This is a genomic window from Stenotrophomonas mexicanensis, from assembly GCF_032911605.1.
GTDB classification, from domain to species: Bacteria; Pseudomonadota; Gammaproteobacteria; order Xanthomonadales; family Xanthomonadaceae; genus Stenotrophomonas; species Stenotrophomonas maltophilia_A.
Map to the genome: position 1 here is coordinate 1 of NZ_JAWJTG010000027.1, position 54,647 is coordinate 54,647.

Consider the following 54,647-nt stretch of genomic DNA (forward strand, 5'->3'; position numbering starts at 1 on the left):
CTCGGGCCCATGCGGCTCACGCCCCCGCAACCGGACCCACCCCGCCTTCGACAGACTTCTGCGATCTGATGGTGGGTGCCGACCGTTGGTCGGCACTGATCGAATCCCGACCAACGGTCGGGATCCACTTTTGTAGAGTCGAGCGATGCTCGACTGCTTTGCCTGGAACACGCTGGACGCCAGCGACGACAACGGCGAGGATGGAGCCTGGTTCTTCTGGCTGGCCCTGCATGGCGCAACGCATCCTTGAACCCGGTGAGATCGAGACGCTGGCCTCGCGCGATGTTCCGCGCATCATCCTGCCCGATACCGCGTCGCTGTTTGCCGGACGTGCGGACCGACTCCGCAGTCTGGCGGGACACAGTGCCATCGGTGGTTACCTGCAGCTTCTGGCTGCGCTGGCTGATGCGCAGCAGGCGCTGCTGGAGGATCTGACACCGCTGCAACGCGAGGAACTTCAGGCACAGGCGCGTGCACAGCAGTCGAGTGCGGCGGCCGGCGCCGGCATGCCGTTGCGGCCCGCCAACACACTTCAGCTGGATGGCCGTTGGCGCGACTGGCTGCGCACGCTGTGCCAGCACTGTGCCGACGAGGCCGGGCTGCCGATGGAAACCCGTCAGGAGCTGCAGCGCGTCGCCGCGGCCGACGACGCCTGGCTGGATGCGCAGGCGCATGCGGTGCTGGAGCGTGATGACGCGCCGTCGGTGGATGCGGTGGCTGCGCTGCTGGTGATGAACGCGCTGCAGGTCTACTGGGCGGTGCTGGCGGACAGCTTCCGCCCCACCGAGCTGAAACCGCTGGCCGATGCACCGGGGCTGTGCCCGCTGTGCGGCACCCTGCCGGTGGTCAGCGTGGTGCAGGCGCGGCCGCCCTATGCCTCCTACCGCTACCTGTCGTGCTCGCTGTGCGCCTGCCAGTGGCACTACGTGCGCGTGCAGTGCAGCCAGTGTGGTGCCGCCGGCAAGGACATCGCCTATCGCGCCCTGGCCGATGTGGACGGCGACAGCGGCGAGGCGGTGCGCGAGAGCGCGGTCCGTGCCGAGACCTGCGACCACTGCCACAGCTATCGCAAGATCCTGTATCTGGAGAAAGACCCGTCGCTGGAGCCGGTGGCCGATGACCTCGGCACGCTGGCGCTGGACCTGCTGCTGGGCGAGGAAGGGTATGCGCGCGCCAGCCAGAATCCGCTGCTGTGGCAATCCGACGGCGAGTGAGGCGATGACAGCCACGCCCCCCACCCCGGCATCGGCCGCTGCCCTGCCCTCGCTGGACCGGTTGCTGCGTCTGCCTGCCTTGGCAGCACTGATCGAGGGCCACGGCCGCAGCCGTATCACTCAGCTGCTGCGTTCGCACCTGCAGGTGCTGCGCGACCGTATCAGCGCCGGCCAGCTCTCGGCCACGCAGCTGCAGGAAGCGGTTGACGGCCCGGCGCTGGTGGCAGCAGTCGAGGCCGCACTGGCCGCTGACGCACGGCAGGATCTGCAGCCGATGTTCAATCTGACCGGCACCGTGCTGCACACCAATCTCGGCCGCGCCTTGCTGCCGGATGCCGCCGTGCACGCGGTCACCCGCGCGATGACCGCACCGGTGGATCTGGAGTTCGACATCAGCCGCGGCCGTCGCGGCGACCGCGATGCACGGGTGCAGGCATTGATCTGCGAACTGACCGGCGCTGAAGCCACCACTGTGGTCAACAACAATGCGGCGGCGGTCCTGCTGCTGCTCAACAGCCTGGCCAACCGCCGCGACGTGGTGGTGTCACGCGGCGAGCTGGTGGAGATCGGTGGCGCCTTCCGCATTCCCGACGTGATGCGCAGTGCCGGTGCGCGGCTGCTGGAAGTCGGCACCACCAACCGTACCCATCCGGCTGACTTCGCCAATGCCATCGGCACGCGCACCGCGCTGCTGATGGAGGTGCACGCCAGCAACTACGCGATCACCGGCTTCACCGCCAAGGTCGACACCGCGGCGATGGCCGCGATCGCGCACGAGCACGGCCTGCCGCTGGTGGTGGACCTGGGTAGCGGCAGTCTGTGCGATCTGGCGGTCTTCGGCCTGCCGCACGAGCCCACCGTGCAGGAAACGCTGGCGGCCGGCGCCGACCTGGTGTCGTTCAGTGGCGACAAGCTGCTGGGCGGGCCGCAGGCCGGCATCATCGCCGGCCGCGCCGACCTGATCGCGCGGATCAACCGCAACCCGCTGAAGCGGGCACTGCGCATGGACAAGATGGGCCTGGCCGCACTGGAAGCGGTGCTGGCCCTGTACCGCGAGCCGGAGCTGCTGGCACAGCGACTGCCGACCCTGCGCACCCTGTCACGCACGCAGGAGGACATCGATGTGCAGGCCCAGCGCCTGCTGCAGCCGATGCGTTCCGTGCTCGCGGCCGACTACGATCTTGAACGGTCACCAATGCAGAGCCAGATCGGCAGCGGCGCCCAGCCACAGGCGCAGCTGGCCAGCGCCGGACTGCGCATTACCAGCGCGCGCCGTGGCGGACTGGATCGCCTGGCCAAGCGCTTGCGTCAGCTGCCGCGACCCGTGCTGGGCCGCATTGCCGATGACGCGCTGTGGCTGGACCTGCGCTGCCTGGAACCGGCCGACGAAGCCGACTTCCTCGCCCAGTGGAGCACGCTGCAGGCATGATCGTCGGCACCGCCGGGCATATCGACCATGGCAAAACCAGCCTGGTACGCGCACTGACCGGCATCGAAACCGATCGCCTGCAGGAAGAGCGAACGCGCGGTATATCGATCGAACTGGGCTACGCCTATGTCCCGGTGGAAAGCAGGGACGCCGAAGGCCCGGCTGCGACGCTGGGTTTCGTCGACGTGCCAGGCCATGAGCGCTTCGTGCACACGATGGTGGCCGGCGCCACGGGTATCGATGTCGCCCTGCTGGTGATCGCTGCCGACGACGGCGTAATGCCACAGACCCGCGAGCATCTGGCCATCCTGCAGCTGCTGGGCGTGGATCGTGGCGCGGTGGCGCTGACCAAGATCGACCGTGTGGATGCGGCGCGCCTCGCACGGGTCGAGATCGAGATTGCCGCGCTGCTGGCCGCGACACCGCTGCAGGACTCTCCTCTGTTCGCCTGCAACAGCACTGCACCCGACGATGCCGGCATCATCGCACTGCGCACCCAGCTGCACGCGTGGGCGGCGGACAACGCCAGCACACGCCAGGCCGAGCTGCGCAGCGAACTGTTCCGCATGCCGGTGGACCGCGTGTTCTCGCTGGCCGGCCACGGCACGCTGGTAACCGGCGCGGTGCATGGCGGCATCGCCGCGGTGGGTGAGCATCTGCAGCTGATGCCAGCCGCCACCGACGTGCGCGTACGCAGCATCCATGCGCAGAACCAGGCCAGCGAGCACGCGATGGCTGGGCAACGCTGTGCACTGAACCTGGCCGCCATCGCCCGCGACGACATCCGCCGTGGCGACTGGATCGCCGATCCACGCGCACTGCTGGCCACTACCCGCGTTGATGTGCGACTGCGGCTGTCCGCGTTGGCCGCACCGTTGCGCGACTGGTCACCGCTGCACATCCACTGGGGCACGATGCACCGGCAGGCCCATGTAGTGCTGTTGGAAGACCACGACCAAGGCGATGGTCAGTTGGTGCAGCTGGTGTTCGATGCAGAGGTCTGCGCGATGTGTGGCGATCGCTTCATCGCCCGCGATTCCGCCGCGACTCACACGCTGGGCGGTGGCGTCGTGCTCGATCCGGATCCTCCGCAGCGGCGTCGGCGCAGTCCTGCACGACTGGCCTGGCTGGAGGCACTGGAGCAGCTGGCGGCCGGTGCCGGTGTTGTCTCGCTGCTGCAGCAGGCACCTGCCGGCATTCCCCTCACCGCGCTGCAACGCTATTGCCGACGCGCCGCCGACCGCATCGACCTGCCCGAGGACGCGCGACGCATCGCGACCCGCGATGACGCGGTGATCATCCTCGCCTCGCACTGGCAGGCGCTGCGCGAGCAGGTGATCATCTCGCTGCGCGGCTGGCATGAACGACGCCCGGACGAACCCGGCGTCGACAGCGGACGCCTGCAGCGCAGCACCCTGCCCATGCTGGCGAGCGACCTGTGGAATGCGCTGCTGCAGGACCTGCTGGCCGATGGCACGCTGCAGCGCGTGGGCGCATGGTGGCGCCTGCCCGGCCATGACCATGCGCCACCGGAACGCGAACGTCTCCTGCTGGAACGCGTGCTGCCGCAACTGCACGCCGGTGGCTTCGATCCACCGTGGGTGCGCACCCTGGCCGCCGACGCCGGACTGGCCGAAGACGAAGTCCGCGCCGTCCTGCGCCGCGCCGCCGCACGTGGCGAGCTGTTCCAGGTGGTGCCGGACCTGTTCTATGCACCCGCACGCATTGCGGAACTCGCCGCGATCGTCGCGCAGCTGTCACAGGCCAGCGGCACGGTGGATGCGGCCACGTTCCGCGATGCCATCGGCCTGGGCCGCAAACGCAGCATCCAGATCTTGGAGTTCTTCAATCGCGTTGGCTACACTCGACGCGTCGGTGACCAGCATCGGCCGCGCGGCGACCTGCAGTGGAACGCGGCCCGCGACTGAGCCCACCGGTACCGCCGTACTTTCGGAAGGCATGCGCATCCGGGCATGCGGCTGGGCTTCAAACCCAGTAGGGGGCGTCGATCGTTCCCTGGTAGGTTCGACTCCTGCTGCCTTCCGCCATTCGCGTTCCCGCAGGAGATGTCGGCATGGCCACGCACGCGCAGTCCCCCGCTCCTTCAACGGCCGATGCCCCGCAACGACTGACGTCTCTCGCGCATGGCGGTGGCTGCGGCTGCAAGATCGCGCCGGGCGTGCTGACCGAACTGCTGCGTGGCGTTCCAGCGCTTCCGGCACCGGCCGAGCTGCTGGTCGGCCGCGAGACCAGCGACGACGCCGCGGTGTACCGCCTCGATGACCGGCAGGCGATCGTCGCCACCACCGACTTCTTCATGCCGATTGTCGACGACCCGTTCGACTTCGGCCGCATCGCCGCCACCAATGCGCTGTCGGACCTGTACGCGATGGGCGCGCGCCCGCTGTTCGCACTGGCCATCGTCGGCATGCCGATCAACAGCCTGCCGCAGGACACCATCCGCGGCATCCTGCAGGGTGGCGAACGCGCCTGTGCTGATGCCGGCATCGTGGTGGCTGGTGGCCACAGCATCGATTCGGTGGAACCCATCTACGGCCTGGCCGCGATCGGCGTGGTCGATCCGCAGCGGCTCAAGCGCAATGCCGATGCCCGCGCTGGCGACGTGCTCGTGCTGGGCAAGCCGTTGGGCGTGGGTGTGTATTCGTCGGCGCTGAAGAAGGAGGTGCTGGATGCCGACGGCTACCGGCAGTTGATCGAGTCAACCACCCGCCTGAACAGCGTGGGCCTGCCCCTTGCCGCGCTGGACGGCGTGCATGCCATGACCGACGTCACCGGCTTCGGCCTGCTCGGCCACCTGCTGGAAGTGTGCCGCGCCAGTGGCGTGGCCGCCGAGGTGGACAGTGCACAGGTGCCGCTGCTGCCGCAGACCCTGGACCTGCTGCAACGTGGCTGCGTAACCGGCGCCTCCAACCGCAACTGGGCCTCGTATGGCGCCGAGGTGCGCTTCGCCGAAGGCTTGGCCACCCACTGGCAGCCACTGCTGACCGACCCGCAGACCAGCGGCGGTCTGCTGGTGTCCTGTGCGCCGGAAGCGTTGGATGCGGTGCTGGCCTGCTTCCGCGATGCGGGGTTCGGCCAGGCGGCCATGCTGGGGCGCTTGAGCGAGGGAGCGGCGGGCGTCAGCGTGGTTTGAGATGTTCTTGCCTCGGGCGCGCATCCCCCGTCGTTGAGATCCGCAGCCATGGCGGCGGCACCACTTCATCGGTTTGCTCGGATAACGTGCCACTGGGAGCAACCTCAGCACTATTAAAGCATGTTTTAATAGCGGCCGGGATTCTTAAAGATCCCTTTAACAACGCCTCGCCAGGAGCGCAAATGCCCAGGACCACCGGCACTTACACCACCACCGATTCGGGCGGCGAGCTTGTCAAGGCCTTCGTGCCCCATCCATTGCCGCCTACGATGCCGCCCCTTGATCCTGCTTGCTACATGGCCAATGCGGCAGCCGAGGCGGCGCTGGGACGGCTCTCCGCCATGTCAGGTTTGGTCGCTTCTGCTGAATGGCTGATCTACAGCTCCATCCGCAAGGAGGCCTTGTTGACCTCCCAGATGGAGGGCACTCAGGCGACACTGACGGATCTGCTGGATCAAGAATCCGGAATCGACGTGGCCAGTACCACAGACGTCAGCGACGTGACGAATTACCTGCAAGCGTTCGCGTATGTGCGAGACCAGCTGAAACACGATTGGGGCCTGCCGATCTCAACGCGCCTGTTGTGCGAAGCACATAGCATCCTTTTGAACAGTGCGCGCGGCGAGCAGAAGTTACCTGGTGAAGTGCGCCGCTCCCAGAACTGGATCGCAGGTACCCGGCCAGGCAATGCTCTTTACGTCCCCCCTCCTCACATGGAAGTCGGACGGTTGCTGGGTGAGATGGAGCGCTATATCCACGAGCCTACGACAGACCTTCCTCCTCTGGTCCGCATTGCCTTGATCCATGCACAGTTCGAAACGATCCACCCGTTCCTTGATGGCAATGGGCGCATAGGCCGCTTGCTGATTGCAGCATTGCTGGAAGACTGGAAGCTGCTGCCGGAGCCACTGCTCTATGTCTCTGGCGAACTCAAGAAACATCAAGACGAGTACTACCGGCTTCTGTCGGCCATCCGCGCCGATGGCGACTGGGAGAGTTGGATCCGCTTCTTCCTCGACTGCACGACCGAAGCCGCCGAGAACGCCCAAAGAAACATCATCGACATCGCCTCACTCATCGCAGCCGACCGGAGAAAGGTCATGGCTGCGAAAGACGGCACGGTGCAGGCGATCCGCTTGTTCGAAATGCTGCCTACGATGCCGCGCTTCACCATTACATTTGCAGCTGAAAGGCTGGGGGTGACATTTCCCACCGCCAGCGCGGCTGTCAAAGTCCTGCAAAGCGTTGACGTCCTTGTCGGTACCGGGAATCAGAAACGGAACCAGCAGTTTAGCTACAAGCAATACACCGTACTGCTGCAGCGCTAGGGAGGTAGGCGCAGCCCGCGCATCGAAGTGGAGACGTTGAATATCCCCCAAATGCGTACCCACGCGGATCAATGATCACCCATCACACGCTCGTCCCAACCGCCAGGGCACGCATCTTCGATGACCTGACGGCACGCCCGGCCACGCCCTATCACTCGATGTTCTGCACCTGTTCGCGGATCTGGTCGATCAGCACCTTCAGCTCCACCGCGGCATTGGACGTACGGCTGTCCACCGACTTCGAGCCCAGCGTGTTGGCTTCGCGGTTGAACTCCTGCAGCAGGAAGTCCAGGCGGCGGCCGACCGGCTCGCGCTGCTTGAGCACGCGGCGGATCTCGACGATGTGGCTGCCGAGGCGGTCCAGCTCTTCATCCACGTCCAGCTTCTGCAGCCACAGCACCAGTTCCTGCTCGGCGCGGCCGGGGTCGACCGGGTGCGGCAGGTCGGCCAGGCGTGCGGCCAGCTTGGTGCGCTGGCCGTCGCGAATGGCCGGAATCAAGGTGCGTACTTCTGTAGCGATGCGTTCGATGCCATCCACGCGCTCGCTGATGGCCGCGGACAACTTGCCGCCTTCGCGCTCACGGGCCTCGACGAAGCCGTCCAGCACCTGGTCCAGCAGGGCCAGTGCCTCGACCTGCAGGGCGGCGGCATCGGTGGCCTCGCCACGGGTCACGCCCGGCAGCTGCAGCAGGTCGGTGAAGCTGACCTGCAGGTTGGGGAAATCGGAGGTCAGGCGGTGGGCCAGGCGCCCCAGCTGGCCCAGCAGGGCCTCGTCCACCTGCAGGTTGGCGGCCGCTTCCGGCGCGCGCAGGCGCATCACCAGATCCAGCTTGCCGCGGCTCAGGCGCGCGGCGATACGCTCGCGCAGCTGCGGCTCGAGCGCCCGCAGTTCCTCGGGCAGGCGGGTGCCGACCTCCAGGAAGCGGTGGTTGACCGAGCGCAGCTCGCAGCCCAGCGTGCCCCACGGGGTGACCCGCTCGCCGCCGGCATAGGCGGTCATGCTTCGAATCATGGATTGTGTCCGGTGCGTGCAAAGGGGGAATGGTACCCTAGCGCCCTCACCAGAGCCCCCTTGCCCGCCCCGTGAAGGCCGCGGGCGTGGCGGCGTACTCCCTCGCCATTACGGAACCCGCACCATGTCCGATTCCCGCCCCAGCGGCCGCCAGCCCGACCAGCTCCGCCCGGTCGTCATCCAACGCGGCTTCACCCGCCACGCCGAAGGTTCGGTGCTGGTGTGCTTCGGTGAAACCCGTGTGCTGTGCACCGCCAGCGTCGAGAACCGCGTGCCGGGCTTCCTGCGCGGCAAGGGCGAAGGCTGGGTCACCGCCGAATACGGCATGCTGCCGCGCGCCACCCACACCCGCAGCGACCGTGAAGCCGCCCGTGGCAAGCAGGGCGGCCGCACCCTGGAGATCCAGCGCCTGATCGGCCGCAGCCTGCGTGCCTGCGTGGACCGCAATGCCCTGGGCGAGCGCACCATCACCCTCGACTGCGACGTGCTGCAGGCCGACGGCGGCACCCGCACCGCCGCCATCACCGGCGCCTACGTGGCCCTGGTCGATGCGGTGAACGTGCTGATGAAGCGTGGCGACATCAAGCGCAACCCGATCCTGGGTGCAGTGGCAGCGGTGTCCGTGGGCGTCTACCGCGGCACCCCGGTGCTGGACCTGGACTACGCCGAAGACAGCGACTGCGACACCGACATGAACGTAGTGATGAACGACGGCGGCGGTTTCATCGAACTGCAGGGTACCGCCGAAGGCCACGCCTTCCGCCGCGATGAACTGGACGCACTGCTGGGCCTGGCCGAGAAGGGCGTGCGCGAGCTGCTGGACGCACAGCAGGCGGCGCTGTCGGCATGAACCGGCGCATCGCCCTGACCACCCTGGTGGTGGCCGACTACGACGAAGCCATTGCCTGGTACACCGGCAAGCTCGGCTTCGCACTGCTGGAGGACATCGACCAGGGCCACAAGCGCTGGGTGGTGGTGGGGCCAACCGACGGCAGCGCTGCCGCCCTGCTGCTGGCCCGCGCCAGCGACGAGGAACAGCGCAGCCGCATCGGCAACCAGACCGGTGGCCGCGTCGCCTTCTTCCTCAACACCGATGACTTCCACCGCGACCACGCGGCGATGCTGGCCGCCGGGGTCGAGTTCCTGGAAGCGCCGCGCGAAGAACCCTATGCAACCGTCGCGGTGTTCCGCGATCTGTATGGCAACACCTGGGACCTGCTGGAGCCTCGTCAATGAAGAAACTGGTACTGGCCAGCCACAACGCCGGCAAACTGGTGGAGATGCAGGAGATCCTCGCCGACCTGCCGCTGCAGATCACCTCGGCCGCCGAGCTGGGCCTGGACGACGTGGAAGAAACCGGCCTGACCTTCGTCGAGAACGCGCTACTGAAGGCGCGCGCGGCTTGCGAAGCGACCGGCCTGCCGGCGCTGGCCGATGATTCGGGCCTGATCGTCGATGCCCTCGGCGGTGCACCGGGCCTGTACAGCGCGCGCTATGCCGGCCACCCGACCAATGCCGCGGCCAACAACGCCAAGCTGCTGGAGGCGATGGCCGACGTTCCCGATGGCCAGCGCAGCGCCCGCTTCTATGCGGTGATCGTGCTGCTGCGCCACGCCACCGACCCGCAGCCGCTGATCTGCGAAGGTCGCTGGGAAGGGCAGATCATCCGCGAACTGCGTGGCACGAATGGCTTCGGCTACAACCCGGTATTCCTGGACACCACCCACGGCCTGACTGCCGCGGAGATGGAGCCGGCCCTGAAGAACGCCATCAGCCACCGTGCCATTGCCCTGCAGCAGCTCAAGCAGCAGTTGGCGACGCTGTATTGATGCTCTCCTGAAGACCCCAGGGAAGCCGGCCAGCGGCCGGCACTACCGATGAAGTCCATGCCGCACTCTCACCACCACGACCACTGCAACCACCTGCCCGGCGAAGCCTGCTCCGCTGACCACGACAGCCCGCCGCGACTGGTACCACCACCGCTATCGCTGTACGTGCACCTGCCGTGGTGCGTGCGCAAATGCCCGTACTGCGATTTCAATTCGCACCAGGCCAAGGGCGAGCTGCCGTTCGATGCCTACATCGATGCGCTGCTGCGCGACCTCGACCAGGACCTGCCGCTGGTCTGGGGCCGGGTGGTGCACAGCGTGTTCTTCGGTGGCGGCACGCCCAGCCTGTTCCCGCCGGAAGCAATCGACCGTTTCCTGCAACAGGCCAGTGCACGCCTGCGTTTCGCGCCCAATGCCGAGATCACCCTGGAAACCAACCCGGGCACCGCCGAGCATGGCCGCTTCGACCGCTATCGCGCGGCCGGCGTCAATCGCCTCAGCTTCGGTATCCAGAGTTTCGACGATGCGATGCTCAAGCGCCTGGGCCGCATCCACGACAGTGGCGAAGCCGAGCGCGCGGTGAAGATGGCGCAGGACGCGGGTTACGACAACTTCAACATCGACCTGATGTACGCGCTGCCGGAACAGACCCTGGCCGGTGCCGAGGCTGATCTGGAACGCGCGTTCGCGCTGCAGCCGGCACACATCTCGCACTACCAGCTGACCCTGGAACCGAACACGGTGTTCTTCGCGCGGCCGCCGCAGGGCATTCCCGATGAAGACAACGCCTGGGACATGCAGGAACACTGCCAGGCGCTGCTGGCGCAGGCCGGTTTCGGCCAGTACGAGGTGAGCGCCTACGCACGCCCTGGCCGGCAGAGCGCGCACAACCTGAACTACTGGCGCTTCGGCGATTACCTGGGCATCGGTGCCGGCGCGCACGGCAAGATCAGCTCGGGCGCCGAGGAACACGTGCTGCGACGCTGGAAGCTGAAGCATCCGCAGGCTTATCTGGACAGCGCGGGCACCCCGGCCTCGTTCGGGGGTGACGATGTGATCGCGCCTGAGCGCCTGCCCTTCGAGTACATGCTGAATCTGCTGCGCCTGCACGAAGGCTTCGGCCTGCGCGATTTCGAGTCGCGTACCGGGCTGTCGCGCAGCGTGCTGGATGCACCGCTGGCCGAGGCCGTGCGGCACGGCTGGCTGGACGTGACCGATGGCCATGTGCAGCCGACCGAACTTGGCCGCCGCTTCACCAATGATGTGGTGAGCCTGTTCCTGGAGGAGTGATCCTCGCCTGACAGGGGTAGTGCCGGCCGCTGGCCGGCAGCTCGATCGGCGCGGATTGCCGGCCAGCGGCCGGCACTACCGTTCATCGGTCGGGCCATGCCTGGCGAACGGGATGCACATTCGCCCTAAAGTAGCGCCGACAGCGGCCGACACGGTAGATTCACCAGATCGATCCGCGGGAATCCGGGTACCGCCTGCCGATGTCAGCTGTCTTTTCCATCACTCCTGCCGACAAGAACCGCCTGGCCGCCAGCGACCTGCCACCGCGGGTACGTGAGCTGCTGGGCGCGCTGATCGGCCTGTGCCGGCAGACGCTGGCCGCGCCCCTGATCCTGACTGTCGAAGCGCTGGAGCAGACCCTGCTGCACGACGCCGATCGCGCACGCAATCCGCAGCAGCAAGCCGAGCTGATGGCCCAGCGTGGACAGCTGCACGCCTTCGCCGGTCACTTCGCCGACCGCATGCTTGATGCCGTTGCCGACGCCCTCGCACGGTTGCGCGAACCGGCCAGCGGTGTCAGCACCAGTGCTACGCCACCAGCGCTGCCGGGCATGCTCGGGCTGTCGCTGGTTGATGAGCACGAAGTGGATCGCGACCTGCTGCTGACCGAGATGGTGCGGCGCGAGACCCTGCGTTCAACCAACACACTGAACCTGCTGGGCCAACGCCTGGGGGTATTGGCGGCGGCGCCGGCCTTCGAGGCCGACACCCTGCCGCTGGCGCCGCAGGCACTGTGCGCGATGGTGCGCCGGATTGCCGAACAGGACGCGCTGAGCGTCGAGGTACAGCTGGCGCTGTATCGCAGTTTCGAACGGCAGGTGCTGGAACGGCTGGGCGATATCCTTGACCGTGCCAATGCGCTGCTGGCCCAGTCCGGCGTACTGCCGGGGCTGGTCTACACCCCCTACCTGGCACGCTCGTCGAGCACGCGTCGGATCATCACCCAGTCGGTGGGTGGCGGCCGCACCACGCAGCCGGCCAAGCGCAGCGCGGCCCCACTGACCGGCTGGAACGGTTCGGCACCGGCCGGCTCCTGGTCCAGCCTGGTACAGGACGCCTTCCACGAGGGTGGCGCAGCCGGCCCCGCCACGCCGGGCGTGACCACATCCACCGGCCGTGCTTTGCATGAGCTGCTGCAGCAGGCCCGGCACGCCAACCCTTCCCCGGCGGACAGTGGCGCAGTGCCCAGTGCGGCAGTCGACGCGGTACTCGCGCGCCTGCAGGCTCAGTCCAGTGCGGCAACCGGCGTGGCCGACCTGCAGGCCGCCGTGGTCGCGCAGCTGCGCAGCGAGCATGGTGCGCAGGCCCAGCTGGGCAGTCACGATCGGGACAACCTGGACCTGCTGCGCATGCTGATGCAGCAGGTGCAGCAGCAACAGCGCCCCGACCCGGTGCCGGCCGCCCTGCTGGCCCGCCTGCAGGTGCCCCTGGCACGCGCGGCCATGGCCGACCCGGGCTTCTTCGTACGCGACGAACATCCCGCGCGTGAGCTGCTCAACCAGATCGCCGAAGTCGGCGCCAACTGGCTGGGCGACGACGATGTCGACCCGCAGCTGCTGCAGCGCATGGCGCAGAGCGTGCAGGGCCTGCTCAGCCAGGATGCACGCGCGCCGGAAGCCTTCGCCGCTGCCAACGAAGACGTGCAGCAGCACCAGCGCGCGGCGGCCCATCGTGCCGAACTGGCCGAGCGCCGCCACGTGGAAGCCGCGCGCGGCAAGGAACGATTGGAACTGGCCCGTCGCCAGGCCACCGCACAGATCGACCAGTGCTGCGACACGCAGTCGCCACCGCGCTTCGTGCAGACCCTGTTGCGCCAGGCCTGGGCCGATGCACTGACCCTCACCCGCCTGCGCCATGGCGATGATTCGCCACAGTGGCAGGAACGCCTGCAACAGACCGAGCGTATTGCTGCCATCACCGCACAGGCCATCGACGCCCCCGGCGGCACCGATACCGCGTTGGCAGCGGACGTGGAGGCCGCACTGCTGCAGGTCGGCTACCACGCCGAGGAAGCCGCCGCCGTCGCGCGCAGGCTGGCCACGCCCGGTGGCGAGGATGAAAGCACCTCGCGTACCGAACTCAGTGCCCGCCTGAAGGCACGTGCGCGTCTGGGCGAACACGCCGGCGCGCCCACCGGCACGGCGCCTGCAACGCCCCGCAGCAGTGCCGAAGAAGCCGCCTACCAGCAGCTGTCCACGCTGCCGTTCGGCAGCTGGTTCGACATCGATACCGGTGATGGCACGCTGCGCCGCCAGCGCCTGTCCTGGTACAGCCTGCTGACCGGCCACGCCCTGTTCGTCAATCCACGCGGGCAGAAGATCACCGATACCGACCTGGATACGCTGGCACGGCAGATCAGTGCCGGGCGCGCGCAGCTGGTCACCGAAGACAAGGGCCGGCTGGTCGACCGTGCCTGGGAAGCCAGCCTTGGTGCGCTGCGCGCACTGGCCACGGGCCGCGCACAGGAGACCCCCGCATGAAAGCCGTACCGCCGCAGGACACCCGCCGCGCGCCGCGCCGCCAGGTCTCGGACCTGGTGCCGGTCACCGACCAGATGCGCGAGTGCGTGGTCGGGCGCCTGGGCAATGTCTCCGAAACCGGCATGCTGATGCTGGCCAGCGTGCCGCTGCGCGAGGATGCGCTGTACCAGCTGCGCTTCCCGTTGCCACTGGGTGATGGCCGCCAGCAGGCCATCGACGTGGGCGTGCACCTGCTGTGGAGCGAGCCCGCACATGCACCCGGCCAGAGCTGGACCGGCTTCCGCTTCCTGACCCTGTCACGCGAACATCGGCAGCTGCTGCGCCAGTGGGTGGGCGAGGACAGCGACGAGGGACCGGTTTCGACGGTCTGAGTGCCGGTTCCGGCACAGCGGTTTTTCGCGGTATGCGGCAGAATCTAGGGCCGTTTTCCGTGTCGAGCCACCGCAATGATCCAGCAAGACCCCGGCGCCCTGTATCCCGACCACCTGGCCGTGCTGTGCCGACGCGCCGAACAGGCGCTGGCCCGCAGCGGCTTCGATCACCTGGTGGTGCCCAGCGGCACCCTGCACTACCAAATGTTCGACGACCGCGACTACCCGTATGCGGTGAATCCGCAGTTCAAGGCCTGGCTGCCGCTGACCCGCGTGCCCAACAGCTGGATCGTGTTCACCCCCGGCAAGCGCCCGGCGGTGATCTTCCACCAGCCGTTCGATTACTGGCACGTGGTACCGGACGCACCCAGCGGCTGGTGGGTGGAGCACTTCGACATCCACATCATCCGCAAGCCCGAAGAGGCGCTGGCGCTGCTGCCGGCCGATCCGTCGCGCTGCGCGATCCTCGGCGAGCCGCAGAGCGCGCTGGGCAACTACGTGCCGAACAACCCGGCGCCGGTGGTGAACTACCTGGAATGGCACCGCGGCAGCAAGACGCCGTATGAAATCGCGTTGATGCGCCAGGCGCAGGTGCTGGGCGTGCGCGGCCACCGCGCCGCCGAGGCCGCATTCCGCAACGGCGCCGACGAGTTCAGCATCCACATGGCGTACTGCCAGGCCGTGGGCCAGGATGCCACCGAGCTGCCGTACGGCAACATCGTGGCGCTGAACGAACACGCCGCCGTGCTGCATTACACCGAGCTGGGCCGCAAGGCGCCGCAGCCGCTGCGCAGCTTCCTGATCGATGCCGGCGCCAGCGCGCACGGCTACGCCAGCGACATCACCCGTACCTACGCCGCACAGGGCCACGACGAATTCGCGGCGATGATCGCCGCCGTCGACGCCGCGCAGCAGCAGATGTGCGCGGCGGTGCGCCCGGGCTTCGACTACAAGCAGCTGCACGTGGACGCACATCTTTCGCTGATGGGCGTGCTGAAGGACTTCGGCGTGATCAAGGTCTCGCCGCAGACCGCAGTGGAAACCGGCGTCAGCGCCGCGTTCTTCCCGCATGGCATCGGCCACCTGATCGGTCTGCAGGTGCACGACGTGGCCGGCTTCGCGGCCAGCGATGAAGGCGGCCGCATCGAGCGCCCGGCGGGCCACCCGTACCTGCGCCTGACCCGCGTGCTGGAACCGGGCATGGTGGTGACCATCGAACCGGGCCTGTACTTCATCGACATGCTGTTGAATGAAGTGAAGGATGCCGGCCATGGCGATGCGATCAACTGGGACCGCGTGGACTTCTTCCGTCCGTATGGCGGCATCCGCATCGAAGACGAAGTGCTGTGCACTGAAGGCGAGGCGGACAACCTGACGCGGCCGGAGTTTGCGGCGGCGAACGGCTGAGCCCCTCGTGGTTTGACGCTTAGAGCAAAAGCCGCGGTTGGCCGGGCGGGGTGGGTTTGCAGGACACGCCGTGAAGCCACCCCGCCCCGCCTCTGACAGTTTCCTGCCGCGTTCAACCACGGAAAAGAAAAAAGAAAAGCAGAAGCGGGTCGCTCGCTACGCTCGCTCTGTGTCGACCAAGGTCGACACCTACCAACAGCCGCGCGTTCCAACGGCCGCAGTGGCCAGTAGATCCACGCCATGCGTGGATGATTCATTCGATATCTGACAGATGTGCCGACCAACGGTCGGCACCCACCAACAGCCGCCTGAACCTGTCAAAGGCGGGGCACTGTGGGTTTGCGGGTGTGAGCCGCATGGATGCGGCGACCAAGCCTACAGGGACGTACTTGCGGCGTCCCCGCAAACCCACAGTGCCCCGCCCTCCCACGGAATGCCGCTTCGGCTTTTGACGTTGCCGTTGATTGCAGCAGGTGCAGGGCTGCAAGCCCTGCCGAAACCCGTTACCCCGCCATCACCGCTTCAATCTCGTCGGCGCTGCGCGCCAGGCCTTCGGTCAGCACGCGATGCCCGTCATCGGTGATCAGCACGTCGTCCTCGGTACGGATGCCGATACCGCGCCAGCGCGGTTCCACCGTCGTATCGTCCACGCCGATGTACAGCCCCGGCTCGATGGTGAACGCCATGCCCGGCTCCAGCAGCCGCGAATCGCCGGCCAGGCGATAGTCACCCACGTCGTGTACGTCCATGCCGATCCAGTGCCCGGTCTTGTGCCGGTAGAAACGCTGGTACAGGCCCTCGGACAGGTTCTTTTCCAGCGTGCCCTTCAGCAGGCCCAGCCGCAGCAGGCCTTCGGTCAGGGTCTGCACCGCCGCCAGGTGACCCATCTCGTAGGCCACGCCCGGCTTGGCCTGGGCCAGTGCCGCGGCCTGCGCGTCACCGACCAGATCGTGCAGCGCGCGCTGCTCGGCGCTGAAGCGGCCGTTCACCGGGAACGTGCGGGTGATGTCGCTGGCATAGCCGCGGTATTCGGCACCGGCGTCGATCAGCACCAGCTCACCATCGCGCGAACGTGCGTTGTTGTCGCGGTAATGCAGGATGCAGCCGTTGCGACCTGCACCGACGATGCTGCAATAGGCCGGCACCGCGTCGTTGGCGCGGAACACGCGTTCCAGCTCCGCCTGCAGTTCGTACTCGTGGATGCCTGCCCTGGCCGCCTTCATTGCTGCCAGATGCGCACGTACACTGATCTGCGCGGCGTGGTGCATCAGCGCCACTTCGGCGCCGGACTTGAACAGGCGCTGCTCATGCAGCAGGTGGCCCAGCTCCAGGAACTCATGCGGCGGCTGCGCGCCGTGGCGCACCTGCGAACGCACGCGGTTGACCCAGCCGATCAGCTTCAGGTCGAAATCGGCGTCGCGGCCGAAGTGGTAATAGACGCGCGAACGCCCTTCCAGCAGGCCCGGCAGGATGTCGTCCAGATCGTCGATCGGGTACGCATCGTCCATGCCGTACTGCGCCACCGCACCTTCCTGGCCGGCACGATTGCCGTCCCAGGCTTCGCGCTCGGCGTCGCGCTCACGGCAGAACAGGATGGCCTCGCCGTGGCGTCGCCCCGGGATCAGCACCAGCACCGCCTCCGGTTCCGGGAAGCCGCTCAGGTACTGGAAGTCCGAATCCTGCCGGAACGGGTAATGGGTATCGAGGCTGCGCACCTTCTCGGCCGCGGCGGGGAGCACCAGGATCGCATCCTCGCCGGCCATGTCCATCAGCTGGCGGCGGCGACGCTTGTATTCGCCGGCCGCGATGCCGGTGCGCTGCTTGATGTCCATCAGTTCAGGCGCTGCCGATGGCGCGAGGCCAGCACCACGTCACCGTGCAGCAGCAACACCGCCACGCGGATGAATTCCTCGATCTCGGACAGGGCTTCGTCATCGTCATCGCCGCCGGCCTCGAAATCTTCGCTGGAGGCACGCGCCAGGCTGGCCATGTCGGTCAGCGCTTCTTCGCCCTCTTCGGACAGGGTCGGGCGGCGGCCGCCGCTGCCCAGGCCGAAGCCGCCCAGGAAGGAACGGGTCCAGCTGAACATGGCATCAGCCTGCGCGGACACGTCGTCGCCATCGGTCAGCAGCAGTTCGAAGGCGAAATCGCGGTCTTCCAGTTGCTTGATGGTGACCTGCAGCAGCTGCCCCAGCACGCTGTCGGCGGCCACCGGCGGCAGGTTGTCGTCGGCCAGCACACGCGCCGGCCAATCATTGCCGGGGGCACCACCGGCGGCCAGCCAGCCGCACAGTGCGCCGTGCAGCTCGGCAGCGGTGGCGCCCAGGCCCAGTTCCTGGCTGGCGCGGGTAACGTCGTCGACGGAGGGAAGTTCGGTCATCGTGCGGCTCGTTCGGAAAAGGAAACCCGGGGCGCGCACGCGCGCGCCCGTGAGACCCCGTAGTGTAGCAACCCGACGGCATCCTCTCTGCGACCGTCAGGCCTTGCTGCGACAACGCTTGACCGCCCTTACCCGGCTTGCCTATCGTGCCCGTATGGAACCCGCCGATCCCCTTGCCCAGCTGCAGGACTTCGCTGCCCGCGTGGAAGCGTTGCTTGAACGCAACCAGCGCCTGGCCGAGGAGAACCGCAGCCTGCGCCACCAGCAGGAACAGCTGGTGGCCGAGCGTTCCACGCTGCTGGCCAAGAACGAGCAGGCACGCTCGCGGGTGGAAGCAATGATCAGCCGGCTCAAATCCCTGGAGCAGCACACATGAGCGCCGAACCGGTCAGTGTCCGCATCCTCGATCGTGAATACACCGTGGGTGTCGGCGGCGATGAACGCGACAGCCTGATGGCCGCCGCGCGCCTGCTCGATGCGCGCATGCGCGAGATCCGCGGCAGCAACCGCATGGCCGCGGTCGACCGCGTCGCCGTGCTGGCGGCGTTGAACCTGGCCCATGAACTGCAACTGCTGCGCGACGAGAACGCCCGCCAGGCGGTGGCGCTGCAGCAGACGCTGGCCGACCTGAACCGGCGTCTGGACCGCGCGATCGACGGCACCCCATAGAAGAGAGGACGGAGGGGATCAAGGCGCATTCGCCCCTTCTGCGCTGGAAACGTCTTAATCCCCTCCGTCCCCTTTTCTCATATCTGAATTGGCACGGACTGTTGCCGACGAACGGCCTATCCAGAACCTGCGTGCTGGCTATAATGGCCACGCGTTCTCTGCGGTACTCGACGGCATGTGCAAACATTCGCCTTGTCCCTTAAGAACGACACCGGGAGCGCGACAGCGCCGGGAGTGCAGGTCCGCCTTGTAGCGGGAAGCCCGATGGTTCTCCAGCGTTCCCACTTGAGCCCCCGGGTTCAAGGTCGTTTCGCATGCATCGACATTGCGGAGAATGCAATATTCCAGCAAGGGCGGCGTCTTCGGGCGTCGCCCTTGTTCTTTCCGGCACAATGACGGCTGATCCTTGCCGCACGCTGCCATGACCGACCCGCGCCAGGCCCTGCGCCACGACCTGCGGCAACGCCGCCGCGACCTTTCCGCCGCTGAGCGCATCGCCGCCGCTGAATCGCTTGCCGATGCCCTGCTGGCCCTGCCCTTCGCCCCGCGCGAAGGCGCCGTGGCCGGCTACTGGGCGCTGGATGGCGAAATCGCCCTGCACCGCTGGCAGCTGCAGCTGCCCGAAGGACTCACCTACTGCCTGCCAGTGCTGGCCGGCGACACGCTGCGCTTCGCGCCATGGCGGCCCGGGCAAGCATTGACCAGCAACCGTTACGGCATCCCCGAGCCGGATGTGGCCGTGGAAGACACCCTGGAACCGGCGCAGATGGCGCTGGTGGTGGCCCCGCTGGTGGGCTTCGACACACAGTGCCGGCGGCTGGGCATGGGGGGCGGCTGGTATGATCGCAGCTTCGCCTTCCGCCACGATCGGCCGGCGCCGCCCTGGCTGGTCGGCGCTGCGTTCGCGGTGCAGCAGGTCGAGTCCTTGCCGGTGGCGTCGTGGGACGTGCCGGTGGATGCGATCTGCACCGAAGACGGCCCCCTGTTCCCCTCCGCTGCCCCCGTGAACGCATGACCGCCCGCAAGCGCTACTGGCTGATGAAGTCCGAACCGGACGCCTTCTCCATCGATGACCTGGCCAAGGTCAAGGTCGAACCCTGGAACGGGGTGCGCAACTACCAGGCGCGCAATTTCATGCGCGATGGCATGCAGGTGGGCGACGGCATCCTGTTCTACCACTCCAATACCAAGGTGCCCGGCATCGTCGGCCTGGCCACGGTCGCCAGCCCGGCCTATCCGGACGACACCCAGTTCGACCCGAAATCCGACTACCACGACCCCAAGAGCACGCGCGAGAACCCGCGCTGGATGCTGGTGGACGTGGCCTTCGACCGCAAGCTCAAGCAGGTGATCGCGCTGGACGAGATCAAGCTGCACGCCGAAGAGCTTGGCGAAGGCTTCCCGCTGGTTGCCAAGGGCAACCGCCTGTCGGTGTTCCCGGTGACCGCCGCGCAGTGGAAGCTGCTGCTGTCGCTGGAAAAGAAATCCTGATTCCCTGCCTGAGAGTTCTCCCATGTCCGAAGCCAAGCGCCTGGCCGCCGAGAAAGCCATCGAGTATGTAGAAGACGGCATGATCGTCGGTGTCGGCACCGGTTCCACCGTGGCCTATTTCATCGATGCCCTGGCCCGCATCCAGCACCGCATCAAGGGCGCCGTGTCCAGCTCCGAACAGAGCACCGCGCGCCTGAAGCAGCACGGCATCGAGGTGATCGAGCTGAACCACAGCGGCAACCTGTCGCTGTACGTGGACGGCGCCGATGAGTGCGATGCCAACAAGTGCCTGATCAAGGGTGGCGGTGCCGCACTGACCCGCGAGAAGATCATCGCCGAGGCCAGCGAGCGCTTCATCTGCATCGTCGACCCGAGCAAGCAGGTGCCGGTGCTGGGCAAGTTCCCGCTGCCGGTGGAAGTGATCCCGATGGCGCGCAGCCTGGTCGCCCGCCAGATCCGCGACATGACCGGCGGCCAGCCGACCTGGCGCGAAGGTGTGGTCACCGACAACGGCAACCAGATCCTGGACATCCACAACCTGCAGATCACCGATCCGGAAAAGCTGGAGCGCGAGCTCAACCAGCTGCCGGGCGTGGTCTGCGTGGGCCTGTTCGCACGCCGCCGCGCCGATGTGGTGATCGTCGGTGGTGAGCCGCCGGTCGTGCTCTGACCCTTCCGAAGGATCCTGACGATGTCGCTGTTGCGTTCGCTGCTGATGCTTCCGCTGCTGGCCCTGACCGGCTGTGCCACCGACGCGGCCCGCCACTGGGTCGAGCTGGATGGCGCCCGCTACCAGGTCGAGCTGGCCACCAACGATGAAACCCGTGCGCGCGGGTTGATGTTCCGCGACCAGATGGCCGCCGATCACGGCATGCTGTTCATCCACGACCGCGAGGAAATGCAGGCGTACTGGATGAAGAACACCAAGCTTGCGCTGGACATCCTGTACTTCGACAGCCAGCGCAAGCTGGTCAGCCAGCAGCGCGATGTGCCGCCGTGCTCGGCCGGCGACATGTGCCCGCCCTACCCCAGCGGTGGACCGGCGCGCTATGTGCTGGAGCTCAACGCCGGTCAGGCCGAGAAGCTCAAGCTGAAGGACGGCACGGAGCTGAAATTCGGCCCAGGCATCGAGTAACAGGGTTCTGCCCGCGGTAGTGCCGGCCGCTGGCCGGCAACCCTGCAGGGGTCAGATCCCTTTCGCACGCGAAAGGGATCTGACCTCCGGATTTTTCACGCGACACCGCTTGAAACCGCCTGCAATTGCCGCCAGTCTGTGGTCATGCAGGACCAGATCTCACTCCCCGACTGGGATGCACTGGCCGACCTCGAAGACGAGGCGCTGCCACTGTTGCCGACCGCGCTGCTGATCGCGCGCGATGAATACCCCGATCTGCAGCCGTCCACCTACGACGCGTTGATCCAGAGCCATGTCGACCACCTCCGTTCGGAAGTGGACAGCATCGACAACAGCCCGTTGAAGATGGCGGCGATCAACCGCCACCTGTTCGACGAACTGGGCTACAGCGGCGACCACGACGAGTATTACGACCCGCGCAACAGCTACCTCAACCAGGTATTCGAGCGCCGCCTGGGCAACCCGATCTCGCTGGCACTGGTGCAGATGGAAGTCGCGCGCCGGCTGGGAATCCCGCTCGACGGCGTGTCCTTCCCCGGCCACTTCCTGGTGCGCCTGCCGGTGGACGACGGTGTGCTGGTGATGGATCCATTCAATGGCGGCCGCCCGCTGGACGTGGACGAACTGCGCGAGCGGGCCAAGTCACACCTGGGCGGGCAGATGCCCGACGACCAGGTGCTGGCGCAGATCCTCGATCCGGCGCCGGCGCGCGCGATCCTGATGCGGATGCTGCGCAACCTGCACGGTGTGTATGCCGAAGCGGGCGAATGGGACCGTGCCGCACGCAGTGCCGACCGCCTGCTGAAGCTGGCCCCGGAGCAGGACGACGCGCTGCGTGATCGCGGCCTGGCCTACCTGCAGCTGGAGTACCTGGCCGGTGCCCGGCATGACCTGGGGCAGTATCTGAAGCGCAACCCGGAAGCCAGCGATGCGCAGTGGCTGCGCGAGAAGCTGATCGACCTCGGTGGGCCGATGCCGCGGCTGCATTGAGGGTGTCCGGTGTGCGGACCAACGGTCCGCACCCACAGAAGGGCCTGCAGGCCCCGCCATCAATCGACCTCGACCATCTCGAAATCGGCCTTGGTCACGCCGCAATCCGGGCAGGTCCAGGTCTCGGGAATGTCTTCCCAGCGCGTCCCCGGCGCGATGCCTTCTTCCGGCAAGCCTTCCGCTTCGCTGTAAAGAAAGCCGCAGACCACGCACATCCAGGTACGCAAGGTGGTGGGGGTGGCATCGCTCATCGGATAATCAAGGCTGGATTCACGGGCCGCCATTGTCCCATCGCGGCCCACTCACCGGTAGCCATCGATGACTTCTGCTTCCCCGGCGCCCCGCGGCGTCTACCTGATCACCCCGGACGAGCCCGATACCGCGCGCCTGCTGGCCCGCACCGCGCCGCTGCTGGCCGCGGGCGCCACCTGGCTGCAGTACCGCAACAAGACCGCCAGCGACGCGCTGCGGCGGGAGCAGGCCACCGCCCTGCAGGCGCTGTGCGCGGAACACGGCGTGCCGCTGATCGTCAACGACGACCCGGCGCTGGCCAAGGTGGTCGGCGCCGCCGGCGTGCATCTGGGCGGCACCGACGGTGACATCCCCAGCGCGCGCGCGCTGCTTGGTGCCGAGGCCATCATCGGCGCCTCCTGCTACGACCAGCTGGCCAATGCCGAGCAGGCCGTGGCCGCCGGCGCCAGCTACGTGGCCTTCGGCGCGTTCTTCCCGACCACCACCAAGATCACCAGCAGCCGCGCCCATACCGACCTGCTGCGGCAAAGCGCCGCACTGGGCGTGCCGCGGGTGGCGATCGGCGGCCTGACGCCGGACAATGTCGGTCCCATCATCGACGCCGGCGCCGATCTGGTCGCCGTGGTCAGCAGCGTGTTCGCCGCCGAAGACCCGGTTGCGGTCCAGCGCGCCTACCTCGCCCAGTTCGCGTAATGCCCAGGAAATCCGCATGAACCACGACCAGTCCCACGCCCTGTTCTCCCGCGCCCAGCAACTGTTGCCGGGCGGCGTCAATTCGCCGGTGCGCGCGTTCAAGTCGGTCGGCGGCGAGCCGTTCTTCGTCGAGCGCGCCGACGGTGCCTACCTTTACGACGTCGACGGCAACCGCTACATCGACTACGTCGGCTCCTGGGGCCCGATGATCGTTGGCCACAACCACACGGCGGTGCGCCAGGCGGTGAAGAAGGCGATCGACAATGGCCTGTCCTTCGGTGCGCCCTGCGCGGCCGAAGTGACCATGGCCGAGACCATCACCCGCCTGGTGCCGTCGTGCGAGATGGTGCGCATGGTCAACTCCGGCACCGAGGCTACGTTGTCGGCCATCCGCCTGGCGCGCGGTGCCACCGGCCGCAACCGCATCGTCAAGTTCGAAGGCTGCTACCACGGCCACGGCGACTCGTTCCTGGTCAAGGCCGGCAGCGGCATGCTGACCCTGGGCGTGCCGACCTCGCCCGGCGTGCCGGCCGGCCTGAGCGAACTGACCCTGACCCTGCCCTACAATGATTTCGAAGCGGCCGCTGCACTGTTCGAGCAGCAGGGCGACGACATCGCCGGCCTGATCATCGAACCGGTGGTTGGCAATGCCAACTGCATCCCGCCGCGCGACGGCTACCTGCAGCACCTGCGCGAACTGTGCACGAAGCACGGCGCGCTGCTGATCTTCGACGAAGTGATGACCGGCTTCCGCGTCGCCCTCGGCGGCGCGCAGGCGCACTACGGCATCACCCCGGACCTGACCACCTTCGGCAAGATCATCGGCGGCGGCATGCCGGTGGGTGCCTACGGCGGCCGCCGCGAACTGATGCAGCAGATCGCCCCGGCCGGCCCGATCTACCAGGCCGGCACGCTGAGCGGCAATCCGGTGGCGATGGCCGCCGGCTTGGCGATGCTGGAACTGATCCAGCAGCCGGGTTTCCACGCCGACCTGGCCGAGCGCACCGCGCGCCTGTGTGCCGGCCTGGAAGCGGCCGCCGCCGACGCCGGCGTGGTCGTGACCACCACCTGCGTGGGCGCGATGTTCGGGCTGTTCTTCACCAGTGAAAAAGTGGAGACCTATGCGCAGGCCACTGCCTGTGACATCCCGGCGTTCAACCGCTTCTTCCACGCGATGCTGGACCAGGGCGTGTTCCTGGCACCGTCGGCGTACGAGGCCGGCTTCCTGTCCAGCGCGCACGATGATGCGGTGATCGAAGCGACGCTGGCCGCCGCACGCGTGGCATTCAAGGCCGCCAAGGGCTGAGCCCGCTCTGGTAGGTGCCAACCTCGGTTGGCACTGCCGCATCTGGTAGATGCCAACCTTGGTTGGCACAGAGCAGTCGAGCACGGCTCGACTCTACACAGGGCATCAACCGAAGACGAACTTGCCCTTCATCATCGCGAAGTGGCCGGGGAACGAGCAGAAGAAGGTGTAATCCCCACCCTTCTGCAGGCCCTGGGTAGAGAAGCGCACGCGCGCGGTTTCACCACCGCCGATCACCTTGGTGTGCGCCAGCACGCGCTTGTCGGCCTTCGGCAGGTAGCTGTCGGCCAGGGTCATGCGCATGCCGGCCATCGCCACCGGCTGGTAATCCGCGCTGCGGGTCAGCACCCAGTTGTGGCCCATCGCGGTAGCGGCCAGCTTGCCGGTGTGGCGCAGGGTCAGATCCACGGCGGTGCAATCAGCGGCAACCTTGATCTCGCGGCTGCTGAAGCTCATCTGGTCGGTGCTGTCGATGCTCACCGCACACACCCGCGCCATCGCCGACGGCGCTAGCATCAGCGCGCCCAGTCCCACTGCCACCATCCAAGCCTTCATCGTTGCATCTCCAGCGGATTCAAGCGCCATTCTAGGCAGGCCCCTGCGGCCGCGTCTGCGACCGTCTGTCGCATGGCTGCTCCAGGGTTTCCCGCGTGTTCACTGCAATGGCATGCTCGACCAATGCCGATCGACCTGTTGCTGCTGGATGTGGATGGCGTGCTGGTGCACTACCAGCGCGCGCAGCGCGTGCTGCACCTTGCGCAGGCGCTGGACGTCGCGCCGGAAACCGTGCAGGCCGCGCTGTACGACAGCGGGCTGGAAGCGGCACATGACGATGGCACGCTCGATGGCCCGGCCTATCTGGCGCAGCTAGGAGAGCTTCTAGGCACGACGGTCGATGTGACTGCTTGGACCGCGGCGCGGCGGGCCGCCAGCCATCCGCAGGCTGCCGTGTTGCAGCGGCTGCAGGCCCTGAAGTTGCCGATGGCAGTGCTGACCAACAACGGCGCGCTGATGCAACAGGCCTTGCCCACCCTGCTACCGGAACTGTTCCCTGCCCTGCAGGACCGCGTGTTCTGCAGCGCCGATTTCGGCCTGCGCAAACCGGCGCCGGAAGTCTTCCTGCGCACGCTTGAGGTACTCGGCGTGGCACCTGCGCGCACGCTGTTCGTCGATGACCTGTTCGCCAACGTGCGCGGCGCACGCGCCGCCGGCCTGCACGCGGAAACCGTGCGCGATGGCCGGGGATTGGGCAAGGTGTTGAAGCGTTACGCGGTGAGCTGATCGGGGTCAGAGCCCTCTCCGCAGGAGAGGGATCCGACCTCAGCAGATTCAGCGCGCGGCGATGAACGCGGCAATCGCCGCGCGCAGGCGCTTGAGGCCTTCGGCCACTTCTTCGTCGGTGATGTTCAGCGACGGCACGAAGCGCAGCACGTCCGGGCCGGCCTGCAGGGTCAGCAGGCCCTGCTCGGCGGCGTGGTCGAGGATCGCACCGGCCTGGCCGGCGAAGTCCTTGCTCAGCACCGCGCCCAGCATCAGGCCACGGCCACGCACGTCGCTGAACACACCGAACTCGTCGTTGATGCGGGCGAAGCCATCGCGCAGCGCCTTCGACTGGCGGCTGACGTTGGCGGCGATCTCCGCCGAGGCCAACTTGCGCAGCGCCACGCGCGCGACTGCGGCCGCCAGCGGGTTGCCACCGAAGGTGGTGCCGTGCGCGCCGAACTGCATGGTCTCAGCCACCTTCGGGCCGGCCAGCATCGCGCCGATCGGGAAGCCGCCGCCGAGCGCCTTGGCCAGGGTGACCATGTCCGGCACCACATCGTCCTGCCAGTGCGCGAACAGAGTACCGGTGCGGCCCATGCCGGCCTGGATCTCGTCCAGCACCAGCAGTGCGTTGTGCTGGTCGCACAGTTCGCGCACGCGCTTGAGGAAACCGGACTTGGCCGGCATCACCCCGCCCTCGCCCTGGATCGGCTCCAGCATCACTGCGGCCACGTCGCCGGCGGCCATCGCGGTTTCCAGCTGCACCTCATCGTTGAAATCGATGTAGCGGAAGCCACCGGGCAGCGGCTCGTAGCCTTCCTGGTACTTCGGCTGAGCGGTGGCGGTCACCGCGCCCATGGTGCGGCCGTGGAAGCTGCCGCGGAAGGTGATGATGACGCGCTTGTCGGCCGGGCGGCCCTGGCTGGAGGCCCACTTGCGGACCATCTTGATCGCCACTTCGTTGGCTTCGGCGCCGGAGTTGCACAGGAACACGCGCTCGGCGAAGCGACTGGCCTTCACCAGCTCCTCGGCCAGGTGCAACGGCGGCGCGCTGTAGAACACGTTGCTGGTGTGCCAGAGCTTGCCGGCCTGCTCGACCAGCGCGGCGACCAGGTCCGGGTCGTTGTGGCCCAGGCCACACACGGCGATGCCGGCGGCCAGGTCGATGAACTCACGGCCCTGGCTGTCCCACACGCGGGCGCCCTGGCCGCGCTCCAGTACCACCTGGCGGGGCTTGTAGACCGGCAGGTAATAGTGCGAAAGGGAGATCAGCGGATCGGTAGCGGCGGTCATGGCAGTCGGCAGGGTTCAGGAATCCCCATTCTCGCGCCGGAACCCCTGCGGCACAATGCGCCCATGCGACCGTTTTCCGCCCCCCAGCTGAACCCCGCCACCGAGACCGGCTGGCGCCGTCGGTGGTTCGACATCATCTACCGCCATGACACCCGCCCCTCGCGCAATTTCGACCTGATCCTGGTGGTAGCGATCATCGCCAGCATCCTGGTAGTGATGATCGACAGCGTGCAGCACCTGCATGCCGAATGGTCCACCGGACTGTACATCCTGGAATGGGGCTTCACGATCATCTTCACCGCCGAGTACCTGCTGCGGCTGGCGGTGGTCAAGCGCCCGCTGCGTTACGCGGTGAGCATCTGGGGCATCATCGACCTGCTGTCGATCCTGCCCGCCTACCTGTCGATGTTCATCCCCGGCGCGCAGAGCCTGCTGGTGGTGCGCGCGCTGCGCATCCTGCGCGTGTTCCGCATCCTCAAGCTGACCCGCTACATCGAGGAAAGCGGCGTATTGATGACGTCACTGTGGCGCAGCCGGCGCAAGGTGCTGGTGTTCCTGTTCACGGTGATCACCATCACCATCATCGCCGGTGCGCTGATGTACGTGATCGAGGGCCCCGAACACGGCTTCACCAACATCCCGGCCAGCATGTACTGGGCGGTGGTGACCATGGCCACGGTCGGCTTCGGCGACATCGTGCCGCAGACCGTGCTCGGCCGCTTCGTCACCTCGGTGCTGATCCTGATCGGCTACAGCATCATCGCCGTGCCCACCGGCATCTATACCGCCGAACTGGCCAGCACCATGCGTGAAGCCGAGCAGGCCGCGCGCCGCGATGCGCGCGGCTGCCCGGACTGTGGGCTGGAAGGCCATGAACCAGATGCACTGCACTGCCGCAAGTGCGGCGGCAAGCTGCCGGATGCGTTCAACCATTGAGGCACATGCCGGCCAGCGGCCGGCACTACCTCTCGGCGGTTACGCATGGATGCGTGTGCCGTTGCTCACCGCATGCGGTTGCTGGTGGTCACCAGATCATTGTATGCGGCGAGGATCGTTGACTGCGCTCCTTCCGGGTCGGTGGTGAGCCAACTGCCCGACGCCTTCCGCTCTGCCGCCAGCGCTTCGGCGGTGATCGGCTTGTGCTGCTCCAGGCGCTCGACGCCACGTCCCGCAGTACGCACCAGCTTGTCCGCCGAACGCTGCACGTGGCCCCACATCGGGTCGTCCTTGCCGACACCGCCGTTCTGGATTTCCGTCACCAGTGCCTGATAGTCAGCCAGCTGCACGCGCAGCGCCGCAACATCCGGTGCGTCGTCCTGGAACGCCGTGGCCAGTAGCTTGCCATCGCCCAGCAGGCGAAGGTGGTAGTAGGCCAGCGAGCGCCCTTCGCTCTCCTCGATCTGCTTCAGCTGCGCGGCACGGCGATCGTTCTCGTTCTTTTCCAGCGCCACATCCATCGCTTCGCTGGCCTTGAAGAAATCAGCATAGGCCTGCATCAGCGGGGCATGCTGGCTGCGCATCCCTTCACCGCCATCACGACGATAATCCTCGCGGGTGAAGTATCCATCGGCGCGCTCGACCAGGGTGTTCAATGCCTGGAAGGCCTGCTGATAGTCACGCGCGGGGCCATCCATCGGCAAGGCCGGGGTCTTCGCCAGCGCGTCGGTCAGTGGCTGGCCGCAGTACTCGACGCGGTGCGACAGCACCTTCCCGGGCGAACGCGGTTGCGCTTCCTTGCCGGTCGGGCCGGCTTCAGGGTCCTTCATCCAGCTGGTGTAGGTCTGGAAACCCTCGTGAATGGGTTGTTCAACGCCGTTGTAGCACTCGATGTAGGCGTTCACCTTCTCCAGGCTGGGGTCGGCCAGCGACAACCCTGCCGATTTGTTGCAGCCGCTCAGGCCAGCCACAGCGCCGATCAGCAGCAGCGGCACGATACGCAGACAGGAAGTCATCATGGTCTCTCGCATGGGTGCTGGCGCGCCGGTCACTGGCGGTTGCTCTGGAAAACGAGCGTGTTGTACTCCTGCATCAGCTTGTTGGCAGAGCCACGCGGCGCCATCGACGGCGAATCAAGCATGCGTCGTTCGAAATCGGTGTAAGGCTTCTTCTCGCTGACGCGCTGCAGCCGCTCCTTGCCTTCGCGCCGGAAATTCTCGGCCCCACGTTCGAAGCCTTCCCAGTCCGACTTGCCCGGCTCCTGGTCGGCAACCTTGGCGTGCGCTTCATCGGAAATGCGGTTGAAGGCATCCAGGCGTTCGCGGGCCTTGGCCTGATCGAAATCATCCTCGCTCATCAGATCCATGATCGCCTTGGCTTCCAGCATCATCGCCAGACGGTAGTACTCGCGCGTGCGCCCCTCGGCCTGTTCCAGCGTGTTGAGCTGCTCGCGCTGGGCGGCGTCGTTCTGGCGCTCCAGCTCGGCATTGAACGTTTCGCTGGCGGCCACGAAATTCTTGAAGGCGGCCATCAAGGGCGCGTGCAGCTGCTTGCCCTTGGCGAACTGGTCGTCTTCGTAGTCCTGGCGATCGTAGTAGTCATGCGCGTCCTTGCTGACCGGCACCAGCGCCTTCAGCGCCTGCTGGTAGTGACCTGCAGCCGCATCGAGTTCGGCCAGCGCCGGCTTGGCAGCGATCGCCTCGGTCACCGGGGCGTCGCACTGCTTCATGTCGTAGTCGCTGATCTCGAACGGGCCGTACACGTGCGTCTCGCGTCCGGTCGGGCCAGCGTCGACATCCTTGATCCAGCGCGTGTAGGACTGGATGCTGCCGTGGGTTTTCGAATCCAGCGCGTTGAAGCAGCCGATGTAGGCGTTGAGCTTGGCGGTCAACTGCTGCTGTGTATCGGACGGGACCGTGCTGGCGTCCGGCGTGCCGGAGGCAACGGCGCCGCCCGCAGCTACGGGTGCCTTGCCACCGCAGGCGGCCAGGATCAACGACAGCGAAGCGGCCAGCGCCGCGACGGAAAGAGTGCGTGACATGTGCTCACATCCTTGTTGAAAACGATTACAGCGACGCATTCTAGCGCAGCAGGCCGAGGGTCGCAGCCCTCGGCTTCTTCCGGCGACGCGCGGTCAATCCAGGAACAGATCCGGCAGCAACGGCCGCGACGGATCCACCGCGTAGCCCGAAAGATCGGTGATACCGGCCTGCGCCAGCACTTCATCGTCGATCAGGAACTGGCCGTGGAAGCCTGCCGCTTCGCGCACCAGCACCGCATGCGCGGCATCGGCCATGATCTGCGGCGTGCGGCAGCCGGCCGCATCCACGCCCGGAATCATGTTGATCGCATCGGTGGCGATGACCGTGCGCGGCCACAGCGCATTCACCGCTACGCCCTGCGGACCGAATTCCGCGGCCAGGCCCAGGGTGACGAAGCTCATGCCCATCTTCGCCAGCGTGTAGCCGGTGTGCGGTGCCCACCACTTCGGCTCCAGGCTCGGCGGCGGCGCCAGAGTCAGGATATGCGGGTTCGGCGCCTGCAGCAGGTACGGCAGGCAGGCCTGCGCGCACAGGAAGCTGCCGCGCGAATTGACCTGCTGCATCAGGTCGAAACGCTTCATCGGCGTATCCAGCGTGCCGCGCAACCAGATCGCGCTGGCGTTGTTGATCAGGATGTCGATGCCACCGAAGGTATCGACCGTGGCCGCCACCGCCGCCTGCACCTGCTCTTCCTCGCGGATGTCGCACTTCAGGGCCAGGCCCTGGCCGCCAGCCGCCGTTACCGCTTCGGCCGCGGTATGGATGGTGCCCGGCAGCTTCGGGTTCGGCACCGACGACTTGGCTGCAATGGCCACATTGGCGCCGTCGCGCGCAGCGCGCAGTGCGATGGCCAGGCCGATGCCGCGCGAGGCACCAGTGATGAAAAGCGTTTTGCCCTGCAGACTGCCCACGTTCCACACTCCAGCGTATGCAATGAGCCGCTAGTATGCCGCGCCGACGCGGAGTTCACCCGCCCTTGACGATACTCGGGCCTCCAGACAACGCACGAGGTCCACGCCATGCGCCGTTCCCGCCTGTTGCTGCCTGCCCTGGGGCTTGCCCTGCTGACCGCCTGCCAGGGCCGTTCGCCGGAACCCGGAAAGGAGCCGCCCGCCGGTGACGCGCCCAGCGCGGAGAAGGCCGCCGCCGACGGCAAGATGCGCTGGAGCGAGGCGGTGGTCTGGGATGGCGATCTCAACGCCTGCCGCCAGGGCGAGAATGCTGCGACCCGCGATTGCCTGCGTGATGCGATGCGCGCCGGTGGCGCCAGTACCGATGCCGTTACCGCCGCCGAGCAGTTGTCCAGCGGCGGTGAGCTGGCCTATGTGACCGCCTGGCACGAGAACGAAGGACTGGGCATTGCCACGGTCGAGTATCCGTTCCGCGCCAACACCAATGAAGGCACGCGACTGGTCGATGCCGGTGGCAAGCGCATCGACGTGGATGCGGTGCAGCTGGACGACACCCTGCGTGCCGACCCCACTGTGCAGGAGCTGCTGAAGGCCAACCCGCAAGCCACGCCGTTCGCACCGGCACAATCGGCCGGCGCTTCGCCATTGGAGAACGGCGGCATCCGCCTGCTGTACCGCACGCCGCTGCGCGACTGCCACGCCTGCCCGGACGTGGGGCAGCTGCAGATCGCCTATGACTTCGATGCCAAGCGCAACTTCATTGGCCAGCAGGTGGTGCCGGCGACGCCGTAAAGCCACTGCCCCCTATAGAGCCGAGCCATGCTCGGCTCATTGAATGCAGCCGAGCATGGCTCGGCTCTACATTTCTATTTCTGGTACAGCACTGCCACGCCATCACCACGGGCAAGCCGCTTCACCTGGTCCAACGTATCCACCGCCATGACGGAGTACGTGACCTCCACACCTGAGTGCAGGCGTCCCTCGGCAGTGTCCTCATCACTCGCCACTGATATCAGCTTGCGAATTCCGGCGAATCGATAGAGGGAAGGCCTACCGTCTTCACCCACCAGGCGACCGCTCAGATCCTCATACCCGGAAGCAAGCGCTTCTGCATTCTCAAGAGCGTGTTCATCGTTGTCGGCACTGATCAGATACACGTTTTCATGCACCCGGAACGCCCCCTGTCCTGGACTCTCGTAGTAGAAAATGGCGTGTGCGCAATACCACATGCATCACCTCAATGATTCTTTTGCGGGTTGTCCCTGGTTTGGATGTCGCGAGCCTTCTGCTGCCAGCGGAATCCACATTTGTGCGGCACTTGGCAATGAGCCGTTTAGCCGTTAAGCAGCCCGCGGATCACAATCCACATCCACGCATGGCCTGGATCTACCAGTACAACCGCACCTGCTTCTCCAGCAGATGCGGCACGATCAACCGATGCACCGGGGCGACCGGCAGCATGTACGCGCGCCCGAACGCGTTGTGCGTATGCACCACCGTCGCCACTTCCAGCACATCGCCCTGCCACTGCAGCGCCAGCTGCACGCGCAGGTGGCGGTCGTCGTCTTCCAGCACGATGGCATCGTCGTCCAGCGACTGCAGGGTGAAGATGCCCAGCCGCTGGCCGGGTCGAGGATCCTCAACAACCTGCACCGCACGCAACGAGCCCAGGTGCTTCATGCCGAGCAGGCGCATGCCGCGATTGCGCAGCGCCATCAGCCCATCGAACCAGCCGGGAATGGTCGCCGCCATATCGCGATAGGCCTGCAAGCCCGAGCGCCCGTCGCGTCGGGTCGTGGCCCGGCAGGCGTGCACGAAGTCGGCGCCAGGCAACTGCGCGTGCAGCACGCTGCCCGCACCCGGCGGGGCGGTCACCACCTCCGCACGGCTCACGGCTTCGGCCCCTGCCCTTCGTTGTCTTCCCAATGCAGGATGCGGCGGGTGACGAAGCGATAGACCGGCTTGCCGGTAGCAAACCACAGTTCGCGCACCCACGAGGTGCGCTTGAGCAACCGCTTCTCCACCGGGGTGAGCGACTCGCGGCAATACATGCGCTTGTGCTTGAGCAGGTGGCGCAGGTCCTCGCGGGCCAGCAGCCGCATCCAGCGCGAGCGCGGGTTGCCGATCACCGCCAGCTGGAAGTCGATCAGCGCTGGACGACCGTCTTCGGTGACCAGCCAGTTGGCTTCCTTGGCCAGATCGTTGTGGGCCACGCCATTGCGGTGCAGCTGCTGCAGCAGCCGACGCGCCGAGCGGAACCAGGCCAGGTCACCGCGTGGTGGACGCTGGAACATGGCATCGCCGGCCATGAAGCTGCGGTCGAGGTGACGGCCATCCCACGCCAGCAGCTGCGGCACATCGGCCATGCCGTGGATGTGGCGCAGCGCGCGTGCTTCGCGGCGGGCCAGCCACCAGGCCGGCAGCCGCAGCCACAGCGGCGTGGTGCCCAGATCACGGCGCACGAAGGGGCCATCGGGCCCTTTCACAAGAAGAATCTGGCCGAAGCTGTCGGCCTTCAAAGCATGCGATGGAGCGTCTGGCGTATGCGGCATGGGCCCATTCTAGGCGAAGGCGCCGGTTGCAAACGGTCACGAAGCGGCTGGGAACCAGTCACCTTCACGCCCCTATAATCGGGCAATGGACTCTTCATGGATCGACGCCACCCTCGCGTGGATTGCCGCTCACCCCGTGCTGGCGGGTGCTGTTATCTTCCTCATCGCCTTCTGCGATGCGGTGATCATTCTTGGCGCCATCGTGCCGGCGCTGCCGCTGCTGTTCGCGGTGGGCGTGTTCATCGGCCTGGGCCAGATCTCCGGGCCGTACGCGGTGGCGGCTGCAGCCCTGGGCGCATTTGCCGGCGACGGTATCAGTTACTGGATCGGCCGCCGCTGGGGTGACCGCCTGCGCGGCGTGTGGCCGTTCAGCCGCTACCCGCAGCTGCTCGACCGCGGCGAGAACCTGTTCCGCCGCAATGCCTTCAAGAGCATCCTGATCGCACGCTACGTCGGCGCGATCCGACCGTTCGTGCCGGCCATCGCCGGCATGATGAAGATGCCCGCCAGCCGTTACGTGCAGGCCAGCGGCATCGCCAGCATCTCCTGGGCGGTGCTGTTCCTGGCGCCGGGCTGGATTCTTGGCGAAGCTTACGACGCAGTCGCGGCGGTGGCCGGGCGTCTGGTGGTGGTGGTCGGCCTGCTGGCGGTGATCCTCGGCCTGGTCTGGGCCATCGTGCTGTACGGCTATCGCTGGTCGGCCGCGCGCATGGACAACTGGCTGGCGCGGCTGCTGGACTGGTCCAACCGTCACCCGACGCTGGGCCGCTACACCGTTGGCGTGCTTGATCCCAAGCGCCGCGAATCGGTGCCGCTGGCGATGCTGGCGTTGATGCTGCTGGTACTGGGCTGGGGCTGGTTCGCGTTGCTGACCGTGGTGGTCGCACACGGCGAGCCGCTGGCGATCGACCTGCTGGTGCACCAGGCCATGCTGGCGCTGCGCAACCCGCTGGCCGACTACCCGATGGCCGCACTGGCATCGCTGGGCGCCTGGCAGGTACTGCTGCCGGCCACCGCGGCGGCGATGGGCTACCTGATCTGGCGCCGGCGCTGGATGGCCGCCGCGCACTGGCTGGCCGCGCTTGCCTTCGGCCTGGCCCTGACCATGCTGCTCGGCGCCACCGTGGATGTGGTGCGCCCGGTCGATGCCAGCAGCGGCTTTGGCTTCCCGTCGGTATCGGTGACCATGGCCACCATCACCTTCGGTTTCTTCGCGGTGCTGATCGCCCGCGAGATGCCGGGTCGCACCCGCGTCTGGCCGTACCTGGTGTCGGGCATCGTGGTCAGCCTGATCGGCTTCTCGCGCCTGTACCTGGGTGCGCATTGGCTGAGCGATGTGATCGGCGGCATGCTGTTCGGCACGTTCTGGCTGCTGGTGCTGGGCATCGCCTACCGCCGCCGCTTCAACCGCTCGTTCTGGGTGAAGCCGGTGGCCTGGCTGTTCTACGGCGTCTTCGCCGTGGCGGCGATGTGGTACGCGCCGCGCCACATTCCGGTGAAGCTGGAGCGGTTCGAGCCGACCCTGCCGGCACCGCAGGCGATGGATGCGCAAGCCTGGTGGCAGCACGACTGGGCCACGCTGCCGGCGCGCCGCAACGAATTCGACGACGACCAGCGCTGGCCGCTGGACGTGCAGGTGGCGGGCCCGCTGGCGCCGCTGCAGGCGCAGCTGGAAGCCCGCGGCTGGAAGCGGCAGGAGCAGGCCGGCTGGCAGCAGGCGCTGCTGATGCTGGACAAGAACACCGGTGCCGACGAGCTGCCGGTGTTGCCGGCAACGCTGGACACCCGCGTGGAAGCCTTGCTGATGGTGCGCCAGGGCGCGAAGCCGGATGAGCGCTATGTGCTGCGCTTGTGGCCGGCACCCGCGCAGCTGCAGCCGGGCAACACGCCGCTGTGGCTGGGCAGTGCACAGACCCTGCGTTACGAGCGCCACTTCGAATGGATCGGCATGTGGCACCCGCTGCGGGGGGTCGACCCGGCGTTGAACGCGGTGAAGGACGCCGTGCAGGACCTGCCGCAGCGGGAGGATGTGCACAGCGAAACCGGGCTGCCGGTGTTGCGGTTGAAGACCATGCCGTGATCGAGCCGGTGCTTCTCTGGTAGTCGCCAACCTTGGTTGGCGCTTCGGGTGAAGGCTGCCAACCAAGGTTGGCAACTACTGGTTCCGGCGCGCTCTGTCCGTCGCCAACCCTGGTTGGCGTTTCCCGGTTCCGCTGCGCCCTGGTAGTCGCCAACCCTGGTTGGCGTTTCCCGGTTCCGCTGCGCCCTGGTAGTCGCCAACCTTGGTTGGCGGTTATCGGTTACGGCATCCAGCCCAGCAACTGCTGCAATCGCTGGTGCGGGTCATCCATCTGCAGCAGCTGCAGGCGCTGCTGCTCGCTCAGCGGCAGCAGTTCGGCCAGCCGCCAGCCGACCCAGCTGGCCTGGTCCAGCAACGCCGGGTTGGCCGGCGCATAGGCCTCGCCGGCCTGTTCGATGATGTGCCCCAGCACCGTGGCCAGCAGCGCATGCTGCGGCCGTAGCTCATCGTCCGGGTCTTCATCGCACCAACGCACGTCGGCTACCACCAGGCCGTTGTCACGCACGCGGGTACGCTCCACATGGAAGCGGCGGGTACCGCGCAGGCGCAGCTGCAGCACGCCATCTGCGCCGACATCGAAGTCTTCGATGCGTACCTGCACGCCATAGGCCGCCGGTGTCGCTGGTGCGCCAACTTCCTCGCCATCGAGGATCAGGCAGACACCAAACCCCTCACCACTGCGGCCGCTGTCGCGGACCAGGTCCAGATAGCGCCGCTCGAATACACGCAGGCCCACCGCCGCACCCGGTACCAGCGTGGTGTGCAGCGGAAACAGCGGCAGCGGGTTGTCGACGCTCATCGGGCCTGCAGGGCGGCGAGGAAGCGGCGCGGAGCGCCGTCGAAGCCACCATTGGACATGAACACCACGTGGTCGCCGCTGCGCGCGCTGGACTGCAGCTGCGCCAGCAATGCATCGGTATCCGGCACCGCGTGGGCTTCGCCACGCACCGCGGCGATCACCGCAGCGGCATCCCAGGCCAGTTCCGGGCGATGCAGGAACACCACTTCATCGGCCAGCGCCAGCGACGGAGCCAGCGCCTGCGCGTGTGCGCCCAGTCGCATCGAATTGCTGCGCGGCTCCATCGCGACCACGATGCGCGCATCACCCACCTTGGCACGCAGGCCTTCCAATGTGGTGGCGATCGCGGTCGGGTGATGGGCGAAGTCGTCGTAAATGGTGATGCCGTCATGCTGGCCGATCACTTCCATGCGGCGCTTGACGCTGCGGAAGCGCGCCAGCGCCGGAATCACCTCGGCCGGCGCCACGCCCACTGCATGCGCGGCGGCCAGCGCGGCCAGGCCGTTGAGCACGTTGTGGCGGCCCAGCAGCGACCACTGCACATCGCCCAGCGCCTGCCCGCGATGGTGCACGCGGAACGCACTACCATCGGCGGCCAGCAGTTCGGCATGCCATTCCAGCGACGGATCGAATCCGAAACGCTCGACCGGGGTCCAGCAGCCCATCGCCAGCACTTCGGCCAGGTGCTGATCCTCGCCGTTGACGATCAGGCGGCCACGCGCCGGTACCGTCCGCACCAGGTGATGGAACTGGCGCTGGATCGCGGCCACGTCCGGGAAGATATCGGCGTGGTCGTATTCGAGGTTGTTGAGGATGGCCACCAGCGGCCGGTAGTGCACGAACTTGCTGCGCTTGTCGAAGAAGGCGGTGTCGTACTCGTCGGCCTCGACCACGAACTCGCGGCCCTGGCCCAAGCGGGCCGAGACGCCGAAATCCTCGGCTACGCCGCCGATCAGGAAACCGGGTGAACGACCGGCGCTTTCCAGCAGCCAGGTGAGGATGGTGGTGGTGGTGGTCTTGCCGTGGGTACCGGCCACGGCCAGGGTGTCGCGGCCCGGCAGCACCTGTTCGGACAGCCACTGGGCGCCGGAGATGTAGCGCTGGCCGGCGTCGAGCACGGCCTCCACGGCCGGGTTGCCGCGAGAGAGCGCGTTGCCGATCACCACCTCGTTGGTGCCGGCCGGCACGCTGTCGGCGCGGTAACCCTGGTCCAGGGTGATGCCCAGCTGTTCGAGCTGGGTCGACATCGGCGGATAGATGGCCTGGTCGCTGCCGCTGACCGTATGGCCCAGTTCCCGCGCCAGGGCGGCCACGCCGCCCATGAAGGTGCCGGCGATTGCAAGGATATGTACGCTGCTCATGACCGAGGATTGTGACCGATGACGGCTGTATAGGGCCAATGTCCGATCCGGGGTAAGACAAGTCCTACACAGGATGTGAGAAAACTCCAATCATCTGTCAGGGAAATCCCGATAGCGATGTTCTGTGAACCCGGACACAATTCGAACTGCCAGCCGCAGTACCCGAACCGGTCCTACTCCCCAAGAGGCCATCCCCAAGGGAGCTCATGCTGCGGGGCCCTGAGCAAGCCCTCTGCTGGCGCCTATCAAACGACACAGGCCTGGTCCTCGCGGACCAGGCCTGTGCTTTTTGCGCCCGAAGGACCGGCAGTGCACCGGCCCTGCAGGATCAACCCTTGATCGCCGCCAGGATGCGGGCTTCGATCTCGTCCAGCTCACCGACGCCGTCGACGCGGGCCAGGGTGCCACGGCCGGCGTAGAAGTCGACCACCGGGGCGGTCTGGTCGTTGTAGACCTGCAGGCGCTGGCGCACCGCTTCCGGCGTGTCATCGGCGCGACCCTGTTCCTTGGCACGACCGGCGATGCGCTCGACCAGCAGCTCGGTGGCCACGTCCAGCTGCACCACGGCATCCAGCGGCTGGCCAATCTTGGCCAGCAGGCCGTCCATCGCATTGGCCTGGGCCACATTGCGCGGGTAGCCATCGAGGATGAAGCCCTTGGCGACATCGGCCTGGGTCAGGCGCGACTCCAGCATGCCCAGCAGGATGTCGTCCGACACCAGGTTGCCGGCATCCATCACCGTCTTGGCCTGCTTGCCCAGCTCCGTGCCCGCGGCGATTTCCGCGCGCAGCATGTCACCGGTCGAAATGTGGGCGATCCCCAGCTTTTCCTTCAGGCGCGTCGCCTGTGTCCCCTTGCCCGAACCGGGCGGTCCCAACAGAACCAATCGCATTGACCTGACTCCAACGTGTTGAAAACAAAGAAGGTTCGCGTCCCGGACGGACCGGTATCGCTGCACCGCAATAGCGCCACTTTACCGCATCCGGGTAATGTCCCTGCAATGTCCCCTCCCCCGAGCAGGTAGAAGCATGCGCAACGGTACTCTCCTCTACGCCCAGTCAGGCGGTGTCACCGCGGTCATCAACGCCACAGCGGCGGCGGTGATCGAACAGGCCCGGGCCAAGGGCATCAAGGTCCTGGCCGCCCGCAACGGCATCCTCGGCGCGCTGCGCGAGGAACTGATCGACACCAGCAAGGAGAGTGCTGCGGCCATCCGCGCCCTCGCCCACACCCCGGGCGGCGCCTTCGGTTCGTGCCGGGTCAAGCTGAAATCGCTGGACGCCGACCGTGCCCGCTACGACCGCCTGCTGGAAGTGCTGCGCGCGCACGACGTGCGCTGGTTCCTCTACAACGGCGGCAACGACTCGGCCGACACCGCGCTGAAGGTCTCGCAGCTGGCCAAGGCCTCCGGCTACGACCTGACCTGCATCGGCGTGCCCAAGACCATCGACAACGATCTGGCGGTGACCGATACCTGTCCGGGCTTCGGCTCGGCGGCCAAATACACCGCCGTGTCGGTGCGCGAGGCGGCGCTGGACGTGGCGGCAATGGCCGAGACCTCCACCCGTGTCTTCATCTACGAGGCCATGGGCCGCCACGCCGGCTGGCTGGCTGCGGCCGCCGGCCTGGCCGGCAATGGCGATGACGAGGCCCCGCACATCATCCTGCTGCCCGAACGCGCCTATGACGAAGCGGCGTTCCTGGCCAAGGTCAAGGCGGTGGTCGAGCGCGTCGGCTACTGCGTGGTGGTGGCGTCGGAAGGCATCGCCACCGCCGATGGCCGCTTCGTCGCCGACGCCGGTGGCGGCAAGGACTCGTTCGGTCACTCGCAGCTGGGCGGCGTGGCCGCGCACCTGGCCGGCCGGGTCAAGGACCAGCTGGGCCTGAAGGTGCACTGGGCGCTGCCCGATTACCTGCAGCGCTCGGCCCGCCACCTGGCCAGCAAGACCGACTGGGAGCAGGCGCAGGCGGTCGGCAAGGCCGCCGTGCAGCTGGCACTGAAGGGCCAGAACGGCGTGATGCCGGTGATCGTGCGCAGCACCGATGCGCCCTATCGCTGGAAGATCGAAGCGGCGCCGCTGTCGAAGATCGCCAATCATGAAAAGAAGATGCCCGCCGGCTTCATCCGCCGCGACGGCTTCGGCATCACCGCCAAGGCACGCGCCTACCTGTCGCCGCTGATCAAGGGCGAAGCACCGCTGCCGTACGGCACCGACGGCCTGCCGAAGTACGTGACGCTGAAGAACGTGGCCGTGAAGCAGAAGCTGCCGGCCTTCGAGGGCTGAGCCGAAAAAGGGGACGGAGGGGATTAAGTCGCATCTGCCCCTCCGTCATCTCCTACAGCGTCAGCAGTGGGTCGGATACGACTTAATCCCCTCCGTCCCCTTTTTTGTGGAGGCACACCTTGGCACTGCGAGTTGTTCGACTGGGTACGCCGCGCGCTCCCGGCGAGGGCCTGCGTATCGGTACCGTGCGGCGGCCGCCGCGCGGCGTGCCGCGCAGTGAGTTCGCGGAACAGGACTGGTACGACGTCTGGTTCCCGACCCTGTCACCCAGCGCGGAACTGGTAAAGCGGGCGCACGAAGCGAAAACCGCGGCCGACTGGAATGCGTTCTTCCGCCACTACAAGGCCGAGATGAAGGCGCCGGACGCGGCCCACGCGCTGGACCTGCTGGCCGCGATGTCACAGCACAGCGACATCAGCGTGGGGTGCTACTGCGAGGATGAAGCGCATTGCCATCGCAGGGCCCTGCGAGAGCTGCTGGTGGCGCGCGGGGCGACGCTGGCGGAGTGATGATTGCAGGGTTGCCGGCCAGCGGCCGGCACTCCCCGTGGATGACCGCGCGGGTACATCGCCCACGCAATTTCAATTGCAGGCCTTGCCTTCCATCTGCAGCTGCGCGGCGAACATCGTCACCTGCGGAATCTGGCCGGCGGCGGCCTGCTTCTTGGCCTCTTCCAGATAGATGCGCGACTGGCCCTGCCCGTCCAGCTCGACCTTGTTGCTCGACGGCAGGCGCCACACGCGCACCACGGCCTGCTGTGCCGGGCAGGCGGCGCTGGGCACGCGGATCACATCATTGAGCTTCCAGCCCTTGTCGGCGCTTGGCTGCGCCTTGGCATAGTCGACGAAGCGCGCGCGCGGCTGACACTGCTCGCTGGTCCGCACCGGCGCGAAGCGATACGGCTCGGCCGCCTGACCGGTGAAGGCACCTTCCAGGCGCGCGCAGGCCTCGGGAATCTGCCGCAGGGTATGCACCGCGCCCACGGCCTGGGGTGCACCCACGGCACGCTGCAGCTCCGGGGCTTCCGCGGCGAGTGCCGGTACGGCCGGGACCAGGGCGGCAAGCATCAACAGGGACAGGCGCATGGGGAATCTCCTACGGGACTGAGCGCAGGCTTGCAGAGGCTGGCTTAACGGGGTGCAAAGGCCTGCGGCTTTCGAATCATGCCCATGGACTGGCGGCATGCGGCGGGGCTCGTAAAAACCAGTCGAGCACGGCTCGACTCTACAGTGCGCGGCACGCATACTGCGGGCACCAGGGAATGCTGAACACCGCCATACGTCGGACGACCACCAAGGTCGGTACGGGTTGGTTCCAGGCTGCAGCCCGTCGTCCCCCTCGTGGTGCCGTTCATCGCCACTGGATGCCTACATCCATTCTGCGGAGGGGTCTAATGCTGGAACGTCACGGGCTGTCACTGGCGCTGGGCTGCGCCATTCTCGCGATCCTGTTCGGAATCGTCTCGGCGCGCTGGATCCTGCGCCAACCCACCGGCAATGAACGCATGATCGCGATCGCCACCGCGATCCAGGAAGGTGCGCGTGCCTACCTCAACCGCCAGTACCTGACCATCGGCGTCGCCGGCGTGGTGCTGTTCGTGCTGGTCGGCATCTTCCTCAGCTGGTACACCGCGATCGGCTTCGCCATCGGTGCGGTGCTGTCCGGCGCGGCCGGCTACATCGGCATGAACGTGTCGGTACGCGCCAACGTACGCACTGCCGAAGCTGCACGCCACGGCATCAGCGCGGCGATGGATGTCGCCTTCCGCGGCGGCGCGATCACCGGCATGCTGGTGGTAGGGCTGGGCCTGCTAGGCGTGGCCGGCTATTACGCGCTGCTGCTGCGGATGGGCCTGCAGATGGACCAGGCGCTGCATGCACTGGTCGGGCTGGCGTTCGGCTCGTCGCTGATCTCGATCTTCGCGCGCCTGGGCGGCGGCATCTTCACCAAGGGCGCGGACGTCGGTGCCGACCTGGTCGGCAAGGTGGAAGCCGGGATTCCCGAGGATGACCCGCGCAACCCGGCGGTGATCGCCGACAACGTCGGTGACAACGTCGGCGACTGCGCCGGCATGGCCGCCGACCTGTTCGAGACCTACGCGGTGACCGTGATCGCCACCATGCTGCTGGGCAGCCTGATGCTGGCCGAGGCAGGCGCCAATGCGGTGCTGTATCCGCTAGTGCTGGGCGGCGTGTCGATCATCGCCTCGATCATCGGCGCGCTGTTCGTCAAGGTGAAGCCGGGCGGTTCGATCATGGGCGCGCTGTACAAGGGTGTGATCGTCTCCGGCGTGCTGGCCGCGATTGCGTTCTACCCGATCACCACCGGGTTGATGAGTGACAACGTGCATGGGCCGATGGCGCTGTATGGCTGCGCATTGATCGGGCTGGTGCTGACCGGCCTGATCGTGTGGATCACCGAGTACTACACCGGCACCCAGTACAAGCCGGTGCAGCACGTGGCACAGGCCTCGACCACTGGGCATGGCACCAACATCATCGCCGGCCTTGGCATTTCGATGAAGTCCACCGCGCTACCGGTGGTGGCGGTGTGTGCGGCAATCTGGGGCGCGTTCGCGCTGGCTGGCCTGTACGGCATCGCCATCGCCGCCACCGCGATGCTGTCGATGGCCGGCATGATCGTCGCCCTCGATGCTTATGGACCGATCACCGACAACGCCGGTGGCATCGCCGAGATGGCCGAGCTACCCTCGGAGATCCGCGACATCACCGATCCGCTGGATGCGGTGGGCAACACCACCAAGGCAGTGACCAAGGGTTATGCGATCGGCTCTGCGGCACTGGCGGCACTGGTGCTGTTCGCCGACTACACCCATAACCTGCAGGCAGCACATCCGGGGCAGGAATTCCGCTTCGACCTCAGCGACCACACGGTGATCATCGGACTGCTGATCGGCGGCCTGATTCCCTACCTGTTCGGTGCGATGGCGATGGAAGCGGTCGGCCGCGCCGCCGGTGCGGTGGTGGAGGAAGTGCGCCGCCAGTTCCGTGAGATCCCCGGCATCATGCAGGGCACCGGCAAGCCGCAGTACGACAAGGCGGTGGACATGCTGACCCGCTCGGCGATCCGCGAAATGATCGTGCCCTCACTGCTGCCGGTGGCGGTGCCGGTGGTGGTCGCCCTGCTGCTGGGGCCACGCGCACTGGGCGGCCTGCTGATCGGCACGATCGTGACCGGCCTGTTCGTGGCCATCTCGATGACCACCGGCGGCGGTGCCTGGGACAACGCCAAGAAGTACATCGAGGACGGCCACTTCGGCGGCAAGGGCAGCGAAGCGCACAAGGCGGCGGTAACCGGCGATACCGTCGGCGATCCCTACAAGGACACCGCCGGTCCGGCGATCAATCCGCTGATCAAGATCATCAACATCGTGGCGCTGCTGCTGGTGCCGCTGCTGTAGATCCACACCATGCGCAAACCCGTAGAGTCGAGCTTGCTCGACTGCTTCTGGCCCACACCGCAAGAGCAGTCGAGCAAGCTCGACGCTACGAGGTCACCGCCCGCGCAGGAAGAACGACACCGGCACCATCACTTGCACCGGGTCGCCGGCCACTTCGGCCGGCGGCACCGGCACCGGGCTGGCGCGCCGCACGGTGTCCAGTGTCTCCTGGTCGAGCAGTTCGAAGCCACTGCTGCGGCCCAGCTTCAGGCTGGAAACCGTGCCATCGCGGGCCACCGCAAAGCGCACGTAGACCACACCCTGCTGGCGCAGCCGCTCGGCCTGGCGCGGATAGCGGCGGTGTTTCTGCAGGTGCCCGAGCAGGCGTCCTTCCCAGGTCGCCTCGGCACGACTGCGTTCGCCGGCCGTGGTCTGCGGTGCGGTGTAGCGTGTGGCCGCGTCAGCCGCCACCTGCGGCGGTGCGCTGGTCTGCGCGACATTGGCGTCAGCGGTGTCCGGCGACGGCGTCGGCTCCGGTGTACGCGGCGGCGGCAGCTCACCCTGCGGCTGCACCGGCGCCTTGGGTTGCTCGCGCAGGGCCGGCTTCGGCGCCTGCCGCTGCTGTTGCTGCTGCAGCGGCCCGGTGGCGACCTCGCGCGGCGGCACCGGCGGCGCCTGCGCCATCGGCGCCAGTTCCAGCATCAGTGCCGCGGGCGGCGCCGTTGCAGCCAGTGCTGGCGCACGGGCCGCCCACCAGCAGGCCGCGCCGATCAACAGCGCATGCACCAGCAGCACGATCGCCAGGCTGGTCACCCAGCGCCGCAGTCCACTCATCGTGCGCCCTGCTCCAGGCCGACCAGCGCCACCTTCAGGTAGCCGGCCGCGCGCAGCGCATCCAGCGTGGCCATCAGTTCGCCATAGGGCACACGGGTATCGGCACGCAGGAAGATGCGCTGCGTGGTGTCACTGTGAGTGGCCGCCTGCAATGCAGCCGCCAGGCTGTCGCGTGCCACGGTCTGTTCACCAACGCGCAGCGACAGATCGGCCTGCACGGTCACGTACACCGGTGCCTGTTCCGGCGGCGTGGCACTGGCATTGCTGGCCGGCAGCTGCACCGGCACCGACACGGTGGCCAGCGGTGCGGCCACCATGAAGATGATCAGCAGCACCAGCATCACGTCGATGAAGGGCGTGACATTGATCTCGTGTGCTTCTTCCGGCACATCGTCGCGGTCGGACGCGGTCCTGATCGCCATCGACGCGCCTCAGTGCACCGCACGCAGCGGCGCCGCTGCGGTACGCGGAACGGCACGATCGAGATCGCGCGAGACCAGTTGCTGCACAGCCGCGGACAGATCGCCGAGCAGACCCCGCAGGCCGGCCAGCACACGGCTGAAGTGGTTGTAGACCAGCACGGCGGGAATCGCTGCGACCAGACCCAGCGCGGTCGCCAGCAGAGCCTCGGCGATGCCGGGCGCAACCACCGCCAGGTTGGTGGTGTTGCTCTGGGCGATGCCGATGAAACTGTTCATGATGCCCCACACCGTGCCGAACAGGCCGACGAACGGCGCCACCGCGCCGATGCTGGCGAGCACGCCGATGCCACGTCGCTGCACGCGCGCGGTTTCCAGTTCAATGCGGTCCAGGCGCGAGGCCACGCGCTCCTTGATGCCGTCGCGACCATCCAGTTCCTGCGACAGGCGCAGTTCGGTGCGCGCTGCGTCCAACATGGCGAGTGCGATGCCCTGCTGCACACTGGCGTCGGCGCTCTCGCCGGGCAGGCTCGGCACCTGCAGCAGCAGCGCACGCGCTGCGCGCAGCTGCCGTGCCTGGCGGGCCAGTTCCCAGCCTTTGGCCAGCAGCACGGTCCAGGTGGCCAGCGACGCCAGCGCGAGCGCGATCATCACGGTCTTCACCACCACATCGGCGGCCAGATACATGCCCCAGGGCGTCAGTGCAGGGGCAGCCACGGGGGCCAGGTCAGCAGGCAGCATCGTCTCGTTTTCCATCAGCATCAGGGGTCGCTGCACGGCGGCGTGTCGTGCGCGGATCATTGGCGTCGTCCACTTCCACGACCGGGTTGGGTTCCAGCCGCGGTGCGGGCCGACTGAGCACGTAGCCGGCGCTGATCGCGAAGAACAGGCCCACGCCCAGCAGCAGCCGCCAGGACGGATGTGCGCCCCAGCAGAACAGCGCGAAGCCCACCGCCATGCCCGCACTGGCAAACGCCTTGCCCTTGCGCGACACCGCGCCCTGCTCGCGCCACAGCCGCAGTGACGGGCCGTAGCGCGGGTGCGCCAGCAGGCGTTGCTCGAACTTCGGCGAACTGCGCGCGAAGCAGCCCACGGCCAGGATCAGGAAGATGGTGGTCGGCATCACCGGCAGCAGCGCGCCGATCACCCCGAGGCCGACCATCACCCAGCCCAGCGCGAACCAGAGCCAGCGCATCAGCGTTGCGCCGATAGGCGGGAGGCGTGCATCAGGCGAATTCCGCTTCAACGTGACCGTGCACGCTGCGGAACGCAGCATCGGCCGCATCGATCACCTGCTGCTCCTGCTCGGCGCTCAGCGGCACCGCATCCAGCGCAGCAGTGAATTCACGCCAGTGGCGCGCCGCGCCATCCGGGTGTGCGGCCAGGTGGCGGGCGCCGAAGTCGCGGTCCAGGCCGAGCTTGGCAGCCATCTTGTACAGAATGGTGCCGCCCAGGTTGGAGCCTTCGGCCACATACAGCCACCCCAATGCGGCGGGTAGCTCCAGATCGGACGGCAACGCCGCGATGTCGGCCCCCGGCAGGGTCTGCTCCAGATCCTGCAGGTCGCGCGCCACCTGGGTCAGGCGGCGGCGTTCGCCCAGGTCGGGCAGCAGTGCGTCCAGCGCAGGGTTGGCATACAGCGCATCGATGCTGCGGTGGAAGCGGTACTGCACGCGCAGGAAGCGGGCGAAGTTGCCGCGGTCGGCGAAGATGTCGCCGGCCATGATGCGCTTGTCCAGCGCGCCATGGCTGTCGCGGGTGGCGGCCTTGAGCCGCAGGCTGCGGCTGTCTTCAGGGGCGATGTGTGCGTTCATGGGGGATGCCAAGGGGGTCGTCCTGCTGTAGACGTTCGCCATGGGGCTTTCCCCAAGGCCATGTACACCGATAATGGCGTATCCCTTCTTCCCGCAGGAACCGACGATGATCACCACCGAACCGCGCATGACCAACCTGTTCCTGCAGCTGGGCCTGGACGCCAGCGCCGAAGGCATCGCCCGCTTCATCCGCGAACACCAGCTGGCCACCGATGTGGAAGTGGTCGAAGCACCGTACTGGAACGATGCCCAGCGCCAGTTCCTGTCCGAGTCGCTGCAGGCCGATGCGGCATGGACCACGGTGGTGGATGAGCTGAACGAGTCGCTGCACGAAGATGCCGTTAAGGCGGCGACCGGGCTGTAACTGGCTGGAGGAAGGCGCCGGGCATGGCCCGGCGCTACCGTTGTCTCCCGCTGGAGTCAGAGCCCTTTCCGCAGGAAAGGGATCCGACCCCGACGATCAGTACTTCCAGGTCAACGCCAGCCGCGCGGTACGGCCCGGGGCCGGCATCACGCCCAGGGCAAGCGGGTCCAGGTAGTAGCGGTCGGTCAGGTTGTCCACGCCGGCTTCCACCGACAGCTGGTCGTTGAAGCTCCAGCTGGCGAACAGATCCACCAGGGTGGTCGGCCGGTACAGCTGCTGGATCGCCGACAGGCCCACGTTCCAGTCCTTGTCCAGCTTGCTGATCGGGCCGGCGTTGTGGACCACGCGGGTACCGAAGGTCAGGCGCTCGTCGAACAGGCGCGAGCCCAGGGTCAGGTTGACCATGTAGCGCGGCGGGTTCTGGGTATTGGTGTACGAGCCCTCGAAGCCGCCGTCCACACAGTTCGGCGTGTTGGCCAGTTCATCGTTCCTGCGCTGTGCACCATAGGCACGGCGCTCGGCTGCGATGTCCGGTGCGCAGGTCTTGGCCTTGAAGTAATAGTGCGCGGACAGATCGGCAAATACCTTGCCGCTGTCATAGCTGGACTGGAACTCCATGCCCGAGACCTTGAACTGGTCGACGTTGCGGATCAGGCCGGCCGAGAGCGTGCGGTAGTCACGGGTGATCAGGTCGTCGATGCGGGTATCGAAATACGCCAGCTTCAGCGCCAGGCGGTCGCCGGCAGTGAACAGGTCGTAGCGGATGGTACTGGCGCCGATTTCCCAGCTGCGCGCGCGCTCCGGCTTCAGCTCACCCACCGGTTTGGCGGCGGTGAACAGGCCCAGCGTGGTCTCGAACAGGCTCGGCAGCTTGGTGCCTTCGGCGTACTTCACGTAGACCATGGTGTCTTCGCTGAAGCGGTAGGCCACGCTGGCGGTCGGCGAGAACGCGGTGTCACGGCGACGGATCGGCTGCGACCAGCTCCAGCTGACCGGCACCTCCAGGTCCTGCGCCTTGCCGGCGTCGTAGAAGTTCCAGCCACCGATGTCACCCACCGTGCCCTTCTTGTACGGTGAAGCCAGCAGCGATTCCTGGGTGAAGTTGCCGTTGGCATCCGGATACCAGTTCAGCAGCGCGATGCGCTTGGCCCGCCACGACGGCAGCGCCGGGTTGCCATTGAGCAGCTCGGTGTAGCGGTACTGGCCCTGCACCTCGTAGGCATCGGGCGTGGCCAGGCGGTTGCGGTCATGCACATCCACGCGGTTCCAGCGGCCGCCGGCCAGCAGTTCCCAATGCTCATCGGGCTGCCACTTCAGCGAGGCCACGGCACTGTATTCCTTGCGCTCGGCGTTGCGCAGGAAGCGGTTGTTGATCAGGTCATCGTGCATGACCGGCCCCGAGCTGCCAGGTGCAATGTCCTCATCGCTGTAGGACAGGCCGTAGTCGAGGGTGAATGCACCGGCGTGTGTATCGAACTTCGAGGTGTTGCTGGCATCCAGGCCGAAGCGCTTCTGCCGCAGCGGATTGCGGTAGGCATCCTTGTAACCGGGGTCGCCACTGAAGCTGGGCGCGTCGTACCACTCGGTGCGGCGATCGAAGTACCAGGGGGTGATGCCGGTCAGGCTGTTGTACATCACGCTGTCGGTGTCGGTGTACGTGGCGTTGACGCGCAGGTCGACCAGCTCGCTGTCCGGGTTGAAGCGATAGCGCAGGGTATAGCTGTCCATGTCGACGTGGCCCGGGTCCCATTGCGGAATGCGGTCACGATCCACACGGATGATCTGCGAGGCCATGATCTCGCCGGCGGTGCCCTCGTAGCGGCGGTAGCCCGCTTCCAGGGTCTGTGCATCGTCGATGCGCCAGGTGCCCTTGAGCAGCGCCGACTTCGAGCGCGCCGAGGTATTGAACACCTCGGTACGCGGCGGGTTCAGCGGCGCCAGCGTGCGCCGGGTCTGCGGGAAGTCATCGTAGCCATGCTTGCCGGAGAAGTAGTTGCCGTTGTCGCGGTAGGCGTAGGCGGCAACCAGATCGAAGCGATCCCAGTGTCCCGCAGCGGCCACGTTGAAGAACTGGCTGCCGGTGGCGCTGCGGTCGGTACGCGGCGCGGCGCTGTAGGACGGCAGGTTATTGGCGCTGTTGTTGGCCAGGCCGCCACGCACGCGCACGCCGAAGTCCCGGCCTTCGCGCAGCACGTCACCGATCTTCAGCGTCTCCATCTCGACCACGCCGCCGATGCCACCGGAGGCGTTGGCCTGCAGGCTCGGGCCCTTGGTGATGGTCAGGCTGGAGATCAGGTCCGGGTCGAGGTAGGTGCGCTGCGACTGGCCGGCATAACCACGGTAGGTATCCATGCTGGACTGGCCACCGTCGATGATCACCGGCACGCGGCCCTGGCCCTGGATGCCACGGATGTTGACGTCGAAGCCGTTGCCCACGCGCGGATCACCGGCGGTGACGCCAGCCACGCCCTTGACGATGTCGCCGTTGGACGTACCGCGGAATCGCTCCAGGTGCGTGCGGTTGAGCGTGGTGGTGGAGCCGACGCTGCGATAGCCGTCGAGCAGGCGCGCCTCGTCGCTGGTTGCGCCGCTGTCGATACGGTCGCCGGCCACGCTCAGCGTATCGGTGACGATCACACCGCTGTCGGCCTGCGCCGACGCTGCCGCTTCCAGGGTCACCGCATCGGCACTGACCCGGCGCACCGCCAGGCCACTGCCCTGCAGCAGGTGCTGCAAAGCCTCGCTGGCCGACAGGCTGCCGCTGACCGCACGCGAGGTCACACCCCGGGCCAGGGTGGCCGGGTACACGACCTGCACGCCGGACTGGCGCATGTAGCTGCGCAGCGCCTCGTCCAGTGGCTGCGCGGGGATATCGAAGCGCTGCACGGCAGCGTGGTCACCGCTGGCATCCTGCGCGAGTACGGAGGGCGCGGCGCTGGCCAGGCCGGCCGCCAGCAGGGCGATGCACAGGCGGGACGGGCGCGGCATGCGGCCCGGACGATGGAGATCGAACATGGGGGAACCTGTCAGGTAATCGGTGCCGCGGGCGCGGCGACATCCGCAACACGGGCGGACACGGCGACGTACTGGCGGCGGCGGGTACGTTCGCGGAGTAAGACGGATGAAAGCGTGGCAACCCCAAGAGCGATTTGCGGCCGCGGCAGGTGCCGACCGTGGGTCGGCTGGTTGCCGCGGTGGGTGCCGACCGTTGGTCGGCACAGGGACGGTCATCCACGCATGGCGTGGATCTACTGCACGATGGCGACGCCGAATGGAAGACGAGTAACCCGAAGACCTGCTGTTGCCGCCAACGCGTCCAGCGCCTGCTCCGGGCGATCAATGCGCAACGCTGCACTGACGGCCGGCAGCTGCGACAGATCGCCACGCACGAAGGTCGGGCCAGCGCGATAGCGCCCGACCCATTGCACGGCCTCGGCGACGCTGGCCTGCTCCAGCAGCAGTTCACCCTGCCGCCACGCGCCCACACTGTCGGCCGCCACATCCTGCAGACGCGTCACGCCACTGCGCTCGCCATAGGCCGCGCGCTGTCCCACCTGCAGGTAGGTCCAGCCACCGTCGGCCGGGCTGGCCACGCGCACCCTGCCCTGTCCGACCTGGGTTTCCACCTGATCGTTGTCGCGTGCGACGGAGAACGCGGTCGAGATGTCCTCGACCACGCCATTGCCCGCGAGCACGCTGAAACGCCGCTGGGCATCCGGGCTGACCTCGAACCAGGCGCGCCCGCGCAACAGCTCGATCCGGCGTGCATCGGCATCAAACCGCACGGCGATCGCGCTGTCCGCATCCAGCACGGCACGACTGCCATCGGGCAGTTGCACGTTCTGCACGACATGCGTACTGCGATGGTCGGCCTGCAGCCGCAACCAGGCCTCCGGCCATGCCACCAGCATCGCCAGCGCAGCTGCAGCGGCCATTGCCCAGCGCAGCCGCCGCGGGCGCCGGCGTTCGGCCGGCCGGGCCTGCGAGCGTGGTCCGACACCGCGCCACAGCGCGCGCTCGTACTCGAAGGCGCGGCGGTGCCCCGGTTGTTCCAGCCAGTGCTCGAACTCGTGCATGCGCCCCTCGCCGATGTCACCCGAGGCCAGCCACGCGATCCAGCCCCGGGCCTGTTCGGCCAGGGCATCGTCATTGGCGGCGGGCAGCGTGTTCGGCGGGCTCATCGGCTGGCGGACAGGCGCATTCAAGCGCGGGCGGAGGAACTAGACCGCATCCACGGTCCAGTGATCAAGACGTTTCAGCGAGGGCCAGCCCCAAGCCGGGGCGATCATCGGCCGCTGCGCGCCCAGGCCAGGCGTTGCAGCGCGGTGCGCACATGGTTCTCGACGGTAGTCACCGACACACCCAGACGGCGTGCGATCTCGGCCTGGGTCAGGCCCTGCAGGCGGTTGAGCCGGAAGATGGTGCGGGTCGGCTCCGGCAGGTGCCCCGCCGCGTCAAGCACCCGCTGCAGCTCGTCCTGTGCCATCGCCTGCTCTTCGGTCGAGATCACCTCGTCCGGCCCCCACAGGTAGTGGTCGGCCAGCAGACGGTTGCGCCGGGTCGATTCGCGGCCATGGTCGGTGGCCAGGTTGGCGGCCAGCCGGTACAGATAGGCGCGCGGGTTGTCGATGGCCTGGCTGTCATCGACGCCACGTGCCTTGAACCACACCGCCTGGATCACGTCCTCGGCGCCGTTGTCGCCCCCCAGGATGCGTTGCACCCGGCGCAGCAACGCAGGCCGCTCGCGGATCAGCAGTTCGGTGAGGGAGGCGGCATTGGAGGACATGCGCGGAACCGGGACGACAGACGGAAGGCGCCGCGCATGCTACTCCGTTAATGAGAATCAGTCACGTTCTCATCAATGGATGCACCCGGTCAGCCCGTCATAGACGCTCTGCGAGGTCCCCGGCAGCGGGTCATGCAGTGGATTGCGCGCGGCGAGCGCGGCATGGAAGGCTTCCACCGGGGTTCCCGCCACCAGCGGCAGGCGGCACAACCAGGTCGGTTGCCGGGCCACGATCGCGCCATCGTTGCGGGACACCTCCAGATCGCTGGCGGCGAATGCCCACAGGCATTCATGCACGGTTCCCCGCACCGCATCCACCGAACAGCGCAGGCGCAGGGCGCGGATATCGCTGTATTCGCCCTCGCAGAAGGTGTCGCCACAGATGGCATCGAAGCCATGCTGCAAACGGCCTTCCAGGGCAAAGAAGCGGTCCCAGTTGGCCTCCTGGTGCGGGTAGTCGATCAGGTCGACATAAGGGGACGCCTGGGCCAAAGGCGCAACCAGCAGCATGCAGGTCAGGCCAAACGGCAGGGCAGACACGTTCATGGGCAGACTCCTTGGGAAGGTTGGTCCAGCCTGCGCTCCCATGCCGGCCGCCCCCATCAGCCAATCCCGGTCTGCCCGGTAGGCCCCCGCCCCGCAGCGCCGTCGGCCCCTCCCTCTGCACAGCGCCCGGCAAAGGCATAAAATGGGGGGCTATCCGTCTATATCCCCCACCTGGAGCACGACCATGGGTCTGGAACTCGTCTCGCCCGGCAAGAACCCGCCGGAAGAAATCAACGTCATCATCGAGATCCCGAAGGACTCGGAGCCGGTGAAGTACGAAGTGGACAAGGAAACCGGCGCGATCTTCGTCGACCGTATCCTGTCCACCCCGATGCGCTACCCCTGCAACTACGGCTACGTGCCGAGCACCCTGTGCGGCGACGGCGATCCGGCCGACGTGCTGGTGGTGCTGCCGCTGCCGCTGGTGCCGGGCTCGGTCGTGCGCTGCCGTCCGGTCGGCGTGCTGAAGATGAGCGATGAGGCGGGCAGCGACGAGAAGATCCTGGCCGTGCCGGTGTCGAAGATCTTCAGTGGCTATGCCCACGTCGAAGACATCGCCCAGGTGTCCAGCCACTGGCTGGAGCGCATCGGCCACTTCTTCGAGCACTACAAGGACCTGGAGAAGGGCAAGTGGGTCAAGCTGGACGGTTGGGGCGGCGCCGCTGAGGCCAAGCAGATCCTGATCGAGGCGCACCAGCGCCATCTCGACAGCAAGGCCTGAGCCTGAACCGGATCGCTCCGGCGGCACCCCGCCGGAGCGATGCGGGTCACGTTTCATGACGACGGCACATCACACGTGCCGCCGTATTAGGTAAATTGCGTCACTTCACACGTTGTCGACATCCATCGTCGAGACAGCCAGGGGAATGTGTCGTGCGTATTCTGCTTGTTGGGGATGCAGCCAGCCTGCCGGCCGAGCTGACCGAATTCATTGCCGATCTTGGGGAAGACTGGCAGCCGCTGACCGCCACCGATGGCCAGACCGCGATGACTGCGGTGGCCACGCAGGGCGTGGATGCGGTGATCGTCTGCCCGCAGCTGCCGGATCTCAATGCCACCACGCTGCTGGGCCAGATCCGGACCCTGCGCCCGGAAACCATCCGCATCGCGCTGATCGATGCCCAGCACGGCAACCGGCCGCCGCCGGCACGCCTGATCGGTGTCGCTCACCGTTTCCTGCCGTTGCCACTGGCACCGGAAGTGCTGCTGGAAGCGCTGACCAGCCTGGAAGAGCTGCGCGAAGTACTGGACAGCCCACGCCTGCGCGATGCCATCGGCCGCATCGAGAAACTGCCCTCGCCGCCGCACCTGTACCTGAGCCTGACCCAGGCGCTGGAGCATGACGACGACGCCGACAGCGCCGACGTCGCCAAGCTGGTGGCGGCCGACCCGGCCATTGCCGCGAAGGTGCTGCAGCTGTCGAACTCGGCGTTCTTCAGCCAGGGACGCACCATCGCTGACCTGCGCACGGCCGTGACCCGCCTGGGCCTGTCGACGCTGCGCGACCTGGTGCTGGCCAGCGAGGTGTTTTCCGCACCCACGTTGTCCACCGCCGAACGCAATTCGCTGCAGCAGCGCGCCCTGCTCGCCTCGCGCCTGGCCGCGCGCCTGCTGCCCGAATCCAGTGCCGAACTGGGCGCGACCGCCGCCCTGCTGGCCGACATCGGCCTGCTGCTGCCCGGCGTACGCAACGAGCGCAGCGAACCGTCGCTGGCCGGTGACACCCGCCCCGGCCATGCCGAGGCCGGCGCCTACCTGCTGGGCCTGTGGGGCCTGCCGATGCCGATCATCGAAGCGGTTGCCTTCCACCTGCAGCCGCAGCGCGCCAATACGCGCAGCTTCTGGGTGACCGGTGCGGTGCATGTGGCGCTGGCGCTGGTCAACGGCGATCCGGTGGATGAGGACTACCTGCAGCGCGCAGGTGTACTCAACAGGCTGCCGCAGTGGCGCGAGCATGCCAATGCGTTGATGGGACTGGTGCCGAGCGAGGCCTGAGGCGCCGTCCCGGGCGAGTTCTCTGGGTATGAAAGGCAGGCCGGATGGCCTGCCTTTTTCCGTTGTGCCTGAAGACTCATCCACGCATGGCGTGGATCTCCTCAGTCGGTGCAGCGCGCAAACAAGAAGGGCGGACCTTGCGGCCCGCCCTCCTCTTTCTGCTGTCACGCTTCGATGGATCAGAAGCGCTGGGTGTACTTCATGTAGTAGAAGCGACCGATGTCGAAGCCACCGTAGTACGAGAAGCTCGAGTTCGGCTGGCTGTACATGACCGGGCCCTCGTGGTTGAACACGTTGTTGGCACCTGCCGAGATGGTGGCATTCCAGGGAGTGTTGTAACGCACCTGCAGGTCGTGGAAGGTGTTCGAACCGGTGCTGCGGACCGGAATGGCCAGGGTGTAGGCCGAGGAGAAGTCCGGGTTGTTGCACTCGGCGCCACCGGTGCGGTCGTAGGAACACTCTTCCTTCAGGCCGGAGTAGTAGCGCATGCCCCAGTTGACACCGAAGTTGCCCAGGCTCCAATCGATGTTCAGGTTC

General features: G+C 67.1%; 57 protein-coding genes, 1 tRNA gene and 1 other RNA gene (1 of these 59 running past the window's edge). 33 read left to right on the top strand and 26 right to left on the bottom strand.

The window, feature by feature from the left end:
* Positions 1-230: 230 nt before the first annotated feature.
* The 6 genes from fdhE (at position 231) to R1L06_RS12765 (ending at position 7,125) form a co-directional block, all read left to right on the top strand.
* Positions 231-1,214, top strand: a complete 984-nt coding sequence (gene fdhE / locus R1L06_RS12740) for a formate dehydrogenase accessory protein FdhE (protein WP_317217871.1) — start codon at positions 231-233, stop codon at positions 1,212-1,214.
* A gap of 4 nt (positions 1,215-1,218) precedes the next feature.
* Positions 1,219-2,643 (top strand): L-seryl-tRNA(Sec) selenium transferase, encoded by a 1,425-nt coding sequence (gene selA, locus R1L06_RS12745; protein ID WP_317217872.1) that lies wholly within the window; start codon positions 1,219-1,221, stop codon positions 2,641-2,643.
* The gene (gene selB, locus R1L06_RS12750; RefSeq protein WP_317217873.1) at positions 2,640-4,571 is read left to right on the top strand and encodes a selenocysteine-specific translation elongation factor; all 1,932 of its coding nucleotides are present in this window, start codon (positions 2,640-2,642) and stop codon (positions 4,569-4,571) included. The genes selA and selB overlap by 4 nt, the downstream gene beginning before the upstream one ends.
* Positions 4,572-4,595: 24 nt before the next feature.
* Positions 4,596-4,691: transfer RNA gene (locus tag R1L06_RS12755), tRNA-Sec, on the top strand.
* Positions 4,692-4,717: 26 nt separating this feature from the next.
* Positions 4,718-5,797 (top strand): selenide, water dikinase SelD, encoded by a 1,080-nt coding sequence (gene selD / locus R1L06_RS12760; protein ID WP_317217874.1) that lies wholly within the window; start codon positions 4,718-4,720, stop codon positions 5,795-5,797.
* 182 nt (positions 5,798-5,979) lie between these two features.
* Entirely contained in the window at positions 5,980-7,125 is a 1,146-nt protein-coding gene (locus tag R1L06_RS12765; protein ID WP_317217875.1) for a Fic family protein, read from the top strand.
* A gap of 151 nt (positions 7,126-7,276) precedes the next feature.
* On the opposite strand, the gene R1L06_RS12770 is transcribed toward R1L06_RS12765, so the two are convergent.
* Positions 7,277-8,137 (bottom strand): YicC/YloC family endoribonuclease, encoded by an 861-nt coding sequence (locus R1L06_RS12770; protein WP_206621365.1) that lies wholly within the window; start codon positions 8,135-8,137, stop codon positions 7,277-7,279.
* Between the two features lie 124 nt (positions 8,138-8,261).
* Here R1L06_RS12770 and rph point away from each other — a divergent pair, with 124 nt between their 5' ends.
* From rph to pepQ, 7 genes are all read left to right on the top strand, one after another.
* Entirely contained in the window at positions 8,262-8,987 is a 726-nt protein-coding gene (rph, locus tag R1L06_RS12775; RefSeq protein ID WP_012512000.1) for a ribonuclease PH, read from the top strand.
* On the top strand, positions 8,984-9,373 hold the full coding sequence (locus R1L06_RS12780) for a VOC family protein (RefSeq protein ID WP_032956062.1): 390 nt from the start codon (positions 8,984-8,986) through the stop codon (positions 9,371-9,373). Before rph ends, R1L06_RS12780 begins: the two co-directional genes overlap by 4 nt.
* A complete protein-coding gene (gene rdgB / locus R1L06_RS12785; protein ID WP_317217876.1) occupies positions 9,370-9,966 on the top strand; it encodes an RdgB/HAM1 family non-canonical purine NTP pyrophosphatase in 597 nt (198 codons plus the stop codon). The genes R1L06_RS12780 and rdgB overlap by 4 nt, the downstream gene beginning before the upstream one ends.
* A gap of 57 nt (positions 9,967-10,023) precedes the next feature.
* Positions 10,024-11,256, top strand: coding sequence for a radical SAM family heme chaperone HemW (gene hemW / locus R1L06_RS12790; RefSeq protein WP_317217877.1), 1,233 nt, complete (start codon positions 10,024-10,026; stop codon positions 11,254-11,256).
* 200 nt (positions 11,257-11,456) lie between these two features.
* Positions 11,457-13,736: a DUF1631 family protein gene (locus tag R1L06_RS12795; protein WP_317217878.1), complete on the top strand. Its 2,280-nt coding sequence runs from the start codon at positions 11,457-11,459 to the stop codon at positions 13,734-13,736.
* Positions 13,733-14,107 (top strand): PilZ domain-containing protein, encoded by a 375-nt coding sequence (locus R1L06_RS12800; protein ID WP_032130391.1) that lies wholly within the window; start codon positions 13,733-13,735, stop codon positions 14,105-14,107. Before R1L06_RS12795 ends, R1L06_RS12800 begins: the two co-directional genes overlap by 4 nt.
* A 75-nt stretch (positions 14,108-14,182) precedes the next feature.
* Positions 14,183-15,514, top strand: a complete 1,332-nt coding sequence (gene pepQ / locus R1L06_RS12805) for a Xaa-Pro dipeptidase (RefSeq protein ID WP_317217879.1) — start codon at positions 14,183-14,185, stop codon at positions 15,512-15,514.
* Between the two features lie 503 nt (positions 15,515-16,017).
* Here pepQ and R1L06_RS12810 read toward each other — a convergent pair.
* Together R1L06_RS12810 and R1L06_RS12815 are read right to left on the bottom strand one after the other, a co-directional pair.
* On the bottom strand, positions 16,018-17,340 hold the full coding sequence (locus R1L06_RS12810; protein ID WP_317217902.1) for an aminopeptidase P N-terminal domain-containing protein: 1,323 nt from the start codon (positions 17,338-17,340) through the stop codon (positions 16,018-16,020).
* A 5-nt stretch (positions 17,341-17,345) separates the two neighbouring features.
* Positions 17,346-17,894 (bottom strand): YecA/YgfB family protein, encoded by a 549-nt coding sequence (locus tag R1L06_RS12815; protein WP_032128368.1) that lies wholly within the window; start codon positions 17,892-17,894, stop codon positions 17,346-17,348.
* 154 nt (positions 17,895-18,048) lie between these two features.
* On the opposite strand from R1L06_RS12815, the gene R1L06_RS12820 reads away from it, so the two are divergent.
* The 8 genes from R1L06_RS12820 to R1L06_RS12855 all read left to right on the top strand — a co-directional run bounded on the left by R1L06_RS12820 (position 18,049) and on the right by R1L06_RS12855 (position 22,179).
* Entirely contained in the window at positions 18,049-18,270 is a 222-nt protein-coding gene (locus R1L06_RS12820; protein ID WP_005410898.1) for a TIGR02449 family protein, read from the top strand.
* On the top strand, positions 18,267-18,563 hold the full coding sequence (locus R1L06_RS12825; protein WP_005410899.1) for a cell division protein ZapA: 297 nt from the start codon (positions 18,267-18,269) through the stop codon (positions 18,561-18,563). The genes R1L06_RS12820 and R1L06_RS12825 overlap by 4 nt, the downstream gene beginning before the upstream one ends.
* A gap of 152 nt (positions 18,564-18,715) precedes the next feature.
* Positions 18,716-18,901, top strand: a non-coding RNA gene (ssrS, locus tag R1L06_RS12830) — 6S RNA.
* A gap of 83 nt (positions 18,902-18,984) precedes the next feature.
* Positions 18,985-19,578 (top strand): 5-formyltetrahydrofolate cyclo-ligase, encoded by a 594-nt coding sequence (locus R1L06_RS12835; RefSeq protein WP_317217880.1) that lies wholly within the window; start codon positions 18,985-18,987, stop codon positions 19,576-19,578.
* Positions 19,575-20,054 carry an EVE domain-containing protein gene (locus R1L06_RS12840; protein ID WP_032128370.1) on the top strand — a complete coding sequence of 160 codons (480 nt, stop codon included), beginning with the start codon at positions 19,575-19,577 and terminating at the stop codon, positions 20,052-20,054. The genes R1L06_RS12835 and R1L06_RS12840 overlap by 4 nt, the downstream gene beginning before the upstream one ends.
* A 22-nt stretch (positions 20,055-20,076) precedes the next feature.
* Complete coding sequence (gene rpiA, locus R1L06_RS12845; protein WP_006389802.1) at positions 20,077-20,724, top strand: ribose-5-phosphate isomerase RpiA; 648 nt, start codon at positions 20,077-20,079, stop codon at positions 20,722-20,724.
* A gap of 21 nt (positions 20,725-20,745) precedes the next feature.
* The gene (locus tag R1L06_RS12850; protein WP_317217881.1) at positions 20,746-21,189 is read left to right on the top strand and encodes a DUF192 domain-containing protein; all 444 of its coding nucleotides are present in this window, start codon (positions 20,746-20,748) and stop codon (positions 21,187-21,189) included.
* 144 nt (positions 21,190-21,333) lie between these two features.
* On the top strand, positions 21,334-22,179 hold the full coding sequence (locus tag R1L06_RS12855; protein WP_110713505.1) for a SirB1 family protein: 846 nt from the start codon (positions 21,334-21,336) through the stop codon (positions 22,177-22,179).
* Positions 22,180-22,238: 59 nt separating this feature from the next.
* Here R1L06_RS12855 and R1L06_RS12860 read toward each other — a convergent pair whose 3' ends face one another.
* On the bottom strand, positions 22,239-22,463 hold the full coding sequence (locus R1L06_RS12860; protein WP_080291769.1) for a rubredoxin: 225 nt from the start codon (positions 22,461-22,463) through the stop codon (positions 22,239-22,241).
* A 34-nt stretch (positions 22,464-22,497) separates the two neighbouring features.
* Here R1L06_RS12860 and thiE point away from each other — a divergent pair, with 34 nt between their 5' ends.
* Both thiE and hemL read left to right on the top strand, forming a co-directional pair.
* A complete protein-coding gene (gene thiE, locus R1L06_RS12865; protein WP_317217882.1) occupies positions 22,498-23,124 on the top strand; it encodes a thiamine phosphate synthase in 627 nt (208 codons plus the stop codon).
* A gap of 16 nt (positions 23,125-23,140) precedes the next feature.
* The gene (gene hemL, locus R1L06_RS12870; protein ID WP_317217883.1) at positions 23,141-24,430 is read left to right on the top strand and encodes a glutamate-1-semialdehyde 2,1-aminomutase; all 1,290 of its coding nucleotides are present in this window, start codon (positions 23,141-23,143) and stop codon (positions 24,428-24,430) included.
* 105 nt (positions 24,431-24,535) lie between these two features.
* Here the strand turns inward: hemL and azu are convergent, their stop codons facing one another.
* Positions 24,536-24,985, bottom strand: a complete 450-nt coding sequence (azu, locus tag R1L06_RS12875) for an azurin (RefSeq protein ID WP_049460658.1) — start codon at positions 24,983-24,985, stop codon at positions 24,536-24,538.
* 123 nt (positions 24,986-25,108) lie between these two features.
* Here azu and R1L06_RS12880 point away from each other — a divergent pair, with 123 nt between their 5' ends.
* Positions 25,109-25,711, top strand: coding sequence for an HAD-IA family hydrolase (locus R1L06_RS12880; RefSeq protein WP_317217884.1), 603 nt, complete (start codon positions 25,109-25,111; stop codon positions 25,709-25,711).
* A gap of 48 nt (positions 25,712-25,759) precedes the next feature.
* Here the strand turns inward: R1L06_RS12880 and R1L06_RS12885 are convergent, their stop codons facing one another.
* Entirely contained in the window at positions 25,760-26,986 is a 1,227-nt protein-coding gene (locus tag R1L06_RS12885) for an acetylornithine transaminase (RefSeq protein WP_006467246.1), read from the bottom strand.
* A gap of 63 nt (positions 26,987-27,049) precedes the next feature.
* On the opposite strand from R1L06_RS12885, the gene R1L06_RS12890 reads away from it, so the two are divergent.
* Positions 27,050-27,922 (top strand): ion transporter, encoded by an 873-nt coding sequence (locus R1L06_RS12890; RefSeq protein ID WP_032128376.1) that lies wholly within the window; start codon positions 27,050-27,052, stop codon positions 27,920-27,922.
* Between the two features lie 65 nt (positions 27,923-27,987).
* Here the strand turns inward: R1L06_RS12890 and R1L06_RS12895 are convergent, their stop codons facing one another.
* The 3 genes from R1L06_RS12895 to R1L06_RS12905 form a co-directional block, all read right to left on the bottom strand.
* Positions 27,988-28,938 (bottom strand): YiiG family protein, encoded by a 951-nt coding sequence (locus tag R1L06_RS12895; protein WP_049460660.1) that lies wholly within the window; start codon positions 28,936-28,938, stop codon positions 27,988-27,990.
* Between the two features lie 32 nt (positions 28,939-28,970).
* Positions 28,971-29,963 carry a YiiG family protein gene (locus R1L06_RS12900; RefSeq protein WP_317217885.1) on the bottom strand — a complete coding sequence of 331 codons (993 nt, stop codon included), beginning with the start codon at positions 29,961-29,963 and terminating at the stop codon, positions 28,971-28,973.
* Between the two features lie 93 nt (positions 29,964-30,056).
* Positions 30,057-30,875 carry an SDR family oxidoreductase gene (locus tag R1L06_RS12905; RefSeq protein WP_071228178.1) on the bottom strand — a complete coding sequence of 273 codons (819 nt, stop codon included), beginning with the start codon at positions 30,873-30,875 and terminating at the stop codon, positions 30,057-30,059.
* 108 nt (positions 30,876-30,983) lie between these two features.
* Here R1L06_RS12905 and R1L06_RS12910 point away from each other — a divergent pair, with 108 nt between their 5' ends.
* Positions 30,984-31,667, top strand: coding sequence for a hypothetical protein (locus R1L06_RS12910; RefSeq protein ID WP_279912595.1), 684 nt, complete (start codon positions 30,984-30,986; stop codon positions 31,665-31,667).
* A gap of 74 nt (positions 31,668-31,741) precedes the next feature.
* Here R1L06_RS12910 and R1L06_RS12915 read toward each other — a convergent pair whose 3' ends face one another.
* From R1L06_RS12915 to R1L06_RS12925, 3 genes are all read right to left on the bottom strand, one after another.
* A complete protein-coding gene (locus R1L06_RS12915; RefSeq protein ID WP_317217886.1) occupies positions 31,742-32,104 on the bottom strand; it encodes a DUF4288 domain-containing protein in 363 nt (120 codons plus the stop codon).
* Positions 32,105-32,261: 157 nt separating this feature from the next.
* Positions 32,262-32,768, bottom strand: a complete 507-nt coding sequence (locus tag R1L06_RS12920) for a DUF2867 domain-containing protein (protein ID WP_317217887.1) — start codon at positions 32,766-32,768, stop codon at positions 32,262-32,264.
* A complete protein-coding gene (locus tag R1L06_RS12925) occupies positions 32,765-33,427 on the bottom strand; it encodes a serine/threonine-protein kinase (RefSeq protein WP_317217888.1) in 663 nt (220 codons plus the stop codon). The genes R1L06_RS12920 and R1L06_RS12925 overlap by 4 nt, the downstream gene beginning before the upstream one ends.
* An 85-nt stretch (positions 33,428-33,512) precedes the next feature.
* On the opposite strand from R1L06_RS12925, the gene R1L06_RS12930 reads away from it, so the two are divergent.
* Complete coding sequence (locus R1L06_RS12930) at positions 33,513-35,507, top strand: bifunctional DedA family/phosphatase PAP2 family protein (RefSeq protein ID WP_049421707.1); 1,995 nt, start codon at positions 33,513-33,515, stop codon at positions 35,505-35,507.
* A gap of 220 nt (positions 35,508-35,727) precedes the next feature.
* On the opposite strand, the gene R1L06_RS12935 is transcribed toward R1L06_RS12930, so the two are convergent.
* The 3 genes from R1L06_RS12935 to R1L06_RS12945 form a co-directional block, all read right to left on the bottom strand.
* Positions 35,728-36,306, bottom strand: coding sequence for an LON peptidase substrate-binding domain-containing protein (locus R1L06_RS12935; protein ID WP_317217889.1), 579 nt, complete (start codon positions 36,304-36,306; stop codon positions 35,728-35,730).
* A complete protein-coding gene (gene mpl / locus R1L06_RS12940) occupies positions 36,303-37,667 on the bottom strand; it encodes a UDP-N-acetylmuramate:L-alanyl-gamma-D-glutamyl-meso-diaminopimelate ligase (RefSeq protein WP_317217890.1) in 1,365 nt (454 codons plus the stop codon). Before mpl ends, R1L06_RS12935 begins: the two co-directional genes overlap by 4 nt.
* Positions 37,668-37,995: 328 nt before the next feature.
* Entirely contained in the window at positions 37,996-38,559 is a 564-nt protein-coding gene (locus R1L06_RS12945) for an adenylate kinase (RefSeq protein WP_032128385.1), read from the bottom strand.
* A 136-nt stretch (positions 38,560-38,695) separates the two neighbouring features.
* Here R1L06_RS12945 and R1L06_RS12950 point away from each other — a divergent pair, with 136 nt between their 5' ends.
* Entirely contained in the window at positions 38,696-39,952 is a 1,257-nt protein-coding gene (locus R1L06_RS12950; RefSeq protein WP_125894981.1) for a 6-phosphofructokinase, read from the top strand.
* Between the two features lie 119 nt (positions 39,953-40,071).
* Positions 40,072-40,461, top strand: coding sequence for a DUF488 domain-containing protein (locus R1L06_RS12955; protein ID WP_317217891.1), 390 nt, complete (start codon positions 40,072-40,074; stop codon positions 40,459-40,461).
* A 72-nt stretch (positions 40,462-40,533) separates the two neighbouring features.
* On the opposite strand, the gene R1L06_RS12960 is transcribed toward R1L06_RS12955, so the two are convergent.
* Entirely contained in the window at positions 40,534-41,037 is a 504-nt protein-coding gene (locus tag R1L06_RS12960; RefSeq protein WP_317217892.1) for a hypothetical protein, read from the bottom strand.
* Positions 41,038-41,345: 308 nt separating this feature from the next.
* Here R1L06_RS12960 and R1L06_RS12965 point away from each other — a divergent pair, with 308 nt between their 5' ends.
* The gene (locus R1L06_RS12965; protein WP_317217893.1) at positions 41,346-43,373 is read left to right on the top strand and encodes a sodium-translocating pyrophosphatase; all 2,028 of its coding nucleotides are present in this window, start codon (positions 41,346-41,348) and stop codon (positions 43,371-43,373) included.
* Between the two features lie 93 nt (positions 43,374-43,466).
* Here R1L06_RS12965 and R1L06_RS12970 read toward each other — a convergent pair whose 3' ends face one another.
* From R1L06_RS12970 to R1L06_RS12990, 5 genes are read right to left on the bottom strand one after another with little or no spacing between them, the layout of a single operon-like run.
* Entirely contained in the window at positions 43,467-44,186 is a 720-nt protein-coding gene (locus R1L06_RS12970; protein ID WP_317217894.1) for an energy transducer TonB, read from the bottom strand.
* Entirely contained in the window at positions 44,183-44,608 is a 426-nt protein-coding gene (gene exbD / locus R1L06_RS12975) for a TonB system transport protein ExbD (protein WP_317217895.1), read from the bottom strand. The genes R1L06_RS12970 and exbD overlap by 4 nt, the downstream gene beginning before the upstream one ends.
* Before the next feature lie 9 nt (positions 44,609-44,617).
* The gene (gene exbB, locus R1L06_RS12980; protein WP_317217896.1) at positions 44,618-45,346 is read right to left on the bottom strand and encodes a tonB-system energizer ExbB; all 729 of its coding nucleotides are present in this window, start codon (positions 45,344-45,346) and stop codon (positions 44,618-44,620) included.
* The gene (locus tag R1L06_RS12985; protein ID WP_317217897.1) at positions 45,333-45,800 is read right to left on the bottom strand and encodes a YbaN family protein; all 468 of its coding nucleotides are present in this window, start codon (positions 45,798-45,800) and stop codon (positions 45,333-45,335) included. Before R1L06_RS12985 ends, exbB begins: the two co-directional genes overlap by 14 nt.
* 31 nt (positions 45,801-45,831) lie before the next feature.
* On the bottom strand, positions 45,832-46,419 hold the full coding sequence (locus R1L06_RS12990) for a biliverdin-producing heme oxygenase (RefSeq protein ID WP_317217898.1): 588 nt from the start codon (positions 46,417-46,419) through the stop codon (positions 45,832-45,834).
* A 106-nt stretch (positions 46,420-46,525) separates the two neighbouring features.
* Between R1L06_RS12990 and R1L06_RS12995 the strand changes: the two genes are divergently transcribed.
* Entirely contained in the window at positions 46,526-46,783 is a 258-nt protein-coding gene (locus R1L06_RS12995; RefSeq protein ID WP_006390068.1) for a DUF2789 domain-containing protein, read from the top strand.
* Between the two features lie 96 nt (positions 46,784-46,879).
* Here R1L06_RS12995 and R1L06_RS13000 read toward each other — a convergent pair whose 3' ends face one another.
* The 4 genes from R1L06_RS13000 to R1L06_RS13015 form a co-directional block, all read right to left on the bottom strand.
* Positions 46,880-49,798 (bottom strand): TonB-dependent receptor, encoded by a 2,919-nt coding sequence (locus R1L06_RS13000; protein ID WP_279913021.1) that lies wholly within the window; start codon positions 49,796-49,798, stop codon positions 46,880-46,882.
* Between the two features lie 233 nt (positions 49,799-50,031).
* Entirely contained in the window at positions 50,032-50,964 is a 933-nt protein-coding gene (locus tag R1L06_RS13005) for a FecR family protein (protein WP_317217899.1), read from the bottom strand.
* Positions 50,965-51,068: 104 nt separating this feature from the next.
* Positions 51,069-51,569, bottom strand: a complete 501-nt coding sequence (locus R1L06_RS13010) for an RNA polymerase sigma factor (RefSeq protein WP_014038389.1) — start codon at positions 51,567-51,569, stop codon at positions 51,069-51,071.
* A gap of 72 nt (positions 51,570-51,641) precedes the next feature.
* Complete coding sequence (locus tag R1L06_RS13015; RefSeq protein ID WP_197616267.1) at positions 51,642-52,115, bottom strand: hypothetical protein; 474 nt, start codon at positions 52,113-52,115, stop codon at positions 51,642-51,644.
* 184 nt (positions 52,116-52,299) lie between these two features.
* Between R1L06_RS13015 and ppa the strand changes: the two genes are divergently transcribed.
* Together ppa and R1L06_RS13025 are read left to right on the top strand one after the other, a co-directional pair.
* Positions 52,300-52,836, top strand: coding sequence for an inorganic diphosphatase (gene ppa, locus R1L06_RS13020; protein WP_005410935.1), 537 nt, complete (start codon positions 52,300-52,302; stop codon positions 52,834-52,836).
* A 152-nt stretch (positions 52,837-52,988) separates the two neighbouring features.
* Positions 52,989-54,110: an HDOD domain-containing protein gene (locus R1L06_RS13025; RefSeq protein WP_032128397.1), complete on the top strand. Its 1,122-nt coding sequence runs from the start codon at positions 52,989-52,991 to the stop codon at positions 54,108-54,110.
* A 179-nt stretch (positions 54,111-54,289) separates the two neighbouring features.
* Here R1L06_RS13025 and R1L06_RS13030 read toward each other — a convergent pair whose 3' ends face one another.
* A protein-coding gene (locus tag R1L06_RS13030) for a TonB-dependent receptor domain-containing protein (protein ID WP_317217900.1) crosses the window boundary here: on the bottom strand, positions 54,290-54,647 show its end. 2,507 nt of this gene lie beyond the right edge of the window; the window shows 358 of its 2,865 coding nt (coding positions 2,508-2,865); its start codon lies off the right edge, out of view; the stop codon is at positions 54,290-54,292.

Excerpts from the sequence above, each read along its gene's own strand:
- fdhE (WP_317217871.1), top strand. The coding sequence starts at position 231 with ATGGCGCAACGCATCCTTGAACCCGGTGAGATCGAGACGCTGGCCTCG.
- selA (WP_317217872.1), top strand. The coding sequence starts at position 1,219 with ATGACAGCCACGCCCCCCACCCCGGCATCGGCCGCTGCCCTGCCCTCG.
- selB (WP_317217873.1), top strand. The coding sequence starts at position 2,640 with ATGATCGTCGGCACCGCCGGGCATATCGACCATGGCAAAACCAGCCTG.
- selD (WP_317217874.1), top strand. The coding sequence starts at position 4,718 with ATGGCCACGCACGCGCAGTCCCCCGCTCCTTCAACGGCCGATGCCCCG.
- R1L06_RS12765 (WP_317217875.1), top strand. The coding sequence starts at position 5,980 with ATGCCCAGGACCACCGGCACTTACACCACCACCGATTCGGGCGGCGAG.
- R1L06_RS12770 (WP_206621365.1), bottom strand. The coding sequence starts at position 8,137 with ATGATTCGAAGCATGACCGCCTATGCCGGCGGCGAGCGGGTCACCCCG.
- rph (WP_012512000.1), top strand. The coding sequence starts at position 8,262 with ATGTCCGATTCCCGCCCCAGCGGCCGCCAGCCCGACCAGCTCCGCCCG.
- R1L06_RS12780 (WP_032956062.1), top strand. The coding sequence starts at position 8,984 with ATGAACCGGCGCATCGCCCTGACCACCCTGGTGGTGGCCGACTACGAC.
- rdgB (WP_317217876.1), top strand. The coding sequence starts at position 9,370 with ATGAAGAAACTGGTACTGGCCAGCCACAACGCCGGCAAACTGGTGGAG.
- hemW (WP_317217877.1), top strand. The coding sequence starts at position 10,024 with ATGCCGCACTCTCACCACCACGACCACTGCAACCACCTGCCCGGCGAA.
- R1L06_RS12795 (WP_317217878.1), top strand. The coding sequence starts at position 11,457 with ATGTCAGCTGTCTTTTCCATCACTCCTGCCGACAAGAACCGCCTGGCC.
- R1L06_RS12800 (WP_032130391.1), top strand. The coding sequence starts at position 13,733 with ATGAAAGCCGTACCGCCGCAGGACACCCGCCGCGCGCCGCGCCGCCAG.
- pepQ (WP_317217879.1), top strand. The coding sequence starts at position 14,183 with ATGATCCAGCAAGACCCCGGCGCCCTGTATCCCGACCACCTGGCCGTG.
- R1L06_RS12815 (WP_032128368.1), bottom strand. The coding sequence starts at position 17,894 with ATGACCGAACTTCCCTCCGTCGACGACGTTACCCGCGCCAGCCAGGAA.
- R1L06_RS12820 (WP_005410898.1), top strand. The coding sequence starts at position 18,049 with ATGGAACCCGCCGATCCCCTTGCCCAGCTGCAGGACTTCGCTGCCCGC.
- R1L06_RS12825 (WP_005410899.1), top strand. The coding sequence starts at position 18,267 with ATGAGCGCCGAACCGGTCAGTGTCCGCATCCTCGATCGTGAATACACC.
- R1L06_RS12835 (WP_317217880.1), top strand. The coding sequence starts at position 18,985 with ATGACCGACCCGCGCCAGGCCCTGCGCCACGACCTGCGGCAACGCCGC.
- R1L06_RS12840 (WP_032128370.1), top strand. The coding sequence starts at position 19,575 with ATGACCGCCCGCAAGCGCTACTGGCTGATGAAGTCCGAACCGGACGCC.
- rpiA (WP_006389802.1), top strand. The coding sequence starts at position 20,077 with ATGTCCGAAGCCAAGCGCCTGGCCGCCGAGAAAGCCATCGAGTATGTA.
- R1L06_RS12850 (WP_317217881.1), top strand. The coding sequence starts at position 20,746 with ATGTCGCTGTTGCGTTCGCTGCTGATGCTTCCGCTGCTGGCCCTGACC.
- R1L06_RS12855 (WP_110713505.1), top strand. The coding sequence starts at position 21,334 with ATGCAGGACCAGATCTCACTCCCCGACTGGGATGCACTGGCCGACCTC.
- R1L06_RS12860 (WP_080291769.1), bottom strand. The coding sequence starts at position 22,463 with ATGGCGGCCCGTGAATCCAGCCTTGATTATCCGATGAGCGATGCCACC.
- thiE (WP_317217882.1), top strand. The coding sequence starts at position 22,498 with ATGACTTCTGCTTCCCCGGCGCCCCGCGGCGTCTACCTGATCACCCCG.
- hemL (WP_317217883.1), top strand. The coding sequence starts at position 23,141 with ATGAACCACGACCAGTCCCACGCCCTGTTCTCCCGCGCCCAGCAACTG.
- azu (WP_049460658.1), bottom strand. The coding sequence starts at position 24,985 with ATGAAGGCTTGGATGGTGGCAGTGGGACTGGGCGCGCTGATGCTAGCG.
- R1L06_RS12880 (WP_317217884.1), top strand. The coding sequence starts at position 25,109 with ATGCCGATCGACCTGTTGCTGCTGGATGTGGATGGCGTGCTGGTGCAC.
- R1L06_RS12885 (WP_006467246.1), bottom strand. The coding sequence starts at position 26,986 with ATGACCGCCGCTACCGATCCGCTGATCTCCCTTTCGCACTATTACCTG.
- R1L06_RS12890 (WP_032128376.1), top strand. The coding sequence starts at position 27,050 with ATGCGACCGTTTTCCGCCCCCCAGCTGAACCCCGCCACCGAGACCGGC.
- R1L06_RS12895 (WP_049460660.1), bottom strand. The coding sequence starts at position 28,938 with ATGACTTCCTGTCTGCGTATCGTGCCGCTGCTGCTGATCGGCGCTGTG.
- R1L06_RS12900 (WP_317217885.1), bottom strand. The coding sequence starts at position 29,963 with ATGTCACGCACTCTTTCCGTCGCGGCGCTGGCCGCTTCGCTGTCGTTG.
- R1L06_RS12910 (WP_279912595.1), top strand. The coding sequence starts at position 30,984 with ATGCGCCGTTCCCGCCTGTTGCTGCCTGCCCTGGGGCTTGCCCTGCTG.
- R1L06_RS12915 (WP_317217886.1), bottom strand. The coding sequence starts at position 32,104 with ATGTGGTATTGCGCACACGCCATTTTCTACTACGAGAGTCCAGGACAG.
- R1L06_RS12925 (WP_317217888.1), bottom strand. The coding sequence starts at position 33,427 with ATGCCGCATACGCCAGACGCTCCATCGCATGCTTTGAAGGCCGACAGC.
- R1L06_RS12930 (WP_049421707.1), top strand. The coding sequence starts at position 33,513 with ATGGACTCTTCATGGATCGACGCCACCCTCGCGTGGATTGCCGCTCAC.
- R1L06_RS12935 (WP_317217889.1), bottom strand. The coding sequence starts at position 36,306 with ATGAGCGTCGACAACCCGCTGCCGCTGTTTCCGCTGCACACCACGCTG.
- mpl (WP_317217890.1), bottom strand. The coding sequence starts at position 37,667 with ATGAGCAGCGTACATATCCTTGCAATCGCCGGCACCTTCATGGGCGGC.
- R1L06_RS12945 (WP_032128385.1), bottom strand. The coding sequence starts at position 38,559 with ATGCGATTGGTTCTGTTGGGACCGCCCGGTTCGGGCAAGGGGACACAG.
- R1L06_RS12950 (WP_125894981.1), top strand. The coding sequence starts at position 38,696 with ATGCGCAACGGTACTCTCCTCTACGCCCAGTCAGGCGGTGTCACCGCG.
- R1L06_RS12960 (WP_317217892.1), bottom strand. The coding sequence starts at position 41,037 with ATGCGCCTGTCCCTGTTGATGCTTGCCGCCCTGGTCCCGGCCGTACCG.
- R1L06_RS12965 (WP_317217893.1), top strand. The coding sequence starts at position 41,346 with ATGCTGGAACGTCACGGGCTGTCACTGGCGCTGGGCTGCGCCATTCTC.
- R1L06_RS12970 (WP_317217894.1), bottom strand. The coding sequence starts at position 44,186 with ATGAGTGGACTGCGGCGCTGGGTGACCAGCCTGGCGATCGTGCTGCTG.
- exbD (WP_317217895.1), bottom strand. The coding sequence starts at position 44,608 with ATGGCGATCAGGACCGCGTCCGACCGCGACGATGTGCCGGAAGAAGCA.
- exbB (WP_317217896.1), bottom strand. The coding sequence starts at position 45,346 with ATGCTGCCTGCTGACCTGGCCCCCGTGGCTGCCCCTGCACTGACGCCC.
- R1L06_RS12985 (WP_317217897.1), bottom strand. The coding sequence starts at position 45,800 with ATGCGCTGGCTCTGGTTCGCGCTGGGCTGGGTGATGGTCGGCCTCGGG.
- R1L06_RS12990 (WP_317217898.1), bottom strand. The coding sequence starts at position 46,419 with ATGAACGCACACATCGCCCCTGAAGACAGCCGCAGCCTGCGGCTCAAG.
- R1L06_RS12995 (WP_006390068.1), top strand. The coding sequence starts at position 46,526 with ATGATCACCACCGAACCGCGCATGACCAACCTGTTCCTGCAGCTGGGC.
- R1L06_RS13000 (WP_279913021.1), bottom strand. The coding sequence starts at position 49,798 with ATGTTCGATCTCCATCGTCCGGGCCGCATGCCGCGCCCGTCCCGCCTG.
- R1L06_RS13005 (WP_317217899.1), bottom strand. The coding sequence starts at position 50,964 with ATGAGCCCGCCGAACACGCTGCCCGCCGCCAATGACGATGCCCTGGCC.
- R1L06_RS13010 (WP_014038389.1), bottom strand. The coding sequence starts at position 51,569 with ATGTCCTCCAATGCCGCCTCCCTCACCGAACTGCTGATCCGCGAGCGG.
- R1L06_RS13015 (WP_197616267.1), bottom strand. The coding sequence starts at position 52,115 with ATGAACGTGTCTGCCCTGCCGTTTGGCCTGACCTGCATGCTGCTGGTT.
- ppa (WP_005410935.1), top strand. The coding sequence starts at position 52,300 with ATGGGTCTGGAACTCGTCTCGCCCGGCAAGAACCCGCCGGAAGAAATC.